This window comes from Agrobacterium sp. MCAB5, from assembly GCF_052114365.1.
In the GTDB taxonomy this organism is placed as follows: domain Bacteria; phylum Pseudomonadota; class Alphaproteobacteria; order Rhizobiales; family Rhizobiaceae; genus Agrobacterium; species Agrobacterium tumefaciens.
This window is the reverse complement of sequence record NZ_JBFREP010000011.1, coordinates 115344-173014: the sequence shown is the minus strand read 5'-3', so window position 1 is coordinate 173014 and position 57671 is coordinate 115344. Positions and strand designations below refer to the sequence as shown.

The window sequence follows — 57671 nt, the reverse complement described above, 5'->3', positions numbered from 1 at the left end:
GTTCCGCGAAAAACCTGTTTCTTCAGGGCGGCGTCGATAATCATCCGCGCGGCCTGAAACGCCGCCTCTATACTCATTTCCGACGTATCTAGCAAGTGCGCGTCTTCAGCCGGTTTCAACGGGCTGTCGGCTCGGCCCATGTCGCGCTCGTCGCGTTTCTTCACCTCRGCGAAAATGGCGTCGTAATCGGCAACGCTGCCGTTGGCGACGATTTCATCATAACGCCTGCGCGCCCGCACGTCCGGCGAAGCGGTGACGTAGAGCTTCACCGGCGCCTCCGGGCACACCACCGTGCCGATGTCGCGGCCATCCAGAACCGTGCCCGGTTCCTTTGCCGCAAACCGCTGCTGCGCTGTCACGAGCGCGCGCCTCACCGGCGTCATCACCGCAATCCTGGACGCCGCCTCGCCGATATCGTGCCTTGAAAGCACCGCGCGGTCGAGGCCGGCAAGGTCGAGTTGCAGTGCCACCTTTTCAGCGACGTTCTCGTCATCGAGCGGCAGGCCGGCGTCAAGAAGTGCCTTGGCCGTGGCTCTGTAGGTCAGCCCGGTGTCGAGATGATGGAAACCATAGGTCTCCGCAATCTTGCGTGACAAGGTCCCTTTGCCCGCCGCAGCTGGCCCATCTATGGCAATCGTAAAGGTCATGAAGCTTTCTGCCTGTGCGTCCATCATTAATACAGTAGAGTGCGTCGGCCTCCAATCTTTATGAGCAGCCTGACATACAAGTCGCATCATGGGAGGGCGGCCTCCAAAGTTTGTCTTTGACACGAAAGACCGCAACGATTAAGGGGACCGGCTAGAAATTTTACCGTCTATGCCGGTTTTACGGCGTACACACCGAAACTCATTCGACAATTTGAGGCTTAGACAGTGGCAAAAGCGGACCTTGGTACCAAGCGCACAGACCCCGATACCGGCAAGAAGTTCTACGATCTGAACCGCGACCCGGTCGTTTCTCCCTATAGCGGCAAGTCCTGGCCGCTCTCCTTCTTTGAAGAAAGCACCGCTCAGGCAAAGCTCGAGCAGGCTGAAGAAGAAGAAGTCGCGGAAGTCGATGCCGAAAACACGGAAGTCGAACTCGTATCGCTGGAAGACGCCGACGGCGACAACAGCGGCGACGATATCCCGGACCTGGGCGACGATGACGACGACGTGGAAATCGGCGACGACGACGACACCTTCCTCGAAGCCGACGAAGACGACGATGACGACGACATGTCCGGCATCATCGGCGTACCGGGCGACGACGAAGAAGCTTGATCTTATTGGATAAACCAGCCCGGCGACAAAAAAATGAAGCCGGGCTGTTTTTTGTGCTTGCACTCTTCGATTAGCCGAAGTAGTAAGCCGCCACCGAACGGAACAACAGCCGCTTCGGTTCCCGGAACCGGACGAAATGCCGGAACCCTTATGGGGCTATAGCTCAGCTGGGAGAGCGCTTGCATGGCATGCAAGAGGTCAGCGGTTCGATCCCGCTTAGCTCCACCAAACCTTCTAAAATACAAATTTCCATCGTCCAGCACGGGCTTTCGTGCGGCATTGTCTGTTCTTCGCGTTGACTATTGCAAGAGCGCCCGCACATCCTGCCCGTTGATCCGGCATTCCACCGACGGAACGCCGCCGCCTTCTTCCAGCACCCGGCATTCCAGATATTTGCCGCGCAGGCGGTTCTCAAGCGCCTTGAAGGCGTTCAGGCCGCAGGCATAACGGCGGCCGTCAGGTCCGGCGCAAACCCGGTTGCGGTCGATGTCTTCCACACCGGCGAGGCGGAACTCCTGTCCTTTGAAGGTGAAGCGATTGTTGGACGCAACGCGCAGGCGCTGATCCGCGTATATTTTCAGGGGGTATGGATCGGGCGGGGTCGGAATACGCTCATAATTCTGATGGCGGGGATCGACCCGGACCGGAGAGGTCGTCCACAGCGTTTCCGTGTTTGCGGAGAGGCCAGTCGCTGGATATGCCGCCTCGCCATTCATGAGCGAGGCGATGCGGATGCCGGCTATACCAAGCCCCGTGACCAGCACGATCTGAAACAGCAAAATGAAAACCTGCCGAACCATGTCACCGCACATCAAAACAATCGACAAGAAATAGATCGGCGTTTTTTTCAAGACAGACCGAACGCGATAAATATTACATCAATAAAATCTTGCGCGAGGTGATGTCTCGCACCGTGCCCATCGCCATGATTGGAATGCGGTCACCATCAAGGATAACCCTGCCCGTTGTCCGCAGCCAGCGAAAATCGCCGGATTTGAGTTCGATGCGGTATTGCTGATCATAGAACACGCCGTTCGTCAGCGAGTTGTAAACCGCCTTGGCCACACGCGCGCGCGAGCCGCTTTCGATCTGATCTATGAAATCCTCCACGGGAATGCCGCGGGCGGCTTTCTCTTCGGAAAATTCGCGCAGGCGAGCCGCCACAGCATCCAGATAAACCAGATTCTGCCCCACGTTCCAGGTGTAATAACCCACAAGTGTTTCTTCGAGATATATATCCTCTAACATCGGCCTTCTACATTATGGATGCTTTTGACGCGGGTCTTAACATAAAGGACGATACGCGACTAACCACAAGCACTTATTCTTTTGTCTGATCACTACGTAAAGTTTTACATGCGCGGCGGCATCCGCGTTTCCCCGCCCGCTTGTTGGCGAACAGGCATTCCTGTGCCAAAGAAGGTCGATACCGACGCCATCTACCAGAGGAGCCGCCGTGACCATAGGGCTTGCCCACGCCGAACTCATCGCCGTCGTCACCGCCATCACCACGGACGAGCCGCGGGTAATGACCGTGCGGGCGGGCGCGGCACTTCCATCAGGGCCGTTTGAATTCGGACACAGGACGCTTCAGAGCGGGTTGAGAGAGTGGATACACGAACAGACACATCATCCCGTCGGCTATCTCGAACAGCTCTACACCTTCGCCGACCGGGACCGCAACAATGACATTCTTGGCGGAAGAACCATATCGATCGGTTATCTCGGGCTGGTTCGCGAACAGGAGCCGCCCGGCAATGGCCGCCCTCTCTGGCATGGCTGGTACGAGTATTTTCCCTGGGAAGACCATCGGCAGGGCCGGCCGGCGGTTCTGGAMACCATCATCGAAAAGCTGCGCTGCTGGGCGGATTCCGACCCTGCCTGCAAAGGCCAGCGCCATTTACGCGCCGACTTCACCTTCGGCCTTGATGGCGGCGGCTGGAACGAGGAACTGACACTTCAGCGCTACGAGTTGCTCTATGAGGCCGGACTGGTCGAAGAAGCCCAGAGTGAGCCTCGGATCAATTTCGGCAGACCGATGTTTGCCGATCACCGCCGCATTCTTGCCACCGGCATCGCGCGCCTCCGGGCTAAGATCAAATACCGGCCTGTAGTTTTCGAACTGATGGCCGACGCTTTCACCCTGCTGCAATTGCAGCGCGCGGTGGAGGCGCTCGCCGGTCTGACGCTGCACAAGCAGAACTTCCGCCGGCTGATAGAACAGCAGCAGCTGGTGGAAGAAACTGGCGATATGGCGACCGAAACCGGCGGACGCCCTGCAAAGCTCTTCCGATTCCGCCAGACCGTTGTGGATGAACGCGCCCTTTCCGGAACCAAACTGCCACTCTCCCGCAATTGACATATGCTCACAATGAGAATATCTCTTTGCCGTAGATATACTCAAATAGAGTATAAATGGGAGAGCGCCGTGAACGAACAGATATCTGCCGCAAGCCTTTACGACCGCGTCAGCCGCGTCATTCCCAAGGCGGAATGGATGGGTTTTCAGGATGATGTGGAGGCGATCCTCGATCTGAAGCGCAGGCGCAACGCCGTCATCCTCGCCCATAATTACCAGACGCCGGAAATCTTCCACGGCGTTGCCGATATCGTTGGCGATAGCCTCGCCCTTGCGCGCAAGGCAATGGAAGTAGAAGCGGATGTGATCGTTCTCGCCGGCGTGCATTTCATGGCCGAGACGGCAAAGCTGCTCAATCCGGGAAAAACCGTGCTTATTCCGGATATGGCCGCCGGCTGCTCGCTCGCCGATTCCATCACGCCCGAAGACATCGCACTTCTGCGCAAGGCCTATCCCGGCGTTCCTGTCGTCACCTACGTGAATACCTCAGCGGCGGTGAAGGCGGCTTCCGACATATGCTGCACCTCCGGCAATGCCCGCCAGGTGGTGGAATCGCTTGGCGTGCCGCGCGTGCTGATGCTGCCGGACGAATATCTGGCGAAGAATGTGGCGCGGGAGACCAATGTCGAACTCATCGCATGGCGCGGCCATTGCGAGGTGCATGAGCTTTTCACCGCCGACGACATCAGGGAATTGCGCGAAAGCYATCCCGGCATTACCGTTCTCGCGCATCCCGAATGTCCGCCCGATGTCGTTGAGGCCGCAGATTTTTCCGGCTCGACCGCTGTCATGTCGGACTACGTCGGCCGGGAAAGACCGGCCCGCGTGGTGCTTTTGACGGAATGCTCGATGAGCGACAATGTCGCCGTGCATCATCCCGATGTCGAATTCATCCGCCCCTGCAACCTCTGCCCGCACATGAAGCGCATCACGCTCGGCAATATCCGCACAGCGCTTGAAGAAAACCGCCACGAGGTGACAATCGATCCGGCTGTTGCGGTCGCCGCCCGCCGCGCGGTGGAAAGGATGCTGGCGGTATGAGTGACGCTCTGTCGCAATATGCAGGAAGGACGGTCATCGTCGGCAGCGGTATTGCCGGCCTGATGGCAGCATTGACGCTCGCACCGMAACCGGYCCTGCTTCTGACCCGCGGCGCGCTCGGTGGCGAAACGTCCAGCGCCTGGGCGCAGGGCGGCATTGCYGCAAGCCTTGGCGCTGACGACAGCACTGCACTGCATCTTGSCGATACGCTCGCCGCAGGCGACGGCCTCTGTGACGCGGCTATGGCAGCAGATATCGTCTCCACTGCCCCCGCCGTCATCGATGCCCTGGAACGAGCCGGAGTTCGTTTCGATCGCGATGCACAAGGCAGGCTCGTTTTCGGGCTGGAAGCCGCTCATGGCCGCCGGCGCATCCTGCATGCCGAAGGTGAYGGCTCGGGCGCGGCCATTGTGAGGGCTCTTGCAGCMGCCGTTCTCAACACGCCKTCCATCGCAGTCCTGGAAGGTGCGGAGGTGCGCCGGCTGCTGACAGAAGGCGGGGCCATAGCCGGTCTCATCTGCGCCGGGCAAAAGGGCAGCTTTGTTCTGCCGGCCACAAACGTCATTCTTGCGACCGGTGGCCTCGGCGGGCTGTATGAGGCCACCACCAATCCCACCGGCAATTTCGGACAGGGGATCATGCTCGCCGCGCGCGCCGGAGCCATCCTCACTGATATGGAATTCGTCCAGTTCCACCCRACGGCACTTTCCTCTCCCCGGCGGCCGCTGGCTCTGGTCAGCGAGGCGGTGCGGGGCGAAGGTGCCGTTCTTCTCAATGAAAGCGGCGAACGTTTCATGGCGACCGTTCCGGGTGCAGAACTTGCCTCCCGCGATATTGTCGCCCGCGCCATCGACCGGGAAATCCTGCGCGGCGGCRAAGTCTTTCTCGATGCCCGCAAGGCGATCGGCAGCGGTTTTTCGGCGCGTTTCCCGTCAATCGACCTGCTATGCCGCGAGGCTGGTATAGACCCCGCCCGCGAACTCGTGCCCGTCCGTCCCGCCGTGCACTACCACATGGGCGGCGTCGSCACGGATGGTAATGGCCGYAGTTCCGTGMMGGGCCTATGGGTTGCGGGCGAAACCGCCTGCACCGGTCTTCACGGGGCYAAYCGGCTGGCCAGCAACTCCCTGCTGGAGGCGGCTGCCATGGGMATGCGTGCGGCAAAAGATATTGCCGCCCGACCGGCATCAAAACGGGTGACAGCTGTCACGCCATTCGCAACGCCTGTTCTTTCGGCAGCAGACCCGTCTATCGTCCGGCCCATCGTCTCCCGCCATCTCGGCATCGCCAGACATGAAGCGGGGTTGATCAGCGCGATCAGCGAACTTCTCCCACTGGCCGAACAGAACGGCCCGGCATCCGATCCCGCCATCGTCGGGCTCGCAATCGCCGTCTTCGCCGCCTTGCGAAGAGAATCGCGCGGGGCCCATTTCCGCAACGATTTCCCGGAAAAGGACGCGACCGCCACAAGGCGCAGGCTTTGCCTGTCCGATGTCATCGCCATTGCCCATGACCTCTTATCGTCCAATCTTTTTTCTTCCTGCATTGCGCGGAGCGCCTGACATGACCCTCACCCCTCTGCCACGCATTATCGTGGAGCCGCTTGTCCGCAACGCCCTTCTGGAAGACCTGGGTCTGGCGGGCGACATCACGTCCGCCGCAGTCATCCCCGCCGGTCATCGCTCAGTCGTCGTCATGGCGGCGCGTGAACCGGGTGTCATCGCCGGTCTTGACGCCGCAGAACTGGCTTTCCAGTTGGTGGACCCGACAATCGTGATGAGGCGGCAGGTGCAGGATGGCGCGGCGGTCACTCCGGGCGATATTATCGCGACGATCGAGGGTCCCTCGCGCGGTCTTTTGACGGCGGAGCGCACCGCCCTTAATTTTCTCGGCCATCTCTCAGGCATCGCGTCCGTCACCGCCACAATCGCTGCCGCCATCTCCGGCACCAAAGCCTCGGTTGCCTGCACCCGCAAAACGACGCCGGGCCTCAGGGCGTTGGAAAAATATGCCGTGCGCGCCGGCGGCGGCATGAACCACCGTTTTGCCCTTTATGATGCTGTTCTCATCAAGGACAACCACATCGCCGTTGCCGGCGGCGTGCGTGACGCTATCCGCAGCGCCAAGGCGGGTGTCGGACATCTGGTCAAGATCGAGGTGGAGGTCGATACGCTCTTGCAATTGCGCGAGGCGATGGAGGAAGGGGTCGACGCGGTTCTACTTGACAACATGCCGCCGGAACAGCTGCGCGAGGCGGTGCAGATCGTCGCCGGACGCGCCGTCACCGAGGCCTCCGGACGCATCACCCCTCAAACCGCAGCAGCCATTGCAGCAACCGGCATCGATCTCATCTCCGTCGGCTGGCTGACCCACAGCGCGCCGGTTCTGGATATCGGGCTGGACTTTCAAAGCCAAAGCTGACGAAAGCAAGGAGACCGGAACAAAATCCTCGATTGACCGTTAATTCCCTGCCTGGGGTCAAGAGGCGGGGGGATCAGTGCGCGCAAAAGCCTGTCCATATGCCTGCGGACCTCTCTCACAAAGGAAAGGCCTGTTATGGAAGACGCACAAATCGGCTGGATTGCAGCAATCATCATCGGCGGCGTAGCCGGTTGGCTTGCCGAACAGTTCATGAAAAGCAACATGGGTCTTTTCATGAACATAATTCTCGGCATCGTTGGCGCCATCGTCGCCAATTTCCTGCTTGGGCTTGTGGGCATTTCGCTCGGAGGCTGGATTGGATACCTTATCGCCGGTTTCATCGGCGCATGCATTCTCATTGCCATCGGGCGCGCATTTCGCCGATAGAGGGAGGACACAATGAGCTTTTTCGACAAGATCAAGAACGCGATTTTTGGCAAGGCAGAGGCTGCACCGCAGACTTCGGCGCCAGCTGGTGCGCCCACGACAAGCGCAAGCCCGGCCGCTCCGGCTCAGCCAGCAGCACCCGCACCAACAGCCGCTGCTCCGGCATCCACCGGCAGCGTCGATGTCGCATCCATTCTGGACGCGGCGGTCAAGCAGAACGGGCAGAAACTCGACTGGAAACATTCGATCGTCGATCTTCTGAAAGCGCTCGATCTGGACAGCAGCCTAACCGCTCGCAAGGAACTGGCAAGCGAACTCGGCTATACCGGTGATACCTCGGACTCAGCCACAATGAACATCTGGCTGCACAAGGCTGTCATCAAGAAGCTGTCTGAAAACGGCGGCAAGGTTCCGGCAGAACTTCTGCATTGAACCAGTGACCGGGAGAACCGCGATGGACGACTATTCAAACTTGCGAGAGCAGATCGGCCAGGACCTCGACACCCTGCACAGGACCGAGAATCCGAAATCGATTTTCGAGATTGCCGACGACTATCTTCTGGGAAACCCAAATCTCAAGAGAGCGCTGGTTGAAGACATCATCAAGGAAGAAGCGGACAAGCGCGGCATCGCGATCCACTGAAACCGCGCGTGTCAATCGCGGCGATTTCTACAAGAAGGGCGGCATCCAGATAGGACGCCGCCCTTTTTTTGCCCCGTGCCCCGAAGCGTTATTTTTCCGGCTTGGCCTCGGCCTTTCTGGCGTTTTCTTCCATCAGCTCATACCACATGGCGTTCATGACGGCGAAAATGGCGGCGAGAGGCAGGCCGAGCAGCCAGGCGAAATACCACATGTTCGATCTCCTTGTATTTGTTCGATATTAATAAGCGTGGCCGCTGTCTTCACGGATCGCCTTTTCATCCACCTTGCCCCACAGCACGCGGTAGACCCATGAGGTGTAAGCGACGATGAGGGGGATGAAGATGAGGGCGACGACCAGCATGATGAATAGCGTCATATGGCTCGACGATGCGTCCCAGACCGTCAGGCTCGATTTCGGATCGATCGAAGAGGGCAGGATGAAGGGAAACATCGTCAGACCGACCGTCGAGATGATGCCGAATATGGCAAGCGAACTGGAAAGCAGCGCCAGCACCTCACGCCCGCCCCTTAACAACAGGAAGGCGACGAGCGGGAAGGCAAGACCGAGCGCCGGTGCCAGCATCATCCATGGATGGGCCGCGTAATTCGCAAACCAGACGCCGCTTGCGACCTCGACCGTCTTTGACAATGGATTGGACGGACCGTCGGTCACGACTTCCGAGGTGAAGCGATACCCGTCGATACCGAGCCACAACAATACGCCACCAAGCGCAAAGAGAACTGTGGTGGCAAGTGCTGCAATGCTGCCGAAACTGCGGGCACGCGCAGCGACCGGCCCTTCGGTCTTCAGCACCAGCCAGGCCGCACCATGCATCACCAGCATGCAAACGGAAACGAGGCCGCAAAGGATTGCGTAAGGGTTGAGAAGCTCGAACAAAGTCGTGCCGTCGTAAAAAATCCTGAGGTCATCGTTGAAGCGGAAGGGTACGCCCTGCAGCACATTGCCGATCGCCACACCGAAAATCAGGGCGGGAACAAAGCCACCGACAAACAGCGCCCAATCCCAGGTATTGCGCCATGTCGTACTCTCGCGCTTGGAGCGGTATTTGAACCCCACCGGCCGCAGGATCAGCGCAAATAGTGTGGCGAACATCGCCAGGTAAAAACCTGAAAACGACACCGCATAAAGCGGCGGCCACGCGGCGAAGATGGCGCCGCCACCAAGGATGAGCCAGACCTGATTGCCTTCCCATACCGGGCCGATGGAATTGATGACGACACGCCGCTCGAGATCCGTTTTCGCAACGAAAGGCAGCAGCGCGCCCGTGCCAAGATCGAAACCGCCGGTCACGGCAAAACCGATCAGCACCACGCCAAGCAGCAGCCACCAGATGACGCGGAGGACTTCGTAGTCGATGAGTTGATGCAATATCATGATCGTTTACTCCGCAGCGACGAGTTTTTCAGGAACGAGCGGCGCTTCCGGCTCGTGATCCGGATCCGGCCCCTTGCGGATCGCCTTCAGCATCAGCCCCATTTCGACGATGAACAGCACCGTATAGATGGCGATGAAGCAGAGAAGCGTAATCAGAACCGTTGAAGCGCTGAGGCTGGAGACGGCGGCGGCCGTCGGCAGCACGCCCTCGATGATCCATGGCTGACGGCCGAATTCCGCGACCACCCAGCCCATTTCCGCAGCAATCCACGGCAGCGGAATGGCGAAGACGGCCACCTTCAGCAAGAACGGATAGTGATCCAGCCGGCGCCGTGCCGAGAGATAAAAGAAGGTCGCCGTCAACAGGATGAAGAACATGCCAAGACCGACCATGATGCGGAACGCCCAGAACAGCGTCGGCACATGCGGGATGGTATCGGCGGCGGCCTTGGCAATCTGCTCCTCCGTCGCCTGGCGCGGATCGTCGACATAACGTTTCAGCAACAGGGCGTAACCAAGCTCGTGGCCGAGTTCCGCAAAGGTGCCACGCACCTCTTCGGGCAGTTCCGCGCCCTTGCCGGTGGCACGTATCTGCATCAGCGCATCATAGGCCTTGATGCCATCGCGGATGCGGGTCTTTGCGAGTTCCACCAGATCGTTGATGCCGGGGATTTCCGTGTCCAGCGAGCGCGTGCCGATAAGGCCCATCACCCACGGAATTTTTACGGCGAAATGCGTCTCCCGGGCTTCCTGATCAGGAAAACCGATGGCAGTAAAGGGGGCGGGTGCCGGTTCCGTTTCCCACATGGCTTCGATCGAGGCGAGCTTCATCTTCTGGTGTTCGGTCGAAAGATAACCGCTTTCATCACCCAGCACGACGACCGACAGTGCAGCAGCCAGGCCGAAAGAAGCGGCAACCGTCATCGACCGCTTGGCGAGATCGACATGGCGGCCTTTCAGCACGTACCAGGCGGAAACGCCGAGCACGAAGATGGAGGCAGTGACATAACCCGCAGAAACCGTGTGCACGAACTTCGCCTGGGCGACCGGGTTCATCAGCACCGCGAAGAAATCCGTCACCTCCATGCGCATGGTCTGGGGGTTGAAAGCCGATCCCGTCGGGTTCTGCATCCAGCCATTGGCGATCAATATCCACAACGCCGAGAAGTTCGAGCCGATCGCCACGCACCATGTTGCGATGAGATGGCCGAGCTTGGACAGCTTGTCCCAGCCGAAAAAGAACAGACCGACRAAGGTGGCTTCCAGAAAGAAAGCCATCATTCCTTCGATCGCCAGCGGCGCACCGAAGATATCGCCGACATAGTGGCTGTAATAACTCCAGTTCATGCCGAACTGGAATTCCATGACGATGCCGGTGGAAACACCAAGCACGAAGTTGATGCCGAACAATGTACCCCAGAATTTCGTCATCTGCCGCCAGATGGTGCGGCCGGTCATGACATAGACCGTTTCCATGATGGCGATCACCACGGACAGTCCGATCGTCAGGGGAACGAATAGAAAGTGATATAAAGCGGTAACAGCGAATTGCAGGCGCGATAGCGCCACGATGTCGAGTTCCATGTTTTTACCCCACCTTTCAGGAAAGGCCGGCCTTCTGTTACGAAACGGCGCCGGCCCTGAAAAAATCACTCAGTCCGGACGCAATGTTTGCAGCATTACGTCGTATTCCGGGGTGCCGCTTTGACATTGATCAAGTTGGCGCCCCTCTCTCAGCACGATGATGCGATCGGCAAATTCCGCCTCACGGCGATTGTGGGTTATCATCACGACAGTCTTGCCTTCCGCCCTTGCAAACAGCCGGCCGAGCACGTCACGGGCGGTTTCGCCGTCCAGCCCTTCCGTCACCTCGTCGAGAAGCCAGAGTGGTTTGTCGCGTAGAAGGAAACGGGCAAGGGCGAGCCGTCGTGACTGCCCGCCGGAGAGACCCTGCCCCGCCTCGCCAAGTCTCGTATCCAGCCCTGCGGCGAGGGTTCTGACATGCTCGCCAAGGCCTGCCGATTGCAGGGCATCCCACAGTTCACGCTCGGTCGCGGCAGGTTTTGCCAGCCTCAGATTATCAGCGATGCTGTCTCGGAAAAGCTGACTTCTCTGCGTCATGAGCGAGCAAGGCAAAGCGCTGACCCTGCCCGCCGCCGGTTGCACTTCACCAGCCAGAAGCTGGATGAGGCTGGTCTTGCCTGCACCGCTCGGCCCGATAATCGCAATCGTCTCTCCGGCGGCGATTGCAAGGTTGATATTCGTCAGGACAGGATTTTCGTTCCCATCCCGCTCCAGCCGCACACCATCAAGCTCAGCCACCAGGCCCATGGCAGGCACGCGCGGACAGTTGGCGGCTGCCTCGGCGGAAAGACGCGGCGCAATGCGTCTTGCCGAAAAAAGCGTGCGCCCGAGTTCCATTGCACCACGGCGCAGCGCCGTGAAGGGCTCCAGCGCGGCGAAACATACGAGCAGGCCGAGGGCGGCAGTCGGCGCGGTCACAACGYCCTGCTCCGCAAGCCAGGCCATGCCGAGGAGAGCCGCACTCAAAAGAACCGCCGCTGAGATGCCGAATGAAAAACCGGCATTGGTTTCGATCCGGTTCAAGCGGTCATCGCARGCGAGCAGATAATTGTCGGCCCGTTCAATCGCCGCAACCTGCGCGGAGAGACGGGCAGTCGTGAGCAATTCCACCTGCCCGTTGACCAAGTCCGCCGTGCGGGCACGAAGCGCTTCAAGCCCGATTGCCCGGCGACGCGCAAATTTTTCCGCCGTCAACGCCGAGCGCACTGAAATGCCAAGACCCGCCGCAATGAGGAAGAGGGCCGCCAGAACGCCCGCAAGCGGATTGAGGAGGGCAAGACCGATGCCTGTTGCGATTGCGGCGAGGATTGCGACGGCGGCGGGTACCAGCACGCGCAGATAAAGCGAATCCAGCGCGTCGATATCCGCAGTCAGCCGGTTCAGCAGGCGGGCGGGCCTCGCCTCCAGATGTTTCGCCGCCTGCGGTGCGGCAAAGCCACGAAACAGCTTTTCGCGAAGCGCTGCAAGCACGGACAGCGTCGCCTCATGGGTGGTCATGCGTTCGCCATAACGGGCAGCGGTGCGTGACAACGCCAGCAGACGGATGGCCGCCGATGGCGCAAAGACGTCGAAAGCATAGGCCGTCGCKGGGACCAGACCGGCAATCGCGGTYGCAGTAATGAACCAGCCGGAAACGCCGAGAAGGCCTATACCCGCCAGCACCGTGGTTGCTGCCAGAACCGCGCCAACGAGCAGCATGCCGCGACGCGCCGACCAGAACAGGGAAATAACAGGTTTCAATATCGCAAAACGCGCGATCATGACTGCCCCCTCGAATGGATCGTCGTCATATCCACGACCCTGTCCATGCGCGCGGCGAGCACAGGATCATGGGTTGCGACGATCAATGTCCTGCCTTTTGCGAGTTGCAGCAGGTTTTCGGTGACGAGCGCAGCCGTCTCCCGGTCAAGATGCGCTGTCGGTTCATCGACCAGCACAAGCTGCGTCGCCGGATCGGCGAAAGCACGCGCAATGGCGAGGCGCACCGCCTCCCCGCCCGAAATACCGTAGCCGCCGTCTCCTATAGGCAGATGCCGGCGTGCTTTCGACAATGCATCCAGCCCGGTGCAGCGCAGCGTCTCATCGACCATGCCTTCGCTGACACCGGCGCGGCCAAAGCGAATATTCGCCTTCAGGGAACCGGCAAAAAAGAACGGCTTCTGGCTGACCCAGCCGATTGTCTTGCGCAGTCCATCGGCCGTCGCATGACCAAGCGTTACGCCCCCGATCCCTATTGTACCGCTGTCAGCCTCGGCCAAGCCGGCAATCAAGGAGAGTACAGTGGATTTACCACAACCGGAAGGCCCAAGAATCGCAACTGTCTCGCCTGACTGGACCGTAAGATTTAGATTCCGAATGACAGGCGGAGCATTCGGATAGGCGAAGGAGAGATTAGCCAACTCCACCAGACCGGGCGTCGGAAAAGGGGCCATTGCGACCTCCTTACCCTCACCCACGATGGCTTTGCCAGCCCGCGTCAATGTGTCGAGCGCGCCCAGCGCCGCCTCGCCGGCTGCGCGGTCGTGCCAGACGGCGGACAACTCCCGCAGCGGTTCGAAAAAGGCAGGCGCCAGAAGCAGGATGAACAGCCCCTCGGCAAGTGTCAGCTTCTCGCCCCACGCGCCAAAATCGAGAAAACCGAGCAGATGGAAACCGATATAAACGGCGGTCATGGCAACGCCGAGGGCAGCGAAAAGCTCCAGCACCGCCGAGGACAGAAAGGCGATCCGCAGGACAGCCATCGTCCGCTTCTTGAGGTTCTCTGCGTCCGTCCGCAGCCGTCCAGCGGTCAGATCAACGGCTTCCAGTGCGCGGATCGTTTCCAGGCCGCGCAGGCGATCGAGTAGGAAAGCATTCATGTTGCCGGTCTCGGCCAGCTGCTTTTCAGTGGCAGCCTTCGCCTGCCAGCCGATCAGCGCCATGAAAAGCGGGATAGTGGGCATGGAAAGCAGCAGAACAAGCGCCGCAATCCAGGTAAATGGCAGGATTGCCAGCACGAAAACCAAGGGGACAATGGTAGCTTTCATCCGCGCAGGCTGGAACCTGGAGAGATAAGGTACCAGCGCTTCGGCTGCCTCTGCGATAACGCTTGCCGCCTCGCCGGAGGCCGTACGCGCCAGATCAAGCGGCGACACCTCCGCAACGGCATGAAGCGCTTGCAGCCGCCGCCGCGAAAGGGCGGCACGCGCGGCGCGAAACGACAGTCTCGCAGCAACTTTTTCCAGCCATGCCTTGATGAGACCGAGAATGAGAACAGCCACGGCCGCCGGCAGGATCGCCGTCATCGGCGCACCGTCGGCAATGTTTCCGACCGAAAATGCAAGCAAACCCGCCTGCGGCAACCAGAGCAGAGCCGGCAGGACATGCAGCAGGGCGACCGATCTTCCTACCGCGGGTGCCTTCGCGATTTCCGCCATACCGACACCCTTGTCATTGGTGGATTTACCGAAGAAGCGCCGCCGCGCCTTATCGGGAGAGACCGCCGCTGGAACTGGACAGTCTGCATCATCGCCATTGGCGGATTGCCGGATTTCTGCGGACATGCTCACGGACGATCTCCTCACCTGTCCTTCTTGGCACGGGGTCTGGCAAGAGAGACGATCTTGTCCTTGGCCTCCAGAAGCTTCGTGACCTTCGAGCCGAGTGCCAGAAGCGAAGCCAACCGCTCCGTCTCCAGCTTCTTCACATCGTCATACCAGCCGGTGAGCTGCTCGATCAGCGTTTTCATCTCATCGATGCGCTTCTGCGCATGCCGCTCCTCTTCGTTTTCCGGCTTCTCCATCAGGATTTCACGAAGCACGCTGAGTGTCGGGTCGATCTCGCGCTTCTTGCGCTCTTCGGCAAGGGTGCGCAGAATTTGCCACACATCCTCCGGCGTCGTGAAAAAATCGCGCCGGTCGCCGGGGAAATGCTTGAGAATTGCAAGGTTCCATGCCTGAAGCTCCTTCAGGCTCATCGACACATTGGAACGGGAAATGCCGAGCGACTCGACAATGTCGTCCGCGCAGAGCGGCTTCGGCGAGATGTAAAGCAAAGCATAGACCTGGCCGACCGTGCGGTTGATGCCCCAGCGGCTGCCCATCTCGCCGAAATGCAGCACGAAGGACTGAACGAGCGGAGAAAGATTGGTGGGCATTTCTTTGCTTCCTGTATTTTCAGTAATTTTTGAAATTTCGATAAAGCAAAAAATGGCAATCGGCAAATCACCTTTTTGACCTGCGTCAAAATGTGCAAATCAGAAGAGGCAAAGTCTGCCGGGGATCAGGGCTGCGCCCTCTGGCACACTTTCACAGCCCGCGATGCACGAAATGATATCGATAACATCAAACACATCTTGTTGTAGATGGAAGCGCGCGCATGAAAAATCGGCGGCGGATTAATCCACCGCCGATCAAGACGTCGACAAACCGGCGTGCGCAATAGGCGCTTACGAAAAAGCGATCTGCACCTTCATTGCGCGGCTGCGGTCGGAGGCAAATTCGAAGGCCGAGATGGCGTCATCGAGGTCCACCGTCTGGGTGATGAACGGCTTGACGTCGATCAGGCCTTTGCGCATCAGTTCGACGCCCGTCGCGAATTCCTCGTGGAACCGGAAAGAGCCGCGCAGATCGAGTTCCTTGGCAGTAATCGCCATCATCGGCAGGCTCATATCGCCACCAAGGCCGAGCTGGACGATGATGCCGCGCGGACGCAACGCCGTAATCCCGCCCGCAAGTGCAACGGCGGCACCGGAGCATTCATAGAGAACGTCGAAGGTTCCCTTGTTCGCGCCGTACGTCGCCAGCGCATCAGGCTCATCCTTGCTGTTTATGACGCGGTCCGCGCCCGCTTCCCGCGCCTTGGCAAGCGTGAAGTCCGAAAGATCGGTCGCGACGATTTCAGCGGCACCGGCACGGCGGGCAGACAGGATGGAGAGAATGCCGATGGGGCCGCAGCCGGTGACGAGCACGCGTTTTCCGAGCAAATCGCCGGCGCGGCGGGTGGCATGGAGTGTTACCGCCAGCGGTTCCGCCATAGCTGCCTCACCGGCACTCAAACCGTCGGCCGGAACGCATTGCAGGGCATCCGCGATGAGAACCTCGCGGAAAGCGCCCTGAATATGCGGAAACGGCATGGCGCTGCCATAAAAGCGCATGTTGAGGCACTGATTGTGCAGGCCTTCCTGGCAAAAGCGGCAGGTCCTGCACGGACGGGACGGCGAAACCGCGACCAGACCGCCAACCTTCAGCCCCTCGACGCCCTCGCCCAGTTCCTCAACAATGGCGGAGACCTCATGTCCCAGCACCATTGGTTCGCGAAGCCGTACCGCGCCGAAACCGCCGTGATTGTAATAGTGAAGATCGCTGCCGCAAATCCCGCCCCGAGCCAGACGAAGACGCACTTCTCCTGCCCCCGGCGCCTCCTCCGGCCGCTCCTCGATGCGCACATCCTTTGCCCCGTGGGCGACAATCGCTCTCATAAATATCTCCCGTTCGATATCGCGCCTTAAACGGCGCAACAAAATAATCCCTATCCCAATCATTGCCGCCGGCCGCGTCTCCGCCGCCCTGCAGCCTCCCCGCGCGCATGTTGCGTACCGGAAACAGGCGTTTAAGCCTTGACATCCACGTCTGAAAGGGATGAATGTTATCGATAACATAAACCGGCATGAAAGCAATGTCGAGAGACTGGAGGAAACAGTGGGCCTTAATTTGTTCGATCTTTCCGGCCGCCGCGCCCTGATCACCGGCTCGTCGCAGGGCATCGGCTTTGCGCTGGCGCAGGGCCTGGTGGAGGCGGGAGCCGAAGTGGTGCTGAACGGCCGCGACGAGGCAAAGCTGAAAGCAGCCGCCGCAGGCATCAAGGGTGCCAAGACGCTCGCCTTCGATGCCACCGATCATGATGCGGTGCGCAAGGCCATCGACGGTTTCGAGGCGGAAGTCGGCCCCATCGATATTCTGGTCAACAATGCCGGCATGCAGCACCGCACACCGCTGGAGGATTTTCCGGCCGACGCCTTCGAGCGCCTGTTACAGACAAACATCGCCTCGGTGTTCCACGCAGGGCAAGCCGTCGCGCGTCATATGATCAGCCGTGGACGTGGCAAGATCATCAACATCGCCAGCGTCCAGACCGCTCTTGCCCGCCCCGGTATCGCGCCGTACACCGCCACCAAGGGCGCCGTCGGCAATCTGACGAAGGGCATGGCGACGGACTGGGCGAAATATGGCCTGCAGTGCAACGCCATTGCGCCGGGCTATTTCGACACGCCGCTCAACGCGGCCCTGGTGGCAGACGAGACGTTTTCAGCATGGCTTGAAAAACGCACGCCCGCCGGCCGCTGGGGCAAGGTCGAAGAGCTTGTCGGCGCCTGCATTTTCCTGTCGTCCGATGCCTCGTCTTTCGTGAACGGACATATTCTTTACGTCGACGGCGGCATTACCGCCTCGCTTTGAAGAAGCCGTAACCACGACGCTTTGGGARGAGACCGTGAGCACCATGACCGAGAAGAACAAAATCGCCCTCATYGGCGCTGGCGCGATGGGCGGCGCGATCGGTACGCGGCTGATCGAGACCGGCAATCACCTGACGGTTTTCGATCTGGACGCGGAAAAGGTGGCGGCTTTGACCAGCCTTGGTGCGCATAGCGCCGAGACGGCGGCGCAAGCGGCTTCGSTCTCCGATGTCGTGATCCTCAGCCTCAATTCGCCGAAAATCGTCCGCGCCGCCGTTTTCGGCAAAGATGGCGTGGCGGCGGGGGCCAGGCCCGGCACGCTGATCATCGACATGTCCTCCATCGATCCGGAAGCGACAAAAGAACTGGCGGCGGATGCGGCTGAAAAAGGGCTGCGCTGGGTGGACAGCCCGCTTTCCGGCGGCGCGCCGAAGGCACTCGTCGGGCAACTGACCCTGATGGCCGGCGGCACSGAAAAGGATGTGGCCGATGCCCATCGCGTGCTGCGGCACGTGGCCAGCAACTACACCCATATGGGTCCAAGCGGCGCAGGCCAGACGACGAAGCTCATCAATCAGGTTCTTTGCGGGCTGAACTTCCTTGCCGTAGCGGAAGCAACGCAGCTTGCGCTGGATGCCGGCGTCGATGCCGCCAAAATTCCGCAGGCGCTGAAAGGCGGCCGCGCCGACAGCGCAATTCTTCAGGAATATATGCCACGTTACGTGGCGAAGGATTACCGCCGGACTGGCCGCATCGACAATATGGTCAAGGACCTGAACGGCGCGCAGGATCTGGCTCGACGCACCAACACGGCCATGCCGCTGACGGCGGTTTGCGCCGAGGTGCACCGCATGCTGACAGCGGCGGGACTTGGCGGCGAGGATCAGGCCGCCCTAATGGAATTTTTCACCGGCGCGAAACGCACCTTCACGGAATGATTTGCGCCATGGCCAGGGCAATAACACCTTAGAGGCCGAGCTGACGCGAGGTCATTAAGGTGTGCCACCGTCATGGCCATTGCGAAATGTCTCCGCAGCGAAGATGATCGGGCGAATCGGCGGCGCAATCGGCCCGACGGCCGCAGACGCTTGCATGAAGGACAATTTCCCGATGACCACTTCCGCAACAGGCACGGGGATTGCCAGCCTGACCGTTTCCGGAAACGGCTTCAGCGCCGAGATCGCTTATGAGGGCGCGACCCTTCTGAGCTGGCGGCCACGACTTGCCGATGGCAATGAAAAAAACCTTGTCGACGGCTATTCGTCGCTTCAGGAATTGCAGTCGCAGAACGGCGTGAGAAACGGCATTCTCGCCCCCTTCACCAATCGCATTCCTCAGGGCCAATTTAAATTTGGCGGGGAGATGCACCGTATCGAGCCGGTGCTTGCCCACGAGGACCTCGTCTTCCACGGATTTGCCCGTGCCCTGCCCTTCGCCCTCGACCGRTCTTTCGAGGAAAACGACGCGCACATTATCGTCTTTCGTGCCGAGATATTGCCGGCCGAATTCAAGGGCTATCCCTACCATCTCGCCATCGAGGTGGAATACCGGTTTGCCGGCCATGCGGTTACCATCGATATACGCGGCATCAATGGCGACGACCGGCCTTTRCCCTTYGCGGCCGGCTGGCATCCCTATTTCCGTCTGCCCGGCATATCCTCCATCGACGATCTCCTTCTCACCCTACCGTCGCGAACAGCGATCAAAACGGACGAGAATTTGATACCACTCACCGACAGTGAGACGGGCATTCTCAAACGGGACGATGCAGCGTTTCTTTCTGCCGCGCCGCTCGCAGGCCATGTGCTGGATGTCTGCTTTACCGATCTGATCCCATCCGCAAACGGGCTTTACGAGACTAGGATCGAAAACCGGAACGATGGTTCGAGCCTGACCGTTTGGCAGGAGCGCGGCCACATGCATGTCTTTACCGGCGATACGCTTGCCCGCGACAGGCGAAAATCCATCGCGCTCGAACCTGTGGAAACACCGACAAACGCCTTCAACCAGCCGCAACTTGAAGCGGACATCACCCTTCAACCGGGCGAGACCCGAAGTTTCCGCTTTGGTTTCCGTTTTGAAGCCGAGAGCTGAAAAAAGACCAAATATTGCGATCAGATATGCGTCGTCGGGAGTGAAGACGACAGCTTCACCGTCTCCATGGAGATATAGGCGGACATGTCGTAAAGCTCGACCCGCCGGAGGATCTGTTTGTAGATGGTGTCGTAATATTCGACATTTGGCAGCACGAGTTTCAGAATATAATCGAAATTGCCGGTCAGCCGGTGCACCTCGACGATCTCCGGTATGGTGCTGACGGCGGCATGGAACCGGTCCAGCCAGTCCTCCGCATGCAGGCCGGTTCTCACAAGCAGGAAAACCGTGGTCGGCAGGTTGATTTTCCGCCGGTCGAGCAGCGCCATCGTGCCGGTCACATATCCTTCCGCACGCAGACGCGTGATACGGCGGGAACAGGCGGAAAGCGATAAYGACACCTCATCCGCGATATCGGCGAGAGGTGTTTCTGCATTCTCCTGGAGAATCGCAAGGATTCGGCGGTCACGGTCGTCAATCATTGCTCAAGAATGCATCATCTAACGTAGTGGCGCAAGAAATTTGCGAGCTGAGCATAATGCACGCCCAGAATTTGCAATCTGCCTTCTAAATCCCTGAAAAAACGCATGCCGTTTTCATCGCGGCAATGGCATTCTTGTCATCAATCAAACTTTTATAAGGGAACGCCTATGAAACGGATCGGTCTGATCGGCGGCATGAGCTGGGAATCCACCGCAACCTATTATCGCATGATCAACGAGGCCGTTCGTGACAGCCGCGGTGGGCTCGTATCGGCCGATATCGTCATGCATTCGCTCGATTTTTCCGAGGTTGTCGCCCTTCAGAAGGCCGACCGCTGGGATGAGGCCGGCGCGCTTTTGGGCGCTGCGGGTGCGCGTCTTGCCAATGCGGGTGCCGATTGTGTGCTGATCTGCACCAACACCATGCACCTCGTTGCGGAAACCGTTGAAAAAATGTCGGGCGTCACTCTCATCGACATCATTGACGAAACTGCCACCGCATTGAAGGCGGATGGACGCCGCAAGCCGCTTCTGCTCGCCACACGCTACACGATGGAACATGGCTTCTACACCGACCGCATGCGCCGCCACGGCGTCGATGTGGTCGTGCCGGATGAGGAAGACAGGGCCGCCATCCACGACATCATTTTTGGCGAATTGTGCCAGGGCGAGATCAAGTCGTGCTCGCGCGAGCGCTACATGTCGGTCATCGAGAAAGCCCGTGCGCTCGGCGTCGATTCCGTCATTCTCGGCTGCACCGAAATTTCCCTGCTGATCGATCCCGATGCCCTGCCTTTGCCGGGCTACGATTCGACCGCCATTCACGCCCAGGCCGCTGTCGGCTTCGCGCTCGAAAACAAGGCCCTGAACAGAGCTGCATGAATGTGCCGCCTTTTTGCCTATTCCGGTAAACCGGTCTGGCTCGACAGTCTTCTGATCGAGCCGGAAGCATCGCTGGTCAGCCAGTCCATGGCCGCAAGGGAAGCKAAAACCGTCGTCAACGGCGACGGTTGCGGTCTTGGCTGGTATGGCGAGCGCGGAACGCCCGGCGTTTTTCGCGACACCAGACCCGCCTGGTCCGACGCCAATCTGGCCGCCCTTTGCCACCAGCTCCGCTCGGGCATGTTCATGGCCCACGTCCGCTCCGCSACATCAGGCGAAGTATCCCGTGCCAATTGCCACCCCTTTGCGCATGGTCAATATCTGTTCATGCATAACGGCCAGATCGGCGGCTACGAGCAGATCAGGCGCGACATTGATTCCCTCATACCCGATGATATTTATTCCGCCCGGCGCGGCACCGGCGACAGCGAAGCCATCTTCCTGATTGCCGCCGGCCACGGCCTTGATGCGGACCCGGTTCGGGCCATTTCCACCGCGCTGCGCCTCTGCCTGGAAAAGATGATCGCGGCGGGTGTTTCTTCCGCGTTGCGGTTCAGCGCCGTGTTGATGGATGGCGATTGCCTGCACGCCTTCCGCTGGTCAAGCGACGACAAGCCGCCAACGCTTTACTGGCGCGGGCTTGAAGAGGGCATCGCGCTAAGCTCGGAACCCTTTTCCTTCGATTGCACCCCGTGGTGTGCGGTGCCGCCAAATACCCGGGTGACGATCCGCGCCGGCGGTATGACCACTGAACCTTTTTCCCTGCCGTAAACGTCGCATTTCATGACGACCGAGGCCATTTTTCAGTTTGGCCGCCACCGGTGGGCGCGGCTGCGGCAGCGTCGTGTTTATTTTCATTGAATTATCTCCGCCGCGAAGGCTAGTGTGTGATCCGATAGACCGAAACAGATTTCAGGACCGGTGAACCATTTCAGAAGTGTTGCAGCCCCTCTCCCTTTCTTGAACGATGCCCTGCATCGCAAGGACCATGCAAACCCGTTCATGAATGACGGACAATGGGCAGGCAATGCCTTTGGCGATCCTCGGGACGCTGAAGAAAAAGTGTTATTTTTCATTACCCTAAGCTGTTCAAATTTCCACAAAAAATGCTGTTGCCACGCCTCCATATCGATGCATAAACTGGCATCAGTAAAGGCAAACCGGATCGACCTCATCAGACCCTCTCCTCCCACCAAGGTGCTGACCGACCAATGATCAATAATCTAAACGCCGCCGATCTTCCCCGTCCCGCCCCGCGCAGTTCCAACCCGGAAATCATGGCAGCGGAAATCATCGAGCGCCTCACCTACCGTATCGGCAAGGACGTAAAAGTTGCCAAGCCGCATGACTGGCTGACCGCGACCATTCTCGTCGTCCGTGACCGCATCATCGACAAGTGGATGGCCTCCACCCGCAAGGCCTATGCCAACAATTCCAAGCGCGTTTATTACCTGTCGCTCGAGTTTCTGATCGGTCGCCTGATGCGCGATGCGATCTCCAATATCGGGCTGATGCACGAAATCAGGGACGCGCTTTCTTCGCTCGGCGTCGATCTCGATGTCATTGCCGGACTGGAACCGGATGCGGCACTTGGCAATGGCGGCCTTGGCCGTCTCGCTGCCTGTTTCATGGAATCGATGGCAACCGTCGATATTCCCGCCTATGGCTACGGCATCCGTTATGTGCACGGCCTTTTCCGCCAGCAGATGGCGGACGGATGGCAGGTGGAATTGCCGGAGACGTGGCTGGCGCACGGCAATCCCTGGGAATTCGAACGTCGCGAAAGCTCGTATGAAATCGGCTTTGGCGGATCGGTGGAAACCATCGGTGGATATGAGGAGCCGCAGCGCTTCGTCTGGAAACCKGCCGAACGCGTCATTGCCATGGCTTACGACACGCCTGTCGTCGGCTGGCGCGGCACCCGCGTCAACACCTTGCGCCTATGGTCGGCGCAGCCTATCGAYCCCATTCTGCTTGCCGCCTTCAATGCCGGCGACCACATCGGCGCGCTGCGGGAAAGCAACAAGGCCGAAAGCCTGACGCGCGTTCTCTACCCCGCCGATGCGACCCCGGCCGGCCAGGAATTGCGTCTGCGGCAGGAGTTTTTCTTCTCCTCCGCCTCCCTGCAGGACATTCTGCGCCGTCACCTGCAGCAATATCCGGATTTCACCTCGCTGCCCGACAAGGTTTCGATCCAGCTCAACGACACGCATCCGGCCATTTCCATCTGCGAAATGATGCGCCTGCTATGCGATGTCCACGGCCTTGAATTCGACGAAGCCTGGAAGATCACGCAGGGCACCTTCTCCTACACCAACCACACGCTTTTGCCCGAAGCGCTGGAAAGCTGGCCCGTCCCGCTGCTCGAGCGGCTTTTGCCGAGGCACATGCAGATCGTCTATGCGATCAATGCCAATACGCTGGTATACGCCCGCAAGGAAAAGAAGATGCCGGATCAGCAGATCCGGTCCATCTCGCTGATCGACGAAAACGGTGAGCGGCGCGTGCGCATGGGCAATCTCGCCTTCATCGGCTCGCATTCCATCAACGGTGTCTCGGCACTTCATACCGAACTGATGAAGGAAACGGTCTTTGCCGACCTGCACAGCCTTTATCCCGAGCGCATCAACAACAAGACCAACGGCATCACCCCGCGCCGCTGGCTGATGCAGTGCAACCCCGGCCTGACCGGATTGATCCGGGAAGCGATCGGCGACGATTTCCTCGACGATGCGGAAAAGCTGACAGCGCTCGACCGCTTCGCCGACGATGCCGGTTTCCGCGAAAAATTTGCCGAAGTGAAGCGTCTGAACAAGGTGCGGCTTGCCAATACGGTGGCGCAACGCATGGGCATCCGTGTCGATCCCTCGGCCATGTTCGACATCCAGATCAAGCGCATCCATGAATATAAGCGCCAGCTTCTGAACCTTATCGAAACGGTGGCGCTTTACGACCAGATCCGTTCTCACCCGGAACTGGATTGGGTACCGCGCGTTAAGTTCTTCGCAGGCAAGGCAGCGCCGAGTTATCACAACGCGAAGCTGATCATAAAACTTGCCAACGATATTGCCCGGGTCATCAACAACGATCCGGCCGTGCGCGGGCTTCTGAAAGTGGTGTTTATTCCGAACTACAACGTCTCGCTTGCGGAAATCATGGTTCCGGCCGCCGATCTGTCCGAACAGATCTCGACGGCTGGCATGGAAGCCTCGGGCACCGGCAACATGAAGTTYGCGCTGAATGGCGCGCTCACCATCGGCACGCTGGATGGTGCGAACGTCGAAATGCTCGAACATGTCGGCGAGGACAACATCGTCATCTTCGGCATGACGGCGGAGGAGGTGTCGAAAGCGCGCGCCGAGGGCCACAACCCCCGCGCGATTATTGAACAGTCGGTGGAACTGTCGCAGGCGCTGTCATCCATCGCCTCTGGCGTATTCTCACCCGACGACCGCTCCCGCTTTGCCGGGCTGATCGACGGCATTTACAACAGCGACTGGTTCATGGTCGCGGCCGACTTCGACGCCTACGCCGAAGCGCAGCGCAAGGTGGATGCGATCTGGAGCGATCCGGAAAGCTGGTATGCGAAAACAGTCCGTAACACGGCGCGTATGGGCTGGTTCTCGTCCGACAGGACGATCCGGCAATACGCCGCCGATATCTGGAGAGCCTGATGAAAAAACCGCTCAATTCGGCCGAAGAGAAAAAGACTGGCGAAATCACGAAGGCTGAAATCGAGGCGATCAAGAGCGGTTTGCATTCCAACCCCTTTGCACTTCTCGGCGTTCACGAAACGCCGGGAGGTTTTTCTGCACGGTGTTTCATTCCGGGGGCTGAAGAAGTATCTGTCCTCACACTGGACGGATCTTTCGTCGGCGAACTGAAGCAGCTCGATCCGGAGGGTTTCTTTGAAGGCCCGGTCGATCTCACCTCGCGTCAGCCCGTGCGTTATCGCGCCTGTCGCGACGATGCGGAATGGGCAGTGACCGACCCCTACAGCTTTGGTCCGGTTCTTGGACCGATGGACGATTATTTCGTCCGCGAGGGATCGCATCTGCGACTGTTCGACAAGATGGGCGCTCATCCGCTCAAGCTTGAAGGGGTCGAAGGTTTCCACTTCGCCGTCTGGGCTCCCAATGCGCAGCGCGTCTCCGTCGTCGGCGATTTCAACAATTGGGATGGCCGACGGCATGTGATGCGCTTCCGCAAGGATACCGGCATCTGGGAAATTTTCGCACCTGACGTCTATGCTGGCTGCGCCTATAAATTCGAGATTCTCGGCGCAAACGGCGAGCTTCTACCGCTGAAGGCCGACCCCTATGCACGGCGTGGTGAACTGCGGCCGAAGAACGCCTCCGTTACCGCACCGGAGCTGGCGCAGAAATGGGAAGATCAGGCCCACCGGGAACATTGGGCGCAAGTGGACCAGCGCCGGCAGCCGATCAGCATTTACGAGGTGCACGCCGGTTCCTGGCGGCGTCGCGAGGACGGCACCTTCCTCAGCTGGGACGAAATGGCCACCCAGCTCATTCCCTATTGCACGGATATGGGCTTCACCCATATCGAGTTTCTGCCGATCACCGAACATCCCTACGATCCGTCCTGGGGTTACCAGACGACCGGGCTTTATGCCCCGACCGCCCGTTTCGGCGATCCSGAAGGTTTCGCCCGCTTCGTCAACGGCGCCCACAAGGTCGGCATCGGCGTGATCCTCGACTGGGTTCCCGCGCATTTTCCAACCGACGAGCACGGCCTGGGCCTGTTTGACGGGACAGCGCTTTACGAACATGCCGACCCGCGTCAGGGTTTTCAYCCCGACTGGAACACGGCCATCTACAATTTCGGGCGCATCGAGGTATTGTCCTACCTCGTCAACAACGCGCTTTATTGGGCCGAAAAATTCCATCTCGATGGATTGCGCGTCGATGCCGTCGCCTCGATGCTCTATCTCGATTATTCCCGCAAGGAAGGCGAGTGGATCCCCAACGAATATGGCGGGCGCGAGAACCTGGAATCCGTCCGCTTCCTGCAGAAGATGAACTCGCTCGTCTACGGTACCCATCCGGGCGTCATGACCATTGCAGAAGAATCCACCTCCTGGCCGAAAGTGTCGCAGCCGGTTCACGAGGGCGGCCTCGGTTTCGGCTTCAAATGGAATATGGGTTTCATGCACGACACGCTGAGCTATTTCTCGCGTGAGCCGGTGCACCGCAAGTTCCACCATCAGGAACTGACATTCGGCCTTCTTTATGCCTTCACCGAAAATTTCGTGCTGCCGCTTTCCCATGACGAAGTAGTGCACGGCAAGGGATCGTTGATCGCCAAGATGTCCGGCGACGACTGGCAGAAATTTGCCAATCTCCGGTCCTATTACGGCTTCATGTGGGGCTATCCCGGCAAGAAGCTGCTGTTCATGGGGCAGGAGTTCGCCCAGTGGAGCGAATGGAGCGAAAAGGGATCGCTCGACTGGAACCTTCGCCAATATCCGATGCATGAGGGTATGCGCCGCCTCGTGCGCGATCTCAACCTCACCTACCGTTCGAAAGCCGCTCTGCACGCCCGTGACTGCGAACCCGAAGGTTTCCAGTGGCTGGTGGTCGATGATCACGAAAACTCGGTCTTCGCCTGGCTGCGCTCGGCGCCCGGCGAAAAACCGGTTGCGGTTATCTGCAATCTGACCCCGGTCTACCGGGAAAACTATTATGTGCCGCTTCCTGTTGCGGGGCGGTGGCGGGAGATTCTCAACACCGATGCCGAAATTTATGGCGGCAGCGGCAAGGGAAATGGCGGACGCGTTCAGGCGGTCAATGCCGGTGGGGAAATCGGGGCGATGCTCGTCCTGCCGCCCTTGGCAACGATCATGCTCGAACCGGAAAACTGACAGACAGAACGGGAGGACAACCATGTCGGAAAAAAGAGTTCAGCCCCTGGCGCGTGATGCAATGGCCTATGTTCTCGCGGGCGGTAGAGGAAGCCGTTTGAAGGAATTGACRGACCGCCGGGCAAAACCAGCGGTTTATTTTGGCGGTAAGGCCCGCATTATCGATTTTGCACTTTCGAACGCGCTGAATTCCGGCATTCGCCGCATYGGCGTCGCCACGCAATACAAGGCTCACTCCCTCATCCGCCACCTGCAACGCGGCTGGGACTTCTTCCGTCCAGAGCGTAACGAAAGCTTCGACATTCTGCCGGCCTCGCAGCGCGTGTCCGAAACGCAATGGTACGAAGGCACCGCCGACGCCGTTTACCAGAACATCGACATYATCGAGCCCTATGCGCCCGAATATATGGTCATTCTGGCCGGCGACCATATTTACAAGATGGACTACGAATACATGCTGCAACAGCATGTCGATTCCGGCGCGGATGTAACGATCGGTTGCCTTGAAGTGCCACGCAAGGAAGCGTCGGGCTTCGGCGTGATGCATGTGAACGAAAAAGACGAGATCATCGACTTCATCGAAAAGCCGGCCGATCCGCCCGGCATTCCCGGTAATGAGAATTTCGCGCTTGCCTCGATGGGGATCTACGTCTTCCACACAAAATTCCTGATGGAAGCGCTGCGTCGCGATGCCGCCGACCCCACCTCCAGCCGCGACTTCGGCAAGGACATCATTCCCTACATTGTCCAGCACGGCAAAGCCGTCGCGCACCGTTTTGCGGACTCCTGCGTGCGTTCGGATTTCGAGCACGGACCCTACTGGCGCGATGTCGGAACCATCGATGCCTATTGGCAGGCCAATATCGACCTGACGGATGTGGTGCCTGACCTCGATATCTATGACAAGTCCTGGCCGATCTGGACCTATGCRGAAATCACTCCGCCGGCGAAATTCGTGCATGACGATGAGGACCGCCGCGGTTCTGCCGTGTCGTCGGTTGTGTCAGGCGATTGCATCATTTCCGGCGCCGCCCTCAACCGTAGCCTTCTGTTCACAGGCGTGCGCGCCAATTCATACTCCCGCCTTGAGAATGCCGTAGTACTGCCGAGTGTAAAGATCGGGCGCCACGCCCAGCTCAGCAACGTCGTCATCGACCATGGAGTGGTCATTCCGGAAGGACTGATTGTAGGAGAAGACCCCGAACTGGATGCCAAACGTTTCCGGCGCACGGAAAACGGCATTTGCCTTATCACCCAATCGATGATCGACAAGCTGGACCTGTAGAGCCCATGAATGTCCTTTCGGTTTCATCCGAAATTTATCCCCTGATCAAGACCGGAGGGCTCGCCGACGTTACCGGCGCCCTCCCCATCGCGCTCGAAGCCTATGGCGTGAGAACGCGCACATTGATACCCGGATATCCGGCGGTGAAAGCCGCCGTGACGGACCCCGTCAAATGTTTTGAGTTCACCGATCTGCTTGGCGAAAAGGCCGATCTGCTCGAAGTCCAACATGAGGGGCTAGACCTTCTGATCCTTGACGCGCCCGCCTATTACGAGCGTTCCGGCGGCCCCTATCTCGGCCAGACCGGCAAGGATTATCCTGATAACTGGAAGCGCTTTGCGGCGCTCTCGCTGGCAGCGGCACGAATCGGCGCCGGTGTGCTTCCCGGCTGGCGGCCGGATATGGTGCACGCCCATGACTGGCAGGCAGCGATGACCCCGGTCTATATGCGTTATGCCGAAACGCCGGAGATTCCGAGCCTTCTCACCATCCACAACATTGCTTTTCAGGGTCAGTTCGGGGCCAACATCTTCAGCAAGCTCGAATTGCCCGCCCACGCCTTCGGCATGGAAGGCATCGAATATTATAACGATGTCAGCTTCCTCAAGGGCGGCTTGCAGACGGCAACCGCGCTCAGCACGGTCAGCCCATCCTATGCGGAAGAAATCCTGACCGCGGAATTCGGCATGGGGCTGCAAGGGGTGATCGGCAGCCGCGCCCATGTGCTGCACGGTATCGTCAACGGCATTGACGCCGATGTCTGGAACCCGGCCACCGACCATCTGATCCACGACAACTATTCCGCCACCAATCTCAAGAACCGCGCGCTGAACAAGAAGGCCGTCGCAGAACATTTCCGCATCGACCAGGATGACAGCCCGCTTTTCTGCGTCATATCCCGCCTCACCTGGCAGAAGGGCATCGATCTGATGGCGGAAGCCGTGGACGAGATCGTTTCCCTCGGCGGCCGTCTGGTTGTGCTGGGCGCCGGCGATGTGGCATTGGAAGGCGCGCTACTGGCGGCGGCATCCCGCCACCATGGCCGCGTCGGTGTCGCCATCGGTTATAATGAGCCGCTATCGCATCTGATGCAGGCGGGTTGCGATGCGATCATCATCCCCTCACGCTTCGAGCCCTGCGGCCTCACCCAGCTTTACGCGCTGCGTTATGGCTGCGTTCCCGTGGTTGCCCGAACCGGCGGCCTTGCCGATACGGTGATCGACGCCAACCATGCCGCCATCGCCAATAAATCGGCGACCGGTGTACAATTCTCACCCGTCACGCTCGACGGTCTGAAACAGGCGATCCGCCGGACCGTGCGTTATTATCACGACCCGAAACTTTGGACACAAATGCAGAAACTCGGCATGAAATCCGATGTTTCCTGGGAAAAAAGCGCTGCGCTCTACGCCGCGCTTTACAGCCAGCTTATTTCGAGAGGCCATTGAAACAATGATCAAGACCGTTCAGACGACACCCTTTCAGGATCAGAAGCCGGGCACATCCGGCCTGCGCAAGAAGGTGCCCGTCTTCGCCCAGGAAAATTATGCCGAAAACTTCATCCAGTCGATCTTCGACTCGCTTGAGGGCTTTCAGGGCCAGACGCTGGTGATCGGCGGCGATGGCCGTTATTACAACCGCGAAGTCATCCAGAAGGCGATCAAGATGGCGGCCGCCGCCGGTTTCGGCAAGGTGCTGGTCGGTCAGGGCGGCATTCTCTCCACCCCCGCCGCCTCCAATATCATCCGCAAATACAAAGCCTTCGGCGGCATCGTGCTTTCCGCCAGCCATAATCCTGGTGGCCCGACCGAAGATTTCGGCATCAAATACAATATCGGCAATGGCGGCCCAGCGCCGGAGAAGATCACCGACGCGATCTATGCCCGCTCGAAGGTCATCGACAGCTACAAGATTTCCGACGCTGCCGACGTCGATCTCGACAAGGTGGGCAGCTTCAAGGTGGATGAACTGACGGTCGACGTCATCGATCCGGTCGCCGATTATGCCGCTTTGATGGAAGAACTGTTCGATTTTGCCGCCATTCGCGCCCTGATTGCCGGCGGCTTCAAGGTTGTCGTCGATTCCATGAGTGCCGTCACCGGCCCCTATGCCGTGGAAATCATCGAAAAGCGTCTCGGCGCGCCGAAGGGCTCCGTCCGCAACGCAACGCCTCTGCCCGATTTCGGCGGCCACCATCCCGACCCCAACCTGGTGCACGCCAAGGAGCTTTATGACGATGTCATGAGCCCGGAAGGTCCCGATTTCGGCGCGGCGTCGGATGGCGACGGCGACCGCAACATGGTGGTCGGCAAGGGCATGTTTGTCACCCCGTCCGACAGCCTGGCGATCATCGCCGCCAATGCGCGGCTCGCGCCCGGTTATGCCGCCGGCATTTCCGGCATCGCCCGTTCCATGCCGACAAGTGCCGCAGCCGACCGCGTCGCCGAAAAGCTTGGGCTTGGCATGTACGAGACGCCAACCGGCTGGAAATTTTTCGGCAACCTCATGGATGCCGGCAAGGTTACAATCTGCGGTGAGGAAAGCTTCGGCACCGGCTCCAACCACGTGCGCGAAAAGGATGGCCTGTGGGCCGTGCTCTACTGGCTGAACATTGTCGCCGCCCGCAAGGAAAGCGTGAAGGACATCGTTACCAAGCACTGGGCCGAATATGGGCGCAACTATTATTCCCGCCACGATTATGAGGAAGTGGATTCGGACGCAGCAAACACTCTGGTGGCCATCCTGCGCGAAAAACTCGCAACACTTCCCGGCACCAGCTACGGCAATCTTAAGGTCGCAGCTGCTGATGATTTCGCCTATCTCGACCCGGTCGACCAGTCCGTCAGCAAGAACCAGGGTATCCGCATCCTGTTCGAAGGTGGTTCGCGCATCGTGCTGCGCCTTTCCGGCACGGGCACTGCGGGCGCAACGCTCAGACTTTACGTCGAGCGCTATGAGCCGGATGCGGCCCGTCACGGCATCGAAACGCAGGCGGCGCTTGCCGACCTTATTTCCGTTGCCGATACGATCGCCGGCATCAAGGCCCATACCGGCCGCAACGAACCGACCGTCATCACGTAAGGTTTTGCATTGCACGCACCGTTTCCGGCAACGGGCATAGCGAAAAACTTGGCAGGCGGCCATGAGGCCGCCTGAGGTTACTGACTAACCTCCCCGCCAGACTCGATATCATCATCTTCCGGAGAGAGAGACCATGCAGAAACCAGCCGTTTTCCCCAAAGGCGTAACCCAGACGGAAAACGGAACGGAATTTGCGGTCTATTCCCGGCACGCCTCACAAATCGACCTTTGCCTTTTTGATGCGACGGGCGAAAAAGAGACGGCGCGTTTGCCAATGAGGCGCGATGAGAATGACATTCACCGGCTGACAGTTGCCGAGACCGGCCCCGTTGCGCGATATGGCTACCGCGCCGACGGCATTTATGCCCCCGAACATGGCTTGTGGTTCGACCCCGCAAAACTGCTGCTCGACCCCTATGCCACGGAGATAGACCGGCCATTCCGGCATGATGCCGCGCTTTTGGCCTATGGCGAAGACACGGGCGCGATCATGCCAAAGGCGATCCTGTCGCAATATGAGCAGGTCAGGCGCCAGCCGCCACGCTTTGCCGAAGGCGGGCTGATTTACGAACTCGCGGTTAAATCCTTCACCAAATTGCATCCTGCCGTGCCGGAAGAGCTGAGAGGCACGGTGGCAGCGCTGGCTCATCCTGCCATTATCGCGCATTTGAAAAAAATCGGTGTCGATGCGGTGGAGCTGATGCCGATCACCGCCTGGATCGACGAGCGCCACCTGCCGCCGCTTGGCCTTTCGAATGCATGGGGATACAATCCCGTCGGCTTCATGGCGCTCGATCCGCGCCTCTGCCCCGGCGGAGTGCGGGAGCTGCGCGACACGGTTGCAGCCCTGCACGCGCAAGGCATTGGCGTCATTCTCGATCTGGTCTTCAACCATACGGGTGAAAGCGACAGCGAAGGCTCCATCCTGTCTTTGCGCGGACTGGACAATCTCACCGCTTTCCGTCACCCGGAAGGAAAGCCGGGCGTGCTGGTCAATGACACCGGCACCGGCAACACGGTGGCCTGCGATCATCCCTATGTGCGCCAGCTCATTATCGATTCCCTGAGGCATTTCGTTCTCAATGCCGGTATCGATGGCTTCCGTTTCGATCTCGCGCCCATATTGGGACGAACGGCTAGTGGCTTCGACATGGCCAGCGAAACGCTTGCCGCCATGCACTCTGACCCGGTACTATACGACCGCGTGCTGATCGCCGAACCATGGGATATCGGCCCCGGCGGCTATCAGCTCGGCAATTTTCCGGAGAGCTTTCTGGAATGGAACGACCGCGCCCGCGACGACATGCGCCGGTTCTGGCGCGGCGATGCGGGAACGACCGGGGCGCTGGCCAATGCGCTTTCCGGCTCTTCGCCGATCTTTTCCCGCCATGGACGTTCGAAAAGCCGCAGCGTCAATTTCCTTGCCGCCCATGACGGTTTCACCCTGTTCGATCTCGTCAGCCACGAACACAAGCACAATGAGAAAAACGGCGAGAACAATCGCGACGGGCATAATGAAAATCATTCCTGGAACAATGGTTTGGAGGGATTGACGGACGATCCTGCCGTCGTGGCCGCCCGCCACGCGGATGTGAAAGCGCTGCTTTCCACGCTCTTCGTCAGTCGCGGCACGTTGATGCTGACCGCCGGCGATGAGGGTGGCCGCAGCCAGTATGGCAATAACAATGCCTATTGCCAGGACAACGAGATAACGTGGGTCGACTGGTCGTCGCTCTCCCAGGAGCTGACTGACCACACGGCATTTCTTGCCGCACTTCGCAAACGCTTCGGCGTGTTTTCGCAAACCGAGTTTTTCTCCGGCAACGGCGATGTGGCATGGCTTGCCCCCGGCGGAGAACCGATGACGGTCGCGGAATGGGAAAGGCCGGACATGCCGGCTTTCGCCATGGTGCTTGCCACGCCGGACCACGAGACCGAAAACGACGCGGAGCTTGCCGTGCTCATCAACCGCAGCCATGAGATCGTGCCCTTCACCCTGCCGGGCGACGACTGGCAAGCGATGGGCACGGATTTCGGCAATCCGGCCTTCCTGCCTGCCCGCTCGGTGGTGTTTTATCTGCGCGGTTGATCGCTTGGCCCCGGCACCTTTATAAGTTCCGAAAGGCAATCGAGAAGAGGTAACATGGCAAAGGAAATAGCGCTGGCGGAAATGAAAAATTTCGTCGGCACGGAGCTGGGCGTTTCCGACTGGATCACCGTCGACCAGACAATGATCGACGCCTTCGCAAAAGCGACGCTGGACGAACAGTTCATCCACACCGACCCGGAACGCGCCAAGGCGGAAAGCCCCTTTGGCGGCACYATCGCGCATGGGTTCCTGACGCTCTCGCTGCTTTCGGCTCTGAATTACGATGCCCTGCCCCGCATTCGCGAAACGACCATGGGCATCAACTACGGCTTTGACGCCGTCCGCTTCGTCACGCCGGTCAAAAGCGGAGCACGGGTGCGTGGCCGTTTCACTTTGGCTGAGGCGCGGTTTCGCGGCGCCGCCATGATGGTGACGACCTATGATGTTACGGTGGAGATAGAAAACGAGAAAAAACCGGCGCTCACTGCCCGCTGGACAACCATCACCCAGTTCAACCCCGAGGACAGGCCGCAAGACGCCTGATGGCGAAGTAAATCCCAATTTGAGATCGGAGTGTCTGTGAGATTCGCATATTTGATAGAACCTCCGTTCAACTACAGGAACGAATGCGGCGATGTGACCGGGTGCGATGTGGAGTTGGCGCGAGTCATTCTAGCCATGATCGGTATTCATGACATTGAATTCATCGAAGCCGAGTTCTCGCAATTGTTGCCTGGGCTGAACGAAAACCTTTGGGATATGACTACTGGCCTCTTCGATACCGCTGAACGCAGAAAGATCGTGACGTTCAGCCATCCCATCTGGGCGTTGCCTGATGGACTGTTGGTGAGGAAGGGCAACCTCAGAGATCTGGACGGATACGCATCGGCAGCAAAAAATCCGGAATGTACGCTGGTCGCGATCCGTGATCAGATCCAACATCGCGCAATTATGGAAGCGGGCGTGCCCGATGACCGCATTCTCATTTGCGAGACCTACGACGAGGCCGCTCAGGCCGTATTGGATGGGCGTGCCGACGCCTATGCCAGCGTGGCCATGGCCCATCTCGGTTTTATGCAGCAAAATCCAGAGCTCGATTTGGAAGTTGTCTCCGTTTTACCGAAAGAGAGACCAGCAGCCTCAGGCGCATTTGCTTTCCGCCAATCCGACCGGGAACTCCAGAGCGCGGTCGATGCGGCGCTTCTTTGTTATATCGGATCAGACGAGCACCGTGTGCTGATGCGCAATTTTGGTTTTGATGATCAAGCCCTCGTCAACCGCGAGGCCAGTCTGGCAAAGTAACGCCAGACTGCGCAAAGGAGACGGCCCAATGCATGATGAAGCCGTAAGAGACGCGTTTCTCGCACAGGCAAGAGCCTGCGACAGCCTCGGTTCGCCCTTTACCGCACGGCTTTGCCGCGCGGTGGCGGCGCGGCTGGATCGCCAGACGGACGTTGGCGAGATGATTTTGTCCTGGCCTGGCGATGTCGGCCCGTCCGGCGATTCCGTCCCACTGCGGCTTGCCGGTGCCCTGCATGCGCTTGTCATCGAGGACAAGATCACTCCTCTTGTCGATATAGCACCCGAAGACGAGAATGCGCTCTGGCAGGCTTGCGCAAGTGCCTTGCGCTTCCATTCGGGCTTCATCCTCGAAAGACTGAAATCGCCGCCGCAGACCAACGAAGTCCGCCGTTCCGCTGTGCTGCTGCCGGGTTTTCTTTCCATTGCGGAGCTTTTTGGCAAGCCGATGGTCCTTTCAGAGGTCGGCGCCAGCGCCGGTCTGAACCTGCAATTTGACCGCTACCAGTATCGTCTTGGCGATCTTGCCTGGGGCAGGCAATCCGAAGTGTCCATGTCGCCGGAATGGCGCGGAGACACCCCGCCCGACAAGCGGATAGAGGTCATCGAGCGCGCCGGCTGCGATCTTAACCCACTCGATCCGTCGTCTGCCGAGGACCGGTTGCGGCTGATGTCATATGTCTGGGCCGATCAGACCGACAGGCTGGAGCGCACGGCGGCCGCCCTGCGTATTGCGGTGGAGAACGGCTTGCACGTTGAAAAGGCTGACGCAATTGACTGGCTGCAACGCCGCCTTGCCGCGCAACATTCGGGCGCTGCCCATGTGGTCTACCATTCTGTCGCCTGGCAATATCTTCCCGATGCGCTGAAAGAGGCCGGCGAAACGCTGATCGCCGAGGCTGGAAGCCGTGCCACCCCTGAGGCTCCGCTTGCCCGCCTGCAGATGGAGGCAGATACGACGCCGGGAAGCGCCGCAATCACCCTGCAAATCTGGCCGACCGGTAAGAAACAGGAAATCGGCCGCGCCGATTTCCATGGGCGATGGGTGGAATGGCAGGGGTGGAAAAGCTAGACCGCCACATCCTGCGCCGCTTCCTGCAACAGGCCGCCGACATATTCGGCGAAGGAGCGCCAGCACTCTACCCGGAACGTATCGTCAGCCACGCGCAGCAGCACCACTTCCGCCTTGCCGAAAACCGTTCGCGAGCAGGCGCCGATCGGGAACTGTGCGATAGACAGATCCTGCGGGCAACCGGCGTTCAGGGCTACCTCCGCGCCGGGGCCGGAAACGATGACAGCCGTGTTGCGGTGGGAAACGTCGGTCGCCGAAAACAGGCCGGGAACGGTGGCGAGCGCCGCCATCAGGTCGCTTTCGCCCTGATCGATCACCAGCCATTCGTCCGGACCAAGCCAGAGAGCGGAGCGCAAACCCGATGTGACAGAGCTTTTCGGGCTGTTGGGCAATAACAGGCCGAGTGCATCCGAGAGGGCCGGCAGTGCGCTTTCCCTTGCGCGCAGCGACAGCCGCGACGCCGAGGCGGCGGGCTTCAGCGAGACGAAGGGCGAACCACCGTGGAAATCCTCGAGTACGGATTTGCGTTTTGCGTGAAGTGTGTCAGCCATTGAGACGGGCTCCTTCCTTGTCGAGGAAGACCATGTCGGTCACTTCGACGGCAATTGTTTTATCGGCAAGCGGGATGTAGAGCGTTTCGCCTATGCGCGCCCTGCCATCCGCCACCAGCGCAAAGGCGATGGAGTGGCCGAGATTTTCCGACCAGTAGGCGGAAGTGACATGGCCGAGCATGGTCATGGGTTTCGGCTGGTTTGGATCAGCAACGATCTGGCCACCCTCTTCGGGAACAGTCAGCCGGTCCTTCGTCTTGAGGCCCACAAGCTGCTTTCGACCGGAGCGCATGAGATCCGGGCGTTTCAGACCGCGAATACCGACGAAATCCGTCTTCTTCTTGGAAACGGCCCAGGCAAGCCCGGCATCGTCAGGCGTCACGGTGCCGTCGGTATCCTGTCCGACGATGATGTAACCCTTTTCGGCACGTAGGATGTGCATGGTCTCGGTGCCATAAAGGCAGCCGCCCACCGCTTCGGCCCGTTCGCGGATCGCGGTCCAGACGGCAGCGCCGTAATCGGCCGGAACGTTGATTTCGAAACCAAGCTCACCCGTGAATGATACACGGAAGAGACGCGTGGGCACACCGCAGAAGGTGCCTTCCGCGACCGCCATATGCGGGAAGGCTTCGGGCGAAATATCGATACCCTCGACRAAAGGYGCGATCACCTCGCGCGCTTTCGGTCCCTGCACCGCAATCACCGCCCATTGTTCGGTCGCCGATGTCAGCCAGACATTCAGCTCGGGGAATTCGGTCTGGAGATAATCCTCCATGTGCTGGAGAACGCGCGGTGCGCCGCCCGTCGTCGTCGTCACATGGAAACGGTCCTCGGAAAGACGGCCGACAACACCGTCATCGTAAACGAAACCGTCCTCGCGCGTCATGATGCCATAGCGGCAACGGCCGGGTTTCAGTGTGTCCCAGGCATTTGTGTAGATGAGGTTCAGGAACTTAGCCGCATCGGGGCCGACCACCTCGATCTTGCCGAGCGTGGAGGCATCGAACACACCGACGCTTGTCCGCACCGTCTTGCATTCGCGGTTGAGCGCCTCGTGCATATCCTCACCGCCGCGCGGGAAGAACCATGCGCGCTTCCAGTTGCCGACATCCTCGAAAAGGGCGCCTGCCGCAGCCTCTTCGTCATGCATCGGCGTCTTKCGGGTCGGGTCGAACAGCGCACCGCGCGAATGGTTGATGAGCGTGCCGAAGGTGACCGGCGTATAGGGTTGGCGGAAAGTGGTGAGACCGACCTTCGGCAGATCCCGCCCAAGCGCTTCCGAGGCAATGGCAAGGCCATGCATGTTGGACATCTTGCCCTGATCGGACGCCATGCCATTGGTGGTGAAGCGCTTGATGTGCTCGACCGAATGCATGCCTTCACGCACGGCCAGGCGAATATCCTTGGCGCAGACATCGTGCTGGAAATCGATGAAGGCCTTGACGCCGGTGCCTTCGCCTGCACCTTCCGCAGCGCCGATCATGCCGCCGGTCCAGGCGCGCGCATTCTCACCGGAGAATTCCGCTGCACCGCCACCTGCGGCAGCAGCCTCGGCGATCAATGCGGCGAGATYGTCCGTGCCGTTGCAGGCGCCGACTGACACACAATTCTGCACATGGATGTCAGGCAGGAACCGCTGGTTTGCCGCGTCAAACTTCAGCTTGCCGCGCGATTGCGAGAAGAGATGCACCGAAGGCGTCCAGCCCGCCGAAACGACGAGCGCGTCGATGGCAATCTTGCGCTTGTTAGAGCCGCCATTGCGGCCAACGCTCATGGAAGAAACGCGCAGCCGCCCTGACGTATCGTAAACACTGTGACCCGCCAGTACCTCGATGCCCAGCGCCCGCGCCTCGTCCAGCAGCCGCCGATCGGGGTTCTCGCGGCAATCCACGATAGCGGCGATCTTCACACCCGCTTTCTTGAGATCGAATGCCGTCTCATAGGCAGAATCATGGGCAGTATAGACACCGACATTATTGCCGACGGTCACGCCGTAATGGTTGAGATAGATGCGCGCAGCAGAAGCCAGCATGATGCCGGGACGATCATTATTGGCAAAGACCATGTGCCGCTCGATCGCGCCTGCCGCCAGAACGACCTTCTTGGMGCGGACCTGCCACAGTCTTTCACGTGGCTGGTGTTTGGCCGGCGTGGCGAGGTGATCGGTCACACGCTCGGCCAGCGCCACGAAATTGTGGTTGTAATAACCGAACGCTGTCGTGCGGGTCAGAACACGCACATTGGGCAGCGATCTCAGTTCAGTGAGAACTTTTTGCGCCCAGTCATATCCGGACAGGCCGTCGATGACCGCACCGGTGTCAAAACGCAGCGCGCCGCCAACTTCGGCATTCTCATCAACCAGAATGACGCTGGCGCCGGTTTTTGCAGCGGCGAGCGCCGCTGTCAGCCCGGCCACACCGCCACCGGCCACCAGCACGTCGCAATGGGCATAGCGGCCGGAATAATGATCCGCATCCGGCTCGGTCGGCGCCTTGCCGAGACCGGCTGCGCGACGGATGATCGGTTCATAAATCTTGTGCCACGCGGCCTTCGGCCACATGAAGGTCTTATAGTAGAAACCAGCCGCAAACATCGGAGACAGGAAATCGTTGATCGCACTGATATCGAAGGACAGCGACGGAAAGCGGTTCTGCGAGGCGATGATRGCGCCRTCGAAYACATCCTGCACCGTGGCGCGMACATTCGGCTGCTTGCGCAGGCTGTCACGCGAYACGTCGATCAGCGCATTCGGCTCCTCCGGGCCGGCGGAAAGGAAACCGCGCGGSCGGTGATATTTGAACGAACGGCCRATCAGATGCACGCCATTCGCCAGAAGTGCGGATGCAACSGTGTCGCCTTCCAGCGCCTGATAGATCTTGCCGTCGAAGGTGAAGCGTGCCGTTCTGGCAGGTGTCAGGCGACCGGCGCCCTTGATACGATAATCGCCGCTCATTGCGCAGCTCCCTTTTGGGCGGAAAGAACCGCGTCGCCATCCGGTTTCGGCTCGCCTGCCTTGTAGGTCATCAGGAATTTGTCGCTGACGGAATCGCGGGCGGCGTTGAAAAAGCGGCCGCAACCGTGAATGTGGCGCCAGCGCTCGAAAACGAGGCCTTTGTCATTGTCGCGAATGAAGAAATATTCGGCAAAGGCCTCGTCCGAAATATCGGCAATGTTTTCCGGCCGGGCGATATGGGCTTCGCCCGCCCAGCGAAATTCGAGTTCGGAACGGTCTTCCCGGCAATAAGGGCAATGGATCAGAAGCATCGTGGCTCCACCTTCAAAGAGAACTTTCCGGAAGCATGCTTCCGGCGGGTTGGTCACACAGCCGCTTTCCCATCGCAACGAAGGGGGAAAGCCGCTTCAAGAGCTGCTCGAAATTATCGAATGGTTTCAGCGCCGAGGCCCGACCCATATTGATGATGGCAACCGCCATCATGTCGGTGTCGATCGCGAAGGGCTCGTCCTGCGCACCATTTTCCTTCTCGCCGACGAAATAGACCAGCTTGTCCGCGAGACTCGGCGCGCAGAGCAAAAGGCCTTTTTCAGCCACGAAAGGCCAGTCGCGTTCACCCTGCATTCTCTGGATTTTCTGGCTACGAAAATCCCCCATCTCGGGGATGAGATTGCCCGCCGGCACGACCGCCGCCGCAACACCCATGTTTGCCGAAAGCATAACCGCCGCCAGCATCAGTGCGCCACGGCGGCGGCAGCGGCCTCGTCGATGAGGCGTCCGGTGCGGAAACGATCGAGCGTCAGCCCCGCCGCCAGACGGTGCGGTTCGCCGCGCGCGATGAGATGCGCAAACAGATTGGCCGAGCCCGGTGTCGCCTTGAAACCACCCGTGCCCCAGCCGCAATTGACAAAGAGATTTGGCACCGGCGTCACACTCTGAATGGCGGAGCGATCGGGTGTGTTGTCGGTAATGCCGCCCCATTGGCGCATCATCTTGACGCGGCGGAAAATCGGGAACAGCTCGCAGATGGCGTCAAGCGTATGCGTGATGATCTGCAGGCCGCCAGTCTGGGAGTAGGAATTATACTGGTCGGTGCCAGCACCGATGACCAGCTCGCCCTTGTCCGACTGGGAGATATAGGCATGCACCGTATTGGACATGACGACACAGGGGAAGATCGGCTTCAGCGGCTCTGATACCAGCGCCTGYAACGGGTTGGAATGCAGAGGCACACGCACATCCGCCATTTTCATCAGAACGGAGGAGTGACCGGCGGCGGAAACGCCGATTTTCTTTGCGCCAATGAAACCGCGATTGGTCTCGACGCCCGTGACCGCGCCATCAGGTCCGCGCCTGATGGCCGTGACTTCGCAATTCTGGATAATGTGCACGCCGCGATCGGAAGCCGCACGCGCATAKCCCCAGGCCACCGCATCGTGACGCGCCGTGCCGCCGCGCCGCTGGAGGGCAGCACCGTTGATCGGATAACGCGCATTGCCGGAAATCTCGAGTGGCGGGCAATAGGCCTTGGCCTGTTCCGGCGTCAGCCATTCATTGTCGATGCCATAGAGACGGTTGGCATTGATATGGCGCTTGAAGGACTGCTGGTCGTGAATATTGTGCGACAGCATCATAACGCCGCGCGCCGAATACATGACGTTGTAATTGAGATCCTGGCTCAACCCTTCCCATAATTTCAGGGAATGCTCGTAGATATCCATGCTCTCTTCGTAGAGATAATTGGAGCGGATGATGGTGGTGTTGCGGCCGGTATTGCCACCGCCTAGCCAGCCCTTTTCCAGCACCGCTATATTGGTAATGCCGTGTTCCTTGGCAAGATAATAGGCGGCCCCAAGACCGTGGCCGCCGCCACCGATGATGATGACGTCATATTCCTTGCGCGGCTCGGGCGACGCCCATTGCGCATCCCACCCCTTATGACCCCGCAACGCCTCGCGCGCCACGGCAAAAACGGAATATTTGCGCATTCGCAGTCTGCTCCTCAAGAACCGGCCAGAAGCCGAAAGCATAGCTCCGGCACATATTATACACATGGCAAATCGGCATCGGAGGCAATATCCATTTTGCGACGCCGCAATGCTTTTGTTTCGACATTGCAGGCAGAATGCCGGGATAGCTGGATTTTGGCTGTTGAATATGCGGTACCGTATGGACTTGCTGCAAATGTTCTGATATTGCACGTCACCAATCGCTAGGCTCGACGGCCGAACGAACGATTTTATTTGCGTGCGAATGCCTTTATTCTCACAGCAAGACAACCAAACAAAAGGAACGGGTTTCACGTGCAGGTACTAGTCCGCGACAATAACGTTGATCAGGCGCTTCGCGCTCTCAAGAAAAAGATGCAGCGCGAAGGCATTTTCCGTGAAATGAAAATGCGCGATTATTACGAAAAGCCTTCCCAGAAGCGCGCCCGCGAAAAGGCTGAAGCTGTTCGTCGCGTTCGCAAGCTGGCACGCAAGCGCGCACAGCGCGAAGGTCTGGTTGCAGCTCCGCGCGCAGGCCGTTAATAGGCCGTCTTTTGGACGTTTTTGAATGCTTGTTGGGCGGGGGCGATCAATTCGCCGCCGCTCTTTGTGTTTGTGGCCGGAGAATGATCTTGAGACCGGCCTGCGAGGGAACCCCCACCGAATGACCGCTGTTGATGCCTGTGTTGTGAAAAACTCCGATGCCTCCACGCGCCGGGTGCTCCTGAAAAACAACAAGAGATTCCGTGTTTCACTTGTCGTCTGTACCGTACTTGCCGGTCTTTCCGGCTGCGCTACGTCCAACCAGACTGACGATGTCTTCAGGATCGACCGTGCCCAGGGCTCGCAGGAAAACATTGCCTCGCTCACCTCGGTCATCAACGCCAATCCGCAGGATCCGGAAGGCTATAACGTCCGTGGCTCCGCTTACGGCCGCGCCGGCGATTCGCGCCGCGCCATCGAGGATTTCAACAAGGCGCTGCAACTGAACCCGCGCTTTTATCAGGCCTATGCCAACCGCGCGCTCGTGTATCGCAATTCCGGCCAGCAGCAGCAGGCCTTGCAGGATTACAACGCCGCTTTGCAGATCAATGCGAGCTATGACGTAGCCCTGATCGGCCGTGGCAATCTTTACCGCCAGTCCGGCCGCGTCAACGAAGCTTTCAACGACTTCTCCCGCGCCATCGAACTCGAAACCACCGATGGCCGCGCGTGGCACAATCGTGGCCTGATCTACCAGCTGCGCAACCAGCATGCCCAGGCCATCGAGGACTTCTCCAAGGCCATCTCGCTGTCCTCAACCTCGCCGGAACCCTATAACGGCCGTGGCCTTTCCTATGTCGCGCTGAACGACGACGAAAACGCTTTCGCCGATTTCAACCACGCCATTTCGCTTGATGGCAACGTCGCAGAATCATGGGCCAACCAGGCACTGGTCTATGAGCGCCGCGGCGAGATGGCGAAAGCCGCAAAGTCCTATTCACATGCGGCACGGCTTGATCCGAAATATAAGCCCGCGCTCGACGGCATTGCCCGCACGCGCGGTGCCGGCGCATCCTGATCAAAAACAGATACGAACAGAAAAGCCGGCGGTGCGACACCTGCCGGCTTTTTTATGGGAAACTTTTAAAGCCTCAATGGCTGTCGCGGCGCGCCTCGGGCGTGGCATCCCCCGCCCACAACTCCGCCTGCACCGCATTTTGAAACTCCATGACCTCGCGCCGCATGGCGGCGTCCTCATAGCCGAGGCCCGTCAGATAGGCGGCCAGTTCACGGCACTCCCTGCGCCAGAAATCATTCGCCTCCACACCATGCAGCCGGTCAAGCATGGTTGCGCACCGTTTTACGTTGGCAATACGGTTCTTTGCCGGAAAGGCGATTACTTCCGAATTCGTCGTCACGCGGGCACCTTGCTCTTCGAGGAATCAATACCGACTTTTTAAAGGCTGGATGGTTAACGAAGTCTGCTACGCAGGAGAGAAGGCCGCTAACGCCTTGCAGGGAAGGGTTCTGCAGCCTGTCAGACGCAAGAATCTGCGCTGCCGGAGGACACCGATTCGGGCAAATCGCCGATTACCAAGGAATTTACCAATCAAGATTACCGAAATTTCATGCCGTGGGAGATAGAAGAAGTATATGTGTGTTGAAACAACACCGGTCTCATCGTATATTCTTGCAAAGAAAAAAAATGCCGCAGCGCAGCCAAAAACGGAGAAATCGTTCTCGGGAGGAGAGCACCATGTATGCACCTCGTGTATTTTTCAGCATGATTGGTGCATTGCTTGCCTTTGCGGTCGCTACATATTTCATCCASGGGTCGTTCTATACGGCATTCATCCAGACCCTCATCTGCGCCGTCATTCTGCAAACCGGTTATTTTATTGCACTTCTGGTTCTGGTCGCCCGGGAGAAACGCCGGATGCGCGAAACYTTCGCGCTTGATCGCAGCGCCGAAATCATGACGCCGGACTCGGTAAGCAGCGCCCCGCCACATGGCGCGAAACTGACCGATATGTGACATCTCACGCACATTCTTTTATTGCGCCGCAAAAAAATCACTTGCATCCACACCCCTGACACTTTCTGCTGACCAAATCCTGACGGTTCGTCACAGCAGAAGGACAACACATGGTGAGCGGTTCACAGCCCATTTGCGTCATCATCGCTGCGAAAAATGCATCTGATACGATAGATATCGCCATCCGCTCCGCCCTTGTGGAGCCGGAGGTCGCCGAAGTCATGGTGATCGACGATGGCTCCACCGATACGACCAGCGATGTCGCACATGCGGCGGATGACGGCACCGGCCGCTTGCGGGTCGTGCGATTCGACGTCAATCGTGGCCCTTCGGCCGCCCGCAATCATGCGATCTCGATTTCATCCGCGCCGCTCATCAGCATTCTCGATGCGGACGACTTTTTTTTCAAAGGCCGTTTTGCCGCCATGCTGGAAAATGACGACTGGGATCTGGTGGCCGACAATATCGCCTTCATCCAGCAATCGGTTCCGGGCGCGTCGTCCATGCAGCCGGCCCGCTTCGAACCACAGGCCCGGTTTCTGTCGCTGACGGAGTTCGTGGAAGGCAATATTTCCAGACCCGGCGTGGAACGCGGGGAAACCGGCTTTCTGAAACCGGTGATCCGCCGCGCCTTTCTGGACAAACATGCGTTGCGGTACGACGAGCGCCTGCGTCTCGGCGAAGACTACGAACTTTATACCCGCGCGCTTGCCGCGGGTGCCCGTTACAAGGTCATCCGTCATTGCGGTTACGGGGCGATTGTCCGCGGCAATTCGTTGAGCGGCCGTCACAGCACGGAAGATCTTCGCCGTTTATACGAAGCGGACARGGACATTCTCACCAGCTGCAAGCTGTCGGCCAGCGAGACGGCGATCCTGCTCGAGCACGAAAAACACATCCGCGCGAAATTCGAGCTTCGCCATTTTCTCGATGCGAAAAAGCAGAAAGGGATGGGCGGCGCGTTGAGCCACGCTCTTGCGCGCCTGCCTGCCCTGCCGGCCATCACGCGCGGCATCTGGACCGACAAGACCGCCCGTTTTCGCAAACCGGCGCCGGTTCGGGATATTCGTTATCTGCTGGACGGCACGCCGGTTTCCTGAGGGAAAACCTCCAGCCGCGAGGATGATGGCAAGTTCGATGTTCTCTCATTCGTCGTGCCGGACTAGATCCGGCATCCAGTCATGGCGCGTCTGCGCCATGAAGAGAGTCTTTTGCGATCAAGGACTTGAGCGCGCTGGACCCCGGACCCAGGCCGGGGTGACTGTGTCCGGAATTGCTGAGGCAACCCGCCTTCAGAGATAATCGCGTTTGACCGTTTCCAGAACAGCGGAAAAACGCTCCTTGCGTTCCTCCAGCCTGCCATCCGGGCTGAGACGCGGTTCGGCACGGCTTGCCTGCCAGAGCGCCAGCGTGGAAGGTGCTGCCAGCACTTGCTTGGCCAGTTTGCGCAGCGACAGGGATTGGCTTGCCTGCGGCCGCACCAGCACATCGCCCTCATGCGCCGGACCGGATCCAGCCTCGGCAATGACGGGGGCTGGCGGCGGCGGGAAGCTCATACCCCAGAAACGCGACCCCTTTTTCGCCGCCTCGGCGCGGGTGGAAACTGGCACGTAACGCGGCTGATACTCCACACCGACCGTGCCTGCCCAATCGCTCCACTTGAAACTGTTGATCGAGGGAGATGTGCTCACCGCCACCCATGGCACGCGGAACGCATCGGCAAGAATGGCGCCATGCATGGATTCGGCCACGATAAATTCAGATTGGGCGATGGCGCGGATGACCGACATCGCCTCGCCGCGCGGGTCGAGATAGGTCAGTCCCGCCGGTTCGCAAACCGTTTCCCACATGCCGAATTCCGCCGATTCCCAATGGGGAACGAAGGTTTTCTTGTAGAGTTTCTGCAGGCCTTTGAACTCCGGCATCTCGGTCACCATCACGGCGGGATCGACAATGCCCTTTTCGGGAGAAAGTCCCAATTTGGCTGCGGTTTTTTCGCCGCGCACGCAGCGAATGTCCCAAAATCCGGTGCTTGTATCCGGCACCGCGCCGTAGCCATAACCGCTGCCGATCACAAGCTTGCGCTGCTTTGCGGGCAACAATGTATCATTGAGAACCGTGCCGACACCGACGAGCATCACATCGTCATGCACGTCCCGCAGCCCGGGCAGCAGAAAGTCCCACAGCCACAGATTGAGATCGTCGCCAAAATTTCCGTGATGCGATTCCCAGTGGTAAGGTTTCATGAAGTCACTCCTGGGTGAAAAACATATAAATTCTTGCAGGCAAGAATTCGATCATCTTGTCCGCACTATTTTGCCTGCGCCGAGCTCAAAAGCCGCTCGCAGGAGTGCCGGATCGCGCATCGCCCACTTCAGCAGCAGTCCGAATTCGGGCACCTTGCGCCGTTTCAGATTGCCCGCCTGGCTCCAGAGCGCCTGTTTGCGCGCCGTATTTTTATAGGAAGCGATCGAGGCCACATCGTCCGGCCGCCGCGAAAATCGCCCCTCCAGCGTATCGAGCGCAACCCAGGTATTGAACTGCTGGCGCAGGAATTCCGGCGAGGTATTGTCGATGCTGTGGAAGATATTGACGCCCATTCCGCGCATGGCACCGGCATCGTCACACAGAAGCGTGCGCTTGGATGCGAGGATGGAATCGCAGAAAAACAGCACATCTTCCGCCGCAAGCCGGAGCGCCGGATCGAAGCGTATCTTTTCAAAAAGCGGGCGGCCGATCACCATGCAGGAGAGATGCAAGAAGCTCCAGTTGCGCAGCATCACGCTCGCCAGATCCGGCAGCTCGATCACCAGAGGCCGCTCGGAAAGCCTTGCGGCGCCCTCGTTCTTCTCCAGCTCGGAAATGGCGAAATGATAATAAAATTCGTCACTTGCCTGCATGGATGCCCAATAGCACTCACCGCCAAATGTCTTCAGCGCGAAGGCCGCATTCTGGAGATGATCGGGCGTCCAGATGTCGTCCGAGTCAAGAAATGCGACGTAATCGCTGCCAGCAGGAACGTGGTCGAGACCGGTATTGCGCGCACCACCCGGCCCGCCATTGGCCTGCTTAATGACGAGAATCCGCTCTTTCTGCGCTTGCGAAAGTTCTGCAAGCTCATTGTCTATCGGATATGGCGATTCGTCATCGACGATGACAAGATCGAAATCCTGGTAAGTCTGCGCAAAAACCGATGCGAGCGCACGTCCAAGAATTCCGTGCTGCTTTTGGTAATAGGGAATGACGACAGTAAATCTTGCCATTGTTTCGCCCCTTGCGTTGATCAAGAAGTGTCGGGCCCGATCCTAAAAGCGGCCCCGATGGTATCGGCAACTCCCCACCGGCGTTCCTCCCCGCCGGCCTCCAGAAACAGGATGCTTGTATGCCCCCAGCTCCAAATGTAAAGACCATCACCACGAATGTCGGCTGGAGCGTCTTGTCTAAGACAGGGACATTCGGGCTTAAATTTGTCACCGTTCCCATTCTTGCACGACTGCTGACACCGGAAGAATTTGGTGTGGTTGCAGTCGGCTTAACGGTTGTACAATTCCTGACCATGATAGCCGGAGCGGGGCTGACCTCGGCGCTGATCGTCGAGAAAGAAGAGGATATGGATACAATCCATACCGTTTTCTGGGCAAATCTGGCGATTTCCTGCACCATGGCCGCTGCGCTCTACATTTTCGCGGAGTTCTTCGGTGGGCTTCTGGGTGCGGTGGAAAGTGCCTATCTGCTGCGTATCATGGCCTTTCTCATTCCGTTGCAACTTGCGGGTGATGTCGCCTATTCACTGCTTGCCCGGCGCATGAACTTCAGCCAGGATGCGCTGTGGAGCATGGCGTCTGAAAGCATCGCGGCGGTTGTCGCCGTGGCTATGGCGCTTCTCGGCTTCGGCGTCTGGGCGCTCATCATCCAGCTTTTCGCCGCCGCACTCATCAGGCTTGTCGGGCTATATGCCGTTTCCCGCTATTGCCCGCGTTTCGTCATGAAACCGCGCCGTCTGGTGCCGCTTCTCGGTTTCAGCTCCGGCCTGATGGGATCGGAAATCGCCAATTTCGTCACCTTCCAGTCGCCGATGGTGGTGATCGCCCGGCATCTCGGCCTTGCCGATGCGGGCGCCTATTCCGCCTCCAACCGTTTTGCCAGCATTCCCAATCAGGTCGTGCTGTCGGCCGTCATGGGCGTGCTGTTTCCCGCCTTCAGCCGTATGATGGACGATCCGCAGCGCCGGCGTGATGCCCTGATGTTCAGCACGCAGGTTCTGACCGTCCTGCTTGCGCCGATGATGTTCGGCCTCTGGGCGGTAGCCGAACCGGCCATGCTGGTGATTTTCGGGCAGAACTGGGCTTATGCCTGGCCGGTTCTCGGTCTCCTTGCCCTCTCGAAAGCCATTCTGACCCCATGCAGCACCTTTATCCCCTATCTCAAGGGTGCCGGCTATGGGCGTGTTCTGTTCTGGTCGGCCACGATCCGCGCCATCGTCACCACAGTTGCCGTCTGGGCTGCAGCCGTCTACGGCAGCCTGATCGACGCGATGATTTGGCTCTGCATCGTCAATGCGGTGACGCTGGTTGCCTACTCATGGGCGGTGTTCAAGGCAAGCGATACACCCTTTCTCAGCGGCCTCTATGTCAGCAGCAGACCGATGATTGCAGCGCTGGTCATGGCCGTTTCGGTGCGTTACCTGCTTCACATCATTGCCGAACGCATCCCCAGCGCAACGCTTCAGGTGCTCGTTGGCGCCGCAGTCGGCGGCGTCATCTATGCGGCGCTGATTTTGCTGACCGAACGCGCCCTGCTTGGAAAAATCCTCGGGATGGTCAAATCGCGGCGAATGCGTGAAAACGCAACCCAAGGTTAGTGCCTCGTAACCGAAAGCGCCTCATTTCGGCCGTTAACAGGTCTCACCCGTCACGGATATGTGTTTCGTGACGGCATGGCAAAGCCATTTTTTTGCGGTGCAATATCGCGTACAATGATAATATCGCTTCCTTTGGCGATTTTTAGTGACGACTTAAATCTAGAAAAAATTAAATATTTTCAGTTGCTTAATTTTTTAAAGTCGCACGGAATGCCGGAACGCCAGACAATCACCCGCAATATCTAAGCTTGTGTTTTTCCCGCGTCGCCACATTTTACCCTAAAGTCGAAACCAGACTTACGAGTGCGGGCTTAAGTTCGCTCTGGTTGCAACGCGGCGTGGGTGGACGCCGCCCAATAGGGGTGACTGATGTGACTGTCGATCAGAACCTATCCTCCCGTATCAATTTGATGCGTATATTGCTGATCTCTGGAATCGTGTTCGTCCATGTGCCGCACGATGCCGAAACCAGCCCTTTTCTTGGCCTTTACGGCTTCTTCGACTGGCTGCGTGTTTTTCTGGGCGACGCCCTGTTTCGCATCGGTGTGCCCTGTCTCAGCGCGATATCCGGCTATCTGCTGTTTCGTCGCGGCATGAGCGGGTTCGATTATCCGGCGACGATCCGTTCGAAGTCGAAAACGGTGCTGCTGCCCTTCCTGCTGTGGAATGGCGCGTTGTTTGCCGCAATTTTGCTTATCCAGCTGTTTGACGTTGGTGTGGGTTATTTCCCGGACCTCTGGAACGCCAGCCCGCGTGAAATCATCAGCCATGGCACGGCGCTCGAAGAACTGCCGGTAAACGTGCCGCTTTATTTCCTGCGCGACCTGTTCGTCTGCATCCTGCTGTCGCCGGTGCTCGCATTTCTCATGCGCCGCTTTGCGCTGCCAACGCTCGCTATCCTGCTCTTCATAACCGCCATGCCTGATCTGACGATCTTCATAGTCCAGAAGAAATCGATCCTGTTCAGCTTCTCACTGGGCATCGCACTTGCGCTGCACCGCGTCGATGTCAAGGCACTCGATCCCTACGCCTTCCCGATCATGGCGCTGACCTTTGTCGCTGCGGCCATGCTGGCAACAGGCCTCTATTTCACCGGCCCGGAGTTTACCTTCTGGCTGAACATGTCTCGCAATTTGCTCGCTGTTTTCGGCGCGCTCGGTTTCTGGGCGTCGTCGGCGCTTTTGATCCGCAGCAGGCTCGGCAAGCGGCTTTCCGAAACCGGAAGCCTCAGCTTCTGGATATTCTGCGCTCACTATCCGTTGCTCGTCATCATGTGGATGGTCTGGAACAAGGGCGGACCCGATTTCTACCCCGCCTTCTATGTCATCGCCACGCTGTCCGCCTTTGTCATTCTGGTGGTGAGCAATGCACAAACCCGCAAATACCTGCCGGCCGTCTATGCCGTGCTGACCGGAAGCCGGAACGGCAAACGCAAGACAACGTCCGAATTCGCTGCAAAACGGGCCTCCATGATCGGCCCGCCCACATCCGAAACACTTTATTCGCAACGACAGAGGTGAACCAATGACAACATTTGTCACCCGCGTTCAGACACGCATTCTTCTCGCCGCCACCCTGCTGGCGACACCCTTCACGACACCGAGCCAGGCACAAGAAGGCAACGGTGCATCCTTCATCGAGAATTTCGATCAGATGGACCGGTCGTTCTGGTACGTCTCCGACGGCTGGAACAACGGTGCGCATCAGAACTGCACCTGGTCGAAGAAACTGGCCACGGTGGAAAACGGCCAGCTGACGCTTGGTTTTGAGGAAGCAAAGTCCGGCGACCGCAACTTCGCCTGCGGTGAAATCCAGACCAAGGGGCGTTATCGCTACGGCACCTATGAAGCACGGATGAAAGCCGCTACCGGCTCCGGATTGAACTCCGCCTTCTTCACCTATATCGGCCCGACCGACAAAAAGCCCCATGATGAAATCGACTTCGAGGTTTTGGGCAAGAATACGGGCAAGGTACAGCTGAACCAGTATATTTCCGCCAAGGGCGGCAATGAGAAACTGGTGCCGGTAGAAGGCGGAGCTGATGCTGGCTTCAACGATTACGCCTTCGTGTGGGAGCCTCAGCGCCTGCGTTACTACGTCAACGGCAAGCTCGTTCACGAAGTCACGGATGAGACCAAGATTCCGCAGAATGCCCAGAAGATTTTCTTCAGCCTGTGGGGAACCGACACGTTGAAGGACTGGATGGGTGCCTTTTCCTATTCCGGCGCAACACAGATGATTGTTGACCGCTTCGCCTTCACGGCGCTCGGCGACAAATGCCAGTTTCCCGAATCCATCGCCTGCGCCCTTAACTGATTGCTTTTTTAAACCTGAGCCTCGGCGTCCTTGACGTATGAAACCAACCGGAACCCATGCATGATCCATGTTCTTTATCTCGCGCATGATCTGTCGGACCCCGCCATTCGCCGGCGGGTGTTGACCTTGCTTGCGGGCGGCGCGCGGGTCACGCTGGCGGGCTTCCGGCGCGGACAGAACCGGCTTGCAGAGATCGAGGGCGTGGTGCCGGTCATTCTCGGAGAAACCGCCGATGGGCGGTTTCTTCAGCGCATGGCAGCCGTCGCCAAAGCCAGCCTCTCGCTCGGCAAAACATTACGCGGCATCCCCATGCCCGACGTCATTCTTGCCAGAAACCTGGAAATGCTGGCTCTCGCAAAACGGGCCATGTCGCTTTACGACCGCCAGCCGGCACTGGTTTACGAATGTCTCGACATTCACCGCCTGCTTCTCAATGAGGGCAAGCCGGGGCAGCTTCTCAATGCGGCCCAGCGCTATTTCGCCCGGGATGCCAAGCTGCTGGTGACGAGTTCTCCAGCTTTCGTCGAGCATTATTTCAAACCCGTTTCCGGCCTGAACCTTCCCGTGCTGTTGCAGGAAAACAGGGTGCTGGCGCTTGATGCCGCTGTAGCAGCCACCCCACAACCGCGCCCACCTGCCCCCGGCGAACCGTGGAAAATCGGCTGGTTTGGGGCGCTTCGCTGCCGCAAATCGCTCGAAATCCTCGCCGATTTTGCAAGGCGCATGGATGGCAAGGTCGAAATCATCCTGCGCGGCCGGCCGGCCTATTCGGAATTTGCGGATTTCGATGGTTTAGTGGCTGCCGCGCCGCATGTGCATTTCCACGGGGCCTACAAAAACCCTGAAGATCTGGCCACCATCTATAATGAAGTGCAGTTCACCTGGGCGATCGACTTCTTCGAGGAAGGCCAGAATTCAAGCTGGCTGCTGCCCAATCGGCTCTATGAGGGATGCCTTTACGGCACCCTGCCGATTGCACTTGCAGGCACGGAAACGGCTCGTTTCATCGAAAAGCGCAATATCGGTTTTGTTCTGCAAAATGCCGGTGCAGATGATCTGGCCGCTCTTTTCAACACTATGACTCCACAAACGTATACGGACGCCTTCGACGCCCTCTCGGCACTCGATAAGAAACAATGGCTGACCGACCGCGACGATTGCCGTCAGCTGGTCCAGCAATTGTCCTCTCTTACAAAATCCGCTTCCGGCCATGCCCGTGAAGCTGCGTTTTCACCCGTGTAGTGCGTAGGGGGCAAATCATGGAAGGTCTTGGTCATTCCGGCATCAGAACTCTGATCGTCATTCCCTGCCTCAACGAGGCAAAGACGATCGAGGCGTTGCTGCGAAAATTCACCGGCGCGATGGATGGGCGTATTTTCCGCATCGTTGTTGCCGATGGCGGCAGCACGGACGGCACGCGCGACATCGTTTCCGCCTTCGCCGTAACGGATGACCGCGTTACGCTCCTTCCCAATCCCAAGCGCATCCAGAGCGCCGGCATAAACCTGGCCGTATCCACTTTCGGCGAGGATTTCGACTACCTCATCCGCATCGACGCCCATGGCGATTATCCGGATGATTATTGCCAGCGGCTGATTGAAGACGCGGATCGCACCGGCGCGGATTCCGTCGTGGTCGCCATGGATACGGTCGGGCACGGCCTGTTCCAGAAGGCGACGGCGATTGCGCAGAATTCCAAACTCGGCAATGGCGGCTCAAAGCACCGCGAAGGCGCCAAGGGACACTGGATCGACCATGGCCACCACGCGTTGATGCGGATCGCCGCCTTCGACGCGGTCGGTGGTTACGATGAAAGCTTCAGCCACAACGAGGATGCCGAACTGGATTTCCGGCTGCGCAAATCCGGTTTCCGTATCTGGATGACCGACAAGACCCGCATGACCTATTATCCGCGCGCTAGCGTCATGCCTCTGTTCAGGCAATATCTCGCCTATGGCCGTGGCCGGGCAAAGAACCTGCTGAAACATCGCTCGATCCCGAAGATCCGTCAGATGATTCCGCTGGCTGTCCTGCCGGTCTTCGTGCTTGCCCTGCTGTCGCTTGTGCATTGGGCAGCACTTATTCCGCTTGGCCTCTGGATCGCCGCATGTGTGGGTTATGGCTTGTGGATGGCAATAGGTCAGAAAAACCCATACGGCCCGCTCGCCGCCTTTTCCGCAATGGTGATGCATCTGGCGTGGTCCACCGGCTTCTGGCTGGAACTCCTGAAATTCCGGGGAAAAAAGGCTGTCTCATGACCGACCTCATCGTCACCGAACCACACAATTCAAAGACCGTCGATATCGGCATCTGTACCTACAGACGTCCGGCGCTGGTCGCCACACTTCTGTCACTGTTCGAACTGGAAGTGCCCGAAGGCGTGACAGTTCGCCTGATCGTTGCCGACAATGATGAGGAACCAAGTGCCAAGGCAAGTGTGGATCGGCTGCGCGAAACTTCGCCTTTCGAGATCGCCTATGTCCATTGCCCGAAATCGAATATCTCGATTGCCCGCAACGCCTGCCTCTCTGAGAGCCGGGCGGACTATCTGGCCTTTATCGACGATGATGAGACCGCCCCGCCGCACTGGCTGGCCGCACTTATGGAAAAGGCAGGCGAAACCGGCGCGGATGTCGTTCTTGGCCCAGTGACGGCGGTTTACCGTGAGAATGCGCCGGGCTGGATGAAACGTGGCGATTTTCACTCGACCGTGCCCGTCTGGGTGAATGGCGAGATCATCACCGGCTACACCTGCAACACGCTTCTCAAGATGGACGCCCCATCGGTAAAGGACCGGCGTTTTGCGCTGGCGCTCGGCCAGAGCGGCGGTGAGGACACGCATTTCTTCTCGCATCTCCATGCTTCGGGCGGTCGCATCGTCTTTGCGCAAAAGGCCGTGCTCTCCGAGCCGGTGCCGGAAAACCGCGCCCGTTTCATGTGGCTTGCCAAACGTCGCTTCCGCTCCGGCCAGACCCATGGCCGTGTGCTTGCCGAAAAGAAACCCGGCGCAAGACGCGTGATGCAGGTGCTGAAGGCAGGATCGAAAGTTCTCTATTGCGCCGTCTTTGCCGCGCTGAACGGTTTCAACGCCGTGCGCCGCAACCGCTATGCCCTGCGCGGCGCCTTGCATCTCGGCTCGGTAAGCGGCGCCTTCGGAGTGCGCGAAATCCGCCAATACGGCGCGGTGGAGGCAACCTGATGGAGAACCTTAACCCTCAGCCCGATATCAGCTTCGTCATTGCCGCCTATAATGCCGCAGAGACGATCGAAGCCGCCATTCAAAGTGCGCTTGAMCAGCAGGGCGTGACACTGGAGGTGATCGTCGTGGACGACCGCTCCGCCGACGAGACGATCTCGCTCGTCGAGGCCATTGCGGCCAACGATCCGCGTGTCCGGCTGCTTGCGCTTGAACAGAACCTCGGACCGGGAGGCGCGCGCAATGCCGGTATCGACGCAGCAACCGGACGCTTTATCGCAGTTCTCGATTCGGACGACGTCATCCGCCCCGACCGTTCCGCCTGCATGATGTGCCGGGCAGATGCGGCCAATGCGGTGATCGCTGTCGACAATCTCGATGTCGCCTATACGGACGGCAGGCCGATGGAAACGATGTTCGCAGAGGAGTTTCTGGAGGAAAGACCCGTCCTTACCCTTGAGGACTTCATTTCCTCCAACATCCTTTTCCGCTCCACCTTCAACTTCGGCTACATGAAGCCGATGTTCCGGCGCGATTTCCTAAATAGCGAGGGATTGCGTTTTCGCGAGGACATCCGCATCGGCGAGGATTACATCCTGCTTGCCTCGGCGCTTGCCGCCGGCGGCCTTTGCGTCATCGAGCCGAAACCGGGCTACATCTATAATATTCGCGAGGGTTCGATCTCGCGCGTCCTCGAAATCCACCACGTCGAAGGAATGATGCGGGCGGACCAGGAGTTTCTGAGCCACTACGCGCTGTTGCCCGCCGCCATGGATGCGCAGCAGGCCAGAAGCCGTAGCCTGCAACTGGCCCGTAACTTCCTGACATTGGTGGAAGACATCAAGCGCCGCTCGATTATCGGCGCGCTGAAGACAACGATCAGAGATCCCGCCGTGCTGGGGCATTTGAGAATGCCCATTGCCGTGCGGCTGAAGAGGTTGCGGAACGCGATGTTTGCGCCCGCGGCAAATACTGGGGTGAAAAGGCAGATTTCGTAAAATTTGTGAGCGGACAAATCTGTACGCGAAAAATCTGCAAGCGGACTGGGGACAGATCAAACCTTGATGAAGGAGAACGCGATGGACCTGAACAAAACTGTCAGAAAAGCCGTCATTCCCGTAGCCGGCAACGGCACGCGGTTTTTGCCCGCCACCAAGGCGATGCCGAAGGAAATGCTCACGATCGTCGACCGGCCGGTCGTGCAATATGCCGTCGATGAGGCCATGCAGGCCGGCATCGAGCACATTATTTTCGTAACCAGCCGTAACAAGACCGCCATCGAAGACTATTTCGACAGCGCGCCCGAGCTTATCAACACGCTCACCCGCTCCGGCAAGACGGTGCAGGTGCTGCAGCTTGAAAAGATGCTGCCAGTCGCAGGCACAGTCAGCTACACCCGCCAGCAGGTGCCGCTCGGCCTCGGCCACGCGGTTTGGTGCGCGCGCGAACTGGTGGGCAAGGAGCCTTTTGCGCTGCTTTTGCCTGATATGGTTTCCTATGGCGCACGCGGCTGCATTGCCGGGTTGATGGAACTCTACGACGAAGTCGGCGGCAATATCCTCGGTGTTGAGGAATGCCTGCCGGAAGAAGTGTCATCCTACGGCGTCGTTGGTGTCGGCCAGAAGGTCAATCACGGCTTTGCGGTGACCGAAATGGTCGAGAAGCCGGAACCATCCAGGGCGCCTTCGAATTATTATCTCAACGGCCGTTATATTCTGCAGCCGGAAATCTTCGACATTCTCGCCAAACAGGAGCGTGGCGCGGGCAACGAAATCCAGCTGACTGACGGCATGAAGCGGCTCGCTGAGAAGCAGGCCTTCCATGCGCAGAAGTACAGCGGTCGCACATTCGACTGCGGCAGCAAGCAGGGCTTCATCGCCGCCAATGTCGCTTTCTCGCTGATGCGTGCCGACATGGAGGCGCAGGTTCTCGCTTCCGTCAAGGAACTCGTCGCAAACCATGAAAGCCGCGTTCAGGCGGCCTGACTTTAATCGTGCTGCCGGGGAGGCGGTCGGCACATCAATAACGGGGGGCGGGAAGCCGAGCGTTGCTCGGCTTCCCGCGTACCATTTTTAATTCACAAGGTAGGTCCATGCACCACAAGACCTTTAAATCCAGCATCGGTTTTCCGGATCCCGGCAAGGATGCCGACACATTTATTGACCTCGATCGCCTCTGGGCAGCCGTGGTGCGCCGCGCCAATGTCATTGCCGCCTCGGTCATCGCCGCTGTGGTTCTGGCCGGCCTTTATCTGGTGCTTGCAACCCCCGTTTACACCGCGATGACTCAGGTGCTTCTGGATGAAAGCCTTTCCCGTTACGCGGAAGAGGAATCGCCGGTACCTGCCGCCCAGATCGTCGACAACCGTATCGCCAGTGCTGTGGAAATTCTGAAATCCAAGGAAATGGCGCTGACCGTGGTCGACAAGGCCAAGCTCGACGAGAACGACACCATCGTCAATCCGTCGCTGTCGCCGGTCGATCTCGTGAAATCTTCCGTGCGCGGTATCGTCGATCTCATCCTGCCCGGAGATCCGCCGGCCTCCGAAGCGGCAATCCGCGCCGGACGCCGCGAAAAGGCAGCCGCCGTGCTGCAACAATCGCTGATCGTAGAGCGTGTCGGCCGCAGTTCGGTCATCGCCATTTCCACCCGTTCGACGGATCGGCAGCTTGCCGCGCTCATCGCCAAGACCTATGCGCAGGCCTATCTGACCGAACAGCTGAACGCCAATTTCGACGCCAGCGAGCGCGCTTCTGTGTGGCTTCAGGAGCGCATGAGCGACCTGAACCAGCGTGCGCAGGCCGCCCAGCTTGCCGTCGAAAAATTCAAGACGGACAATAATATCGTTTCTTCGCGCGGCGAGCTCATGTCGGAAGGCCAGTTGGCCGATCTCAACGGCCAGCTGATTGCCGCGCAGGCGGATGTCGCGACGGCTGCTGCACGTTATGGCCAGTACAAATCCATCATCGACCGGGGACCGGATGCAGCGGTTGACAATGCAGTCGTTTCCGCACGGGATGCCGATAACTCGGTCATTCAGGACCTTCGCAAGCGCTACATCACGATCTCTGACCGATTGCAGGGCGTCGTCCAGCAATTCGGCGCCGACCACCCTCAGGCGGTAGCGCTGGAGAGTGAGAAGAAAGAAATTGCAAGGCAGATATTCCAGGAACTGCAGCAGGTTACGGGCAGCCTGAAGAACGAATACGACGTCTCCAATTCCCGTGTGCAATCGCTTCGCGACAATATCGACCGCGTGGCGGGCCGCAATTCGCAAGCCAATATCACTATGGTGCAATTGCGTGAGCTGGAGCAGCGGGCAACCGCTCTGCGCACACTCTACCAGTCCTACCTCGGCCGCTTCGAAGAAGCATCCCAGAAGCAGTCGCTGCCGATCGCCAAGGCCCGCATCATCTCCGAAGCGGGTCTGCCGACAGCTCCGTCCAGCCCGAAAAAGACGATGACCATGGCGCTTTCCGTCATTCTCGGCCTTATGCTGGGCGGCGGCATCGCAGCGCTTCTTGAGTTCCGGGATCGCTTTTTCCACACCGGCAACGATGTGCGCGACAATCTGCGCATGCGTTTTCTGGGCTACCT

General features: G+C 59.0%; 54 protein-coding genes and 1 tRNA gene (2 of these 55 cut by a window edge). 36 read left to right on the top strand and 19 right to left on the bottom strand.

Annotation, left to right across the window (positions count from 1 at the left end):
* A protein-coding gene (gene cmk, locus AB4Z23_RS22175) for a (d)CMP kinase (protein WP_038494660.1) crosses the window boundary here: on the bottom strand, nucleotides 1-674 show its 5' portion. The gene continues 7 nt to the left of window position 1, outside the view; 674 of the gene's 681 nt are visible here — the first part of the coding sequence; it begins with the start codon at nucleotides 672-674; its stop codon lies off the left edge, out of view.
* A gap of 198 nt (nucleotides 675-872) precedes the next feature.
* On the opposite strand from cmk, the gene AB4Z23_RS22170 reads away from it, so the two are divergent.
* Nucleotides 873-1262 carry a TIGR02300 family protein gene (locus tag AB4Z23_RS22170; protein ID WP_004431900.1) on the top strand — a complete coding sequence of 130 codons (390 nt, stop codon included), beginning with the start codon at nucleotides 873-875 and terminating at the stop codon, nucleotides 1260-1262.
* A gap of 152 nt (nucleotides 1263-1414) precedes the next feature.
* Nucleotides 1415-1490: transfer RNA gene (locus tag AB4Z23_RS22165), tRNA-Ala, on the top strand.
* A 71-nt stretch (nucleotides 1491-1561) separates the two neighbouring features.
* Here the strand turns inward: AB4Z23_RS22165 and AB4Z23_RS22160 are convergent.
* The gene (locus AB4Z23_RS22160; protein ID WP_025595216.1) at nucleotides 1562-2062 is read right to left on the bottom strand and encodes a hypothetical protein; all 501 of its coding nucleotides are present in this window, start codon (nucleotides 2060-2062) and stop codon (nucleotides 1562-1564) included.
* A 73-nt stretch (nucleotides 2063-2135) separates the two neighbouring features.
* Entirely contained in the window at nucleotides 2136-2510 is a 375-nt protein-coding gene (locus tag AB4Z23_RS22155) for a PAS domain-containing protein (protein ID WP_004431894.1), read from the bottom strand.
* A gap of 208 nt (nucleotides 2511-2718) precedes the next feature.
* On the opposite strand from AB4Z23_RS22155, the gene AB4Z23_RS22150 reads away from it, so the two are divergent.
* From AB4Z23_RS22150 to AB4Z23_RS22120, 7 genes are all read left to right on the top strand, one after another.
* Complete coding sequence (locus AB4Z23_RS22150; RefSeq protein WP_441360776.1) at nucleotides 2719-3621, top strand: NUDIX hydrolase; 903 nt, start codon at nucleotides 2719-2721, stop codon at nucleotides 3619-3621.
* Nucleotides 3622-3690: 69 nt separating this feature from the next.
* The gene (nadA, locus tag AB4Z23_RS22145) at nucleotides 3691-4662 is read left to right on the top strand and encodes a quinolinate synthase NadA (protein ID WP_441360775.1); all 972 of its coding nucleotides are present in this window, start codon (nucleotides 3691-3693) and stop codon (nucleotides 4660-4662) included.
* Nucleotides 4659-6224: an L-aspartate oxidase gene (locus tag AB4Z23_RS22140; RefSeq protein ID WP_441360774.1), complete on the top strand. Its 1566-nt coding sequence runs from the start codon at nucleotides 4659-4661 to the stop codon at nucleotides 6222-6224. The genes nadA and AB4Z23_RS22140 overlap by 4 nt, the downstream gene beginning before the upstream one ends.
* A 1-nt stretch (nucleotide 6225) precedes the next feature.
* Nucleotides 6226-7083: a carboxylating nicotinate-nucleotide diphosphorylase gene (gene nadC / locus AB4Z23_RS22135; RefSeq protein WP_441360773.1), complete on the top strand. Its 858-nt coding sequence runs from the start codon at nucleotides 6226-6228 to the stop codon at nucleotides 7081-7083.
* Nucleotides 7084-7218: 135 nt separating this feature from the next.
* Nucleotides 7219-7470, top strand: coding sequence for a GlsB/YeaQ/YmgE family stress response membrane protein (locus AB4Z23_RS22130; protein WP_004431872.1), 252 nt, complete (start codon nucleotides 7219-7221; stop codon nucleotides 7468-7470).
* 12 nt (nucleotides 7471-7482) lie between these two features.
* Nucleotides 7483-7902: a DUF3597 domain-containing protein gene (locus AB4Z23_RS22125; protein ID WP_076844547.1), complete on the top strand. Its 420-nt coding sequence runs from the start codon at nucleotides 7483-7485 to the stop codon at nucleotides 7900-7902.
* Nucleotides 7903-7924: 22 nt separating this feature from the next.
* Nucleotides 7925-8113: a hypothetical protein gene (locus AB4Z23_RS22120; RefSeq protein WP_004431853.1), complete on the top strand. Its 189-nt coding sequence runs from the start codon at nucleotides 7925-7927 to the stop codon at nucleotides 8111-8113.
* An 88-nt stretch (nucleotides 8114-8201) separates the two neighbouring features.
* On the opposite strand, the gene cydX is transcribed toward AB4Z23_RS22120, so the two are convergent.
* The 7 genes from cydX to AB4Z23_RS22085 all read right to left on the bottom strand — a co-directional run bounded on the left by cydX (nucleotide 8202) and on the right by AB4Z23_RS22085 (nucleotide 16551).
* Nucleotides 8202-8324, bottom strand: a complete 123-nt coding sequence (gene cydX / locus AB4Z23_RS22115; RefSeq protein ID WP_003498405.1) for a cytochrome bd-I oxidase subunit CydX — start codon at nucleotides 8322-8324, stop codon at nucleotides 8202-8204.
* Nucleotides 8325-8351: 27 nt separating this feature from the next.
* Nucleotides 8352-9509 (bottom strand): cytochrome d ubiquinol oxidase subunit II, encoded by a 1158-nt coding sequence (cydB, locus tag AB4Z23_RS22110; RefSeq protein ID WP_441360772.1) that lies wholly within the window; start codon nucleotides 9507-9509, stop codon nucleotides 8352-8354.
* A gap of 6 nt (nucleotides 9510-9515) precedes the next feature.
* Complete coding sequence (locus AB4Z23_RS22105; RefSeq protein WP_013762083.1) at nucleotides 9516-11093, bottom strand: cytochrome ubiquinol oxidase subunit I; 1578 nt, start codon at nucleotides 11091-11093, stop codon at nucleotides 9516-9518.
* Between the two features lie 69 nt (nucleotides 11094-11162).
* The gene (gene cydC / locus AB4Z23_RS22100) at nucleotides 11163-12854 is read right to left on the bottom strand and encodes a thiol reductant ABC exporter subunit CydC (RefSeq protein ID WP_441360771.1); all 1692 of its coding nucleotides are present in this window, start codon (nucleotides 12852-12854) and stop codon (nucleotides 11163-11165) included.
* Nucleotides 12851-14635, bottom strand: a complete 1785-nt coding sequence (cydD, locus tag AB4Z23_RS22095; protein ID WP_441360796.1) for a thiol reductant ABC exporter subunit CydD — start codon at nucleotides 14633-14635, stop codon at nucleotides 12851-12853. The genes cydC and cydD overlap by 4 nt, the downstream gene beginning before the upstream one ends.
* 17 nt (nucleotides 14636-14652) lie before the next feature.
* Complete coding sequence (locus AB4Z23_RS22090; protein ID WP_013762080.1) at nucleotides 14653-15228, bottom strand: GbsR/MarR family transcriptional regulator; 576 nt, start codon at nucleotides 15226-15228, stop codon at nucleotides 14653-14655.
* A 291-nt stretch (nucleotides 15229-15519) separates the two neighbouring features.
* Complete coding sequence (locus tag AB4Z23_RS22085; protein WP_111801364.1) at nucleotides 15520-16551, bottom strand: L-idonate 5-dehydrogenase; 1032 nt, start codon at nucleotides 16549-16551, stop codon at nucleotides 15520-15522.
* Between the two features lie 220 nt (nucleotides 16552-16771).
* On the opposite strand from AB4Z23_RS22085, the gene AB4Z23_RS22080 reads away from it, so the two are divergent.
* From AB4Z23_RS22080 to AB4Z23_RS22070, 3 genes are all read left to right on the top strand, one after another.
* The gene (locus AB4Z23_RS22080; RefSeq protein ID WP_025595224.1) at nucleotides 16772-17527 is read left to right on the top strand and encodes an SDR family oxidoreductase; all 756 of its coding nucleotides are present in this window, start codon (nucleotides 16772-16774) and stop codon (nucleotides 17525-17527) included.
* A gap of 43 nt (nucleotides 17528-17570) precedes the next feature.
* The gene (locus tag AB4Z23_RS22075) at nucleotides 17571-18464 is read left to right on the top strand and encodes an NAD(P)-dependent oxidoreductase (protein ID WP_441360795.1); all 894 of its coding nucleotides are present in this window, start codon (nucleotides 17571-17573) and stop codon (nucleotides 18462-18464) included.
* Nucleotides 18465-18636: 172 nt separating this feature from the next.
* A complete protein-coding gene (locus tag AB4Z23_RS22070) occupies nucleotides 18637-19620 on the top strand; it encodes an aldose 1-epimerase (protein ID WP_035200637.1) in 984 nt (327 codons plus the stop codon).
* A gap of 20 nt (nucleotides 19621-19640) precedes the next feature.
* On the opposite strand, the gene AB4Z23_RS22065 is transcribed toward AB4Z23_RS22070, so the two are convergent.
* Entirely contained in the window at nucleotides 19641-20102 is a 462-nt protein-coding gene (locus tag AB4Z23_RS22065) for an Lrp/AsnC family transcriptional regulator (RefSeq protein WP_003498392.1), read from the bottom strand.
* Nucleotides 20103-20270: 168 nt separating this feature from the next.
* Here AB4Z23_RS22065 and AB4Z23_RS22060 point away from each other — a divergent pair, with 168 nt between their 5' ends.
* The 11 genes from AB4Z23_RS22060 (at nucleotide 20271) to AB4Z23_RS22010 (ending at nucleotide 35691) form a co-directional block, all read left to right on the top strand.
* Entirely contained in the window at nucleotides 20271-20984 is a 714-nt protein-coding gene (locus AB4Z23_RS22060; protein ID WP_025595226.1) for an aspartate/glutamate racemase family protein, read from the top strand.
* Nucleotides 20985-21755 (top strand): class II glutamine amidotransferase, encoded by a 771-nt coding sequence (locus AB4Z23_RS22055; protein WP_004431819.1) that lies wholly within the window; start codon nucleotides 20985-20987, stop codon nucleotides 21753-21755. It abuts the gene before it with no gap.
* A 440-nt stretch (nucleotides 21756-22195) separates the two neighbouring features.
* Nucleotides 22196-24658: a glycogen/starch/alpha-glucan phosphorylase gene (locus AB4Z23_RS22050; RefSeq protein ID WP_004431815.1), complete on the top strand. Its 2463-nt coding sequence runs from the start codon at nucleotides 22196-22198 to the stop codon at nucleotides 24656-24658.
* Entirely contained in the window at nucleotides 24658-26865 is a 2208-nt protein-coding gene (gene glgB, locus AB4Z23_RS22045) for a 1,4-alpha-glucan branching protein GlgB (protein WP_174046229.1), read from the top strand. The genes AB4Z23_RS22050 and glgB overlap by 1 nt, the downstream gene beginning before the upstream one ends.
* Nucleotides 26866-26887: 22 nt before the next feature.
* The gene (gene glgC / locus AB4Z23_RS22040; RefSeq protein ID WP_004431809.1) at nucleotides 26888-28150 is read left to right on the top strand and encodes a glucose-1-phosphate adenylyltransferase; all 1263 of its coding nucleotides are present in this window, start codon (nucleotides 26888-26890) and stop codon (nucleotides 28148-28150) included.
* 5 nt (nucleotides 28151-28155) lie between these two features.
* On the top strand, nucleotides 28156-29598 hold the full coding sequence (glgA, locus tag AB4Z23_RS22035; protein WP_004431807.1) for a glycogen synthase GlgA: 1443 nt from the start codon (nucleotides 28156-28158) through the stop codon (nucleotides 29596-29598).
* A 4-nt stretch (nucleotides 29599-29602) separates the two neighbouring features.
* Entirely contained in the window at nucleotides 29603-31231 is a 1629-nt protein-coding gene (locus AB4Z23_RS22030; protein ID WP_004431805.1) for an alpha-D-glucose phosphate-specific phosphoglucomutase, read from the top strand.
* 133 nt (nucleotides 31232-31364) lie between these two features.
* The gene (gene glgX / locus AB4Z23_RS22025; protein ID WP_441360770.1) at nucleotides 31365-33320 is read left to right on the top strand and encodes a glycogen debranching protein GlgX; all 1956 of its coding nucleotides are present in this window, start codon (nucleotides 31365-31367) and stop codon (nucleotides 33318-33320) included.
* Between the two features lie 54 nt (nucleotides 33321-33374).
* Nucleotides 33375-33863: a MaoC family dehydratase gene (locus AB4Z23_RS22020; RefSeq protein WP_441360769.1), complete on the top strand. Its 489-nt coding sequence runs from the start codon at nucleotides 33375-33377 to the stop codon at nucleotides 33861-33863.
* A gap of 30 nt (nucleotides 33864-33893) precedes the next feature.
* Nucleotides 33894-34622 carry a transporter substrate-binding domain-containing protein gene (locus tag AB4Z23_RS22015; RefSeq protein ID WP_309509976.1) on the top strand — a complete coding sequence of 243 codons (729 nt, stop codon included), beginning with the start codon at nucleotides 33894-33896 and terminating at the stop codon, nucleotides 34620-34622.
* A 28-nt stretch (nucleotides 34623-34650) separates the two neighbouring features.
* Entirely contained in the window at nucleotides 34651-35691 is a 1041-nt protein-coding gene (locus AB4Z23_RS22010; protein WP_035199923.1) for a DUF2332 domain-containing protein, read from the top strand.
* Here AB4Z23_RS22010 and AB4Z23_RS22005 read toward each other — a convergent pair.
* Genes AB4Z23_RS22005 through AB4Z23_RS21985 form a run of 5 tightly spaced genes read right to left on the bottom strand, consistent with a single transcriptional unit; the run spans nucleotide 35688 to nucleotide 41183 of the window.
* Entirely contained in the window at nucleotides 35688-36242 is a 555-nt protein-coding gene (locus AB4Z23_RS22005) for a sarcosine oxidase subunit gamma (protein WP_004431791.1), read from the bottom strand. The two genes, AB4Z23_RS22010 and AB4Z23_RS22005, sit on opposite strands and share 4 nt — an antisense overlap.
* Entirely contained in the window at nucleotides 36235-39195 is a 2961-nt protein-coding gene (locus AB4Z23_RS22000) for a sarcosine oxidase subunit alpha (protein ID WP_441360768.1), read from the bottom strand. Before AB4Z23_RS22000 ends, AB4Z23_RS22005 begins: the two co-directional genes overlap by 8 nt.
* Nucleotides 39192-39506, bottom strand: coding sequence for a sarcosine oxidase subunit delta (locus AB4Z23_RS21995; protein WP_441360767.1), 315 nt, complete (start codon nucleotides 39504-39506; stop codon nucleotides 39192-39194). The genes AB4Z23_RS22000 and AB4Z23_RS21995 overlap by 4 nt, the downstream gene beginning before the upstream one ends.
* Before the next feature lie 13 nt (nucleotides 39507-39519).
* Complete coding sequence (locus AB4Z23_RS21990) at nucleotides 39520-39930, bottom strand: hypothetical protein (protein WP_004431784.1); 411 nt, start codon at nucleotides 39928-39930, stop codon at nucleotides 39520-39522.
* The gene (locus tag AB4Z23_RS21985) at nucleotides 39930-41183 is read right to left on the bottom strand and encodes a sarcosine oxidase subunit beta family protein (protein ID WP_004431781.1); all 1254 of its coding nucleotides are present in this window, start codon (nucleotides 41181-41183) and stop codon (nucleotides 39930-39932) included. Before AB4Z23_RS21985 ends, AB4Z23_RS21990 begins: the two co-directional genes overlap by 1 nt.
* A 315-nt stretch (nucleotides 41184-41498) precedes the next feature.
* On the opposite strand from AB4Z23_RS21985, the gene rpsU reads away from it, so the two are divergent.
* A complete protein-coding gene (gene rpsU / locus AB4Z23_RS21980) occupies nucleotides 41499-41726 on the top strand; it encodes a 30S ribosomal protein S21 (protein WP_003498359.1) in 228 nt (75 codons plus the stop codon).
* Nucleotides 41727-41847: 121 nt separating this feature from the next.
* Nucleotides 41848-42744, top strand: coding sequence for a tetratricopeptide repeat protein (locus tag AB4Z23_RS21975; RefSeq protein ID WP_004431770.1), 897 nt, complete (start codon nucleotides 41848-41850; stop codon nucleotides 42742-42744).
* A gap of 73 nt (nucleotides 42745-42817) precedes the next feature.
* On the opposite strand, the gene AB4Z23_RS21970 is transcribed toward AB4Z23_RS21975, so the two are convergent.
* A complete protein-coding gene (locus AB4Z23_RS21970; RefSeq protein WP_004431768.1) occupies nucleotides 42818-43084 on the bottom strand; it encodes a DUF6074 family protein in 267 nt (88 codons plus the stop codon).
* Between the two features lie 338 nt (nucleotides 43085-43422).
* Here AB4Z23_RS21970 and AB4Z23_RS21965 point away from each other — a divergent pair, with 338 nt between their 5' ends.
* Both AB4Z23_RS21965 and AB4Z23_RS21960 read left to right on the top strand, forming a co-directional pair.
* Nucleotides 43423-43701: an exopolysaccharide production repressor protein gene (locus AB4Z23_RS21965; protein WP_441360794.1), complete on the top strand. Its 279-nt coding sequence runs from the start codon at nucleotides 43423-43425 to the stop codon at nucleotides 43699-43701.
* A gap of 110 nt (nucleotides 43702-43811) precedes the next feature.
* On the top strand, nucleotides 43812-44801 hold the full coding sequence (locus AB4Z23_RS21960; RefSeq protein ID WP_441360766.1) for a glycosyltransferase family 2 protein: 990 nt from the start codon (nucleotides 43812-43814) through the stop codon (nucleotides 44799-44801).
* A gap of 192 nt (nucleotides 44802-44993) precedes the next feature.
* On the opposite strand, the gene AB4Z23_RS21955 is transcribed toward AB4Z23_RS21960, so the two are convergent.
* Together AB4Z23_RS21955 and AB4Z23_RS21950 are read right to left on the bottom strand one after the other, a co-directional pair.
* Nucleotides 44994-45947 carry a polysaccharide pyruvyl transferase family protein gene (locus tag AB4Z23_RS21955; RefSeq protein WP_004431759.1) on the bottom strand — a complete coding sequence of 318 codons (954 nt, stop codon included), beginning with the start codon at nucleotides 45945-45947 and terminating at the stop codon, nucleotides 44994-44996.
* A gap of 51 nt (nucleotides 45948-45998) precedes the next feature.
* Entirely contained in the window at nucleotides 45999-46964 is a 966-nt protein-coding gene (locus AB4Z23_RS21950) for a glycosyltransferase family 2 protein (RefSeq protein WP_004431756.1), read from the bottom strand.
* 119 nt (nucleotides 46965-47083) lie between these two features.
* On the opposite strand from AB4Z23_RS21950, the gene AB4Z23_RS21945 reads away from it, so the two are divergent.
* The 9 genes from AB4Z23_RS21945 to AB4Z23_RS21905 all read left to right on the top strand — a co-directional run.
* Nucleotides 47084-48562, top strand: coding sequence for a lipopolysaccharide biosynthesis protein (locus tag AB4Z23_RS21945; protein WP_025595239.1), 1479 nt, complete (start codon nucleotides 47084-47086; stop codon nucleotides 48560-48562).
* Nucleotides 48563-48933: 371 nt separating this feature from the next.
* A complete protein-coding gene (locus tag AB4Z23_RS21940) occupies nucleotides 48934-50082 on the top strand; it encodes an acyltransferase family protein (RefSeq protein WP_004431750.1) in 1149 nt (382 codons plus the stop codon).
* Between the two features lie 4 nt (nucleotides 50083-50086).
* Nucleotides 50087-50878: a glycoside hydrolase family 16 protein gene (locus AB4Z23_RS21935; protein ID WP_441360765.1), complete on the top strand. Its 792-nt coding sequence runs from the start codon at nucleotides 50087-50089 to the stop codon at nucleotides 50876-50878.
* Between the two features lie 60 nt (nucleotides 50879-50938).
* The gene (locus AB4Z23_RS21930; protein ID WP_035199901.1) at nucleotides 50939-52120 is read left to right on the top strand and encodes a glycosyl transferase family 1; all 1182 of its coding nucleotides are present in this window, start codon (nucleotides 50939-50941) and stop codon (nucleotides 52118-52120) included.
* 17 nt (nucleotides 52121-52137) lie between these two features.
* Nucleotides 52138-53136 (top strand): glycosyltransferase family 2 protein, encoded by a 999-nt coding sequence (locus AB4Z23_RS21925; protein WP_004431741.1) that lies wholly within the window; start codon nucleotides 52138-52140, stop codon nucleotides 53134-53136.
* Nucleotides 53133-54077, top strand: a complete 945-nt coding sequence (locus tag AB4Z23_RS21920; RefSeq protein WP_004431738.1) for a glycosyltransferase — start codon at nucleotides 53133-53135, stop codon at nucleotides 54075-54077. The genes AB4Z23_RS21925 and AB4Z23_RS21920 overlap by 4 nt, the downstream gene beginning before the upstream one ends.
* On the top strand, nucleotides 54077-55072 hold the full coding sequence (locus AB4Z23_RS21915; protein ID WP_441360764.1) for a glycosyltransferase family 2 protein: 996 nt from the start codon (nucleotides 54077-54079) through the stop codon (nucleotides 55070-55072). Before AB4Z23_RS21920 ends, AB4Z23_RS21915 begins: the two co-directional genes overlap by 1 nt.
* An 81-nt stretch (nucleotides 55073-55153) precedes the next feature.
* Nucleotides 55154-56059 (top strand): UTP--glucose-1-phosphate uridylyltransferase, encoded by a 906-nt coding sequence (locus AB4Z23_RS21910; protein WP_004431732.1) that lies wholly within the window; start codon nucleotides 55154-55156, stop codon nucleotides 56057-56059.
* Between the two features lie 107 nt (nucleotides 56060-56166).
* Nucleotides 56167-57671, top strand: the 5' portion of a protein-coding gene (locus tag AB4Z23_RS21905; protein ID WP_004431729.1) for a polysaccharide biosynthesis tyrosine autokinase. Its footprint extends 844 nt past the window's final position; the window shows 1505 of its 2349 coding nt (coding positions 1-1505); it begins with the start codon at nucleotides 56167-56169; its stop codon lies off the right edge, out of view.

Bases quoted from the DNA above. Each gene is read 5' to 3' on its own strand.
- AB4Z23_RS22160 (WP_025595216.1), bottom strand. From the start codon at position 2,062: ATGGTTCGGCAGGTTTTCATTTTGCTGTTTCAGATCGTGCTGGTCACG.
- AB4Z23_RS22155 (WP_004431894.1), bottom strand. From the start codon at position 2,510: ATGTTAGAGGATATATATCTCGAAGAAACACTTGTGGGTTATTACACC.
- nadC (WP_441360773.1), top strand. From the start codon at position 6,226: ATGACCCTCACCCCTCTGCCACGCATTATCGTGGAGCCGCTTGTCCGC.
- AB4Z23_RS22130 (WP_004431872.1), top strand. From the start codon at position 7,219: ATGGAAGACGCACAAATCGGCTGGATTGCAGCAATCATCATCGGCGGC.
- AB4Z23_RS22125 (WP_076844547.1), top strand. From the start codon at position 7,483: ATGAGCTTTTTCGACAAGATCAAGAACGCGATTTTTGGCAAGGCAGAG.
- AB4Z23_RS22120 (WP_004431853.1), top strand. From the start codon at position 7,925: ATGGACGACTATTCAAACTTGCGAGAGCAGATCGGCCAGGACCTCGAC.
- cydX (WP_003498405.1), bottom strand. From the start codon at position 8,324: ATGTGGTATTTCGCCTGGCTGCTCGGCCTGCCTCTCGCCGCCATTTTC.
- cydB (WP_441360772.1), bottom strand. From the start codon at position 9,509: ATGATATTGCATCAACTCATCGACTACGAAGTCCTCCGCGTCATCTGG.
- cydD (WP_441360796.1), bottom strand. From the start codon at position 14,635: ATGTCCGCAGAAATCCGGCAATCCGCCAATGGCGATGATGCAGACTGT.
- AB4Z23_RS22090 (WP_013762080.1), bottom strand. From the start codon at position 15,228: ATGCCCACCAATCTTTCTCCGCTCGTTCAGTCCTTCGTGCTGCATTTC.
- AB4Z23_RS22085 (WP_111801364.1), bottom strand. From the start codon at position 16,551: ATGAGAGCGATTGTCGCCCACGGGGCAAAGGATGTGCGCATCGAGGAG.
- AB4Z23_RS22060 (WP_025595226.1), top strand. From the start codon at position 20,271: ATGAAACGGATCGGTCTGATCGGCGGCATGAGCTGGGAATCCACCGCA.
- glgA (WP_004431807.1), top strand. From the start codon at position 28,156: ATGAATGTCCTTTCGGTTTCATCCGAAATTTATCCCCTGATCAAGACC.
- AB4Z23_RS22030 (WP_004431805.1), top strand. From the start codon at position 29,603: ATGATCAAGACCGTTCAGACGACACCCTTTCAGGATCAGAAGCCGGGC.
- glgX (WP_441360770.1), top strand. From the start codon at position 31,365: ATGCAGAAACCAGCCGTTTTCCCCAAAGGCGTAACCCAGACGGAAAAC.
- AB4Z23_RS22010 (WP_035199923.1), top strand. From the start codon at position 34,651: ATGCATGATGAAGCCGTAAGAGACGCGTTTCTCGCACAGGCAAGAGCC.
- AB4Z23_RS22005 (WP_004431791.1), bottom strand. From the start codon at position 36,242: ATGGCTGACACACTTCACGCAAAACGCAAATCCGTACTCGAGGATTTC.
- AB4Z23_RS21995 (WP_441360767.1), bottom strand. From the start codon at position 39,506: ATGCTTCTGATCCATTGCCCTTATTGCCGGGAAGACCGTTCCGAACTC.
- AB4Z23_RS21990 (WP_004431784.1), bottom strand. From the start codon at position 39,930: ATGCTGGCGGCGGTTATGCTTTCGGCAAACATGGGTGTTGCGGCGGCG.
- AB4Z23_RS21975 (WP_004431770.1), top strand. From the start codon at position 41,848: ATGACCGCTGTTGATGCCTGTGTTGTGAAAAACTCCGATGCCTCCACG.
- AB4Z23_RS21955 (WP_004431759.1), bottom strand. From the start codon at position 45,947: ATGAAACCTTACCACTGGGAATCGCATCACGGAAATTTTGGCGACGAT.
- AB4Z23_RS21950 (WP_004431756.1), bottom strand. From the start codon at position 46,964: ATGGCAAGATTTACTGTCGTCATTCCCTATTACCAAAAGCAGCACGGA.
- AB4Z23_RS21945 (WP_025595239.1), top strand. From the start codon at position 47,084: ATGCCCCCAGCTCCAAATGTAAAGACCATCACCACGAATGTCGGCTGG.
- AB4Z23_RS21935 (WP_441360765.1), top strand. From the start codon at position 50,087: ATGACAACATTTGTCACCCGCGTTCAGACACGCATTCTTCTCGCCGCC.
- AB4Z23_RS21930 (WP_035199901.1), top strand. From the start codon at position 50,939: ATGATCCATGTTCTTTATCTCGCGCATGATCTGTCGGACCCCGCCATT.
- AB4Z23_RS21925 (WP_004431741.1), top strand. From the start codon at position 52,138: ATGGAAGGTCTTGGTCATTCCGGCATCAGAACTCTGATCGTCATTCCC.
- AB4Z23_RS21920 (WP_004431738.1), top strand. From the start codon at position 53,133: ATGACCGACCTCATCGTCACCGAACCACACAATTCAAAGACCGTCGAT.
- AB4Z23_RS21910 (WP_004431732.1), top strand. From the start codon at position 55,154: ATGGACCTGAACAAAACTGTCAGAAAAGCCGTCATTCCCGTAGCCGGC.